Genomic DNA, 53,376 nt, shown 5'->3' with positions numbered 1-53,376 from the left:
TTTTTTGAATTTTTATTTGAAAATTTCTTTTCGTTTTAATTCTCTTTCTTGCCAGTATTTCGGTGAACGTCTGTCGCTGTTGCGGGTGCAAAAGTAGACACTTTATTCGCTTTCACAAGCTTTTTAGACAAGTATTTTTGATGTTTTTTTCAAGTTACTGATATAAGCACTTTTACAGGGATAAGTTTTTTAGTTCTGTTGCGGTTTTAAGTAGCATATACAACAAACCCGACAGGTTTTGAAAACCTGTCGGGTTTAAAAGGGTGCTGTGTTTTGTTTTTTGGGTTATTTTCTTTTGAAAACCTCCTCCCTAGCCCCGATAGAAGTGGAAATCCTTTTGCTTTTTCCTTTAAAAAGCAAAAGATTGTAGCGAATAGCGGGACGAAGCTTCTAAAAACTTCAAATTCCAAATTCCAAATTCCAAAATTGAAGGCTTCGACTTCGCTCAGCTGGACAAAGGCTGCTCTTCTTGTATTTTCGTTCAGCTGAGCAAAAAGTATTCTTATATAGGTAGAGAAAAAATAAACCCGACAGGTTTTGGAAACCTGTCGGGTTGGTACTATATAATAAGTAGGTGTTTAATTTAAACTATCGATAACTTCTATTCAATTACACTTCTTAAAACATCAAGCGAGTCCTTTACAGGATTCAAAAAACTCGTAAGCTCTTTTCTCTACATAGGAATACATTGAATCGCGCAGAGGGAAAGCGCAGTGCCCTCCATATTTTGGAGTTTCGAGATAAACATATGCACTGTCCTGAGCTATGGCTCTGGGGTAACATCTTTCGCCCAAAAATGGATCATCTAATGAATTAATAATCAAAACCGGAGTCGTAATGTTTTGAAGTGAAAATTCCGGAGAAACCCTCTGGTAGTAATCATCCCGGCTTGCAAAACCATGTAGCGGTGCTGTAAAATACTGATCGACTTCATCAAATGAAGAGATTTTATCAATCTGGTCACGGTTTATAAAATCGGGAAACTGTGCCGCTTTGTATTTTAGCTTTCTTTTAATGTCAATTGTAAAGTTCTTTAAATAGACTCTGTTAAAACCTTGCTTGAGTACAGCAGCACTAGTTGCAATATGAGTTGGCACAGAAATAGAGACCGCTGCCTTTATACGTTTATCAATTTTTGTCCATCCCAGATAATTCAATAACTGAACTCCTCCCATTGAATATCCGATCAAATAAACATCTTCGAATTCTTTTTGCAAAACAAACTGCACTACTTCGTCAAGATCATCTACCGCACCGTGATGATAAAGTCTCGGAAGACGGTTCATCTCTCCTCCGCAGGTACGATTGTTCCACGCAAAAACAGAGAACCCCTTTTCCTGAAAATAAGCGGCACAGCTATTATTGTACGTTCTGCGCGAATCACCCTCCAATCCATGGCATAAAATGACTGCTTTTTTGGAATCGTTTATAATAAAATCGATGTTTATAAAATCGCCGTCGCTTAACTCGTGTTTTTCTCTTGTATAACCCGGAACTTCATACTTTTTAAACAAAGCAGCATAAATAGTAGAGATATGTCTGTTGCGATGAATAATAGAAGGCAAATTGTACTCTGATTGTTCAATTATTGGCATGACAAAATGTTTTATGGTGCTATACAAATCTAAGAAATCAATCCATATCAAACGTAATGCTGCCTTCTTTATTTCATTTTTATACAATCAAAATAAGTTTGTTTAATGCTTATTCGTTTTAAAATCCATAAATACTACTTTTCTTTACTAAAGACCAGTTTAAACTTATGTACTCTGCAATACAATTTATTCAGTGGCCTTAAATTATGGTACAGTTCACCTCATTTACTTCAGTCCAATAAATTCACGAAATCCTTTTTGTTTTCTACTTGAAATTGGCAATGTCATATTGTTTGTCATTTCACAGAAGAATCCTTCATTCTTTTTAATTCTGCAGATATGACTGACATTAACTATATAAGATTGATGAATTCTAAAAAAAATCTCGTCATTAAGATCATCTTCATATTTGCCTAAATTCTGGCATGCAACATGTTCTTTTCCATCAAGTGTAAAAATACTTGTGTATCTACCATCCGCCACGCAACATATAATTTGATCTACTTGAATAAAATCAACTTTATCAAAAGAAGAGATTAAAATATATTTTTTCTTTTTATTATCCATAAACTTATTTTATTAAACGGTTCACAAATTAATCTAAACTTCTATCAACTCTGTAATTTCTGGCAGGGTAATTTTTCGCATCTAGTAAATTTCACAGGAGAAAACTCCACAAAACAAACCTGCTCCCAACACTACTTTTTGACAATAGCTATTGATATTTCTTACAAAAATAAAATATATTTACAAATGAGTACTTCTAATATAATAGATGGTTTAGTTTGTGTAACATCCGGCTTAACATAGGTCATAAATGAAACTATTACTTATAGTGAGACAGTACTATTATGCACGCCAACTATACGAATATGAAAGAAACAGCTGCAATTACAGTTTGAATAATTAATCTTTTTTTAATTAAAAATACTGTTTGTTTATTCGCTTAGGTATAGATATCCGGTTTGTTTAGTGTCCACCATATCTTTGGTAACTGAAAGAATATAAAAATAAGTTCCGCTAGGGAGTTTTTCATTTCTTAAAAGAAGGTTTTTAACATTACAAAAACCATCAAAAACATTTTCTTTGGTGCCATATGCTGTAGTCTGAAATACTTTTACTCCCCAACGATTGTATATTTCAACTTCGTTTTCGGTTCCCTCCAACCCGTCAATTCTCAAGTATTCATTTAATCCATCGTTATTTGGAGAAATTGAATTGTATACTACAAAAGAGTTCGTTTTTTTAAATTTTGCAATAGTAAATACTCCTTCACCTGATATAGTAGCAGGAGAAGAGACTGTTTTATCCTGAAGATTAACTATTCCGCCTTGATCAACCCAAACCTTTTTACTGTTATCCCAACGTACAATATGGATATCAGAAGGTGATTCGATAATAGTTGCAGGAGTTGTAGCTTCATCCCAACTTAAAGTAATTATAATGTCGGAAGCAGCTCCTGCTTTTTTGACTGTCCAATACTCTTTGTTGTTTATAATTAAAATATTTTTTTCTTTATTTTTAAGAGGATATAAAATATCTACATTCTCCAAAAAGTATTTTCCACTAAAGGCATCGGAATCTATTTTAAGAGCAGAAATCCCTACAGAACGGTACTTTAATTTATCTCCAATAGGAAAGGTAAAGTCTTTATTTCCTATTTTCTTTACTTCACCATCTATAAAAGATTTATCACTTGCATTTAAACAACTTGAGCCGTTTTCAAAAATAACCACACCATCATATGAATCATCATCAATAATTCCTTCTTTAAAGTCGGCTATACCGAAAATACTTAAATAATTAGAAACGTGAAAAGCAGCGCCCTTATCACTAGTACTGTTTTTAAATTCTACATTATTCATTTCGATTGGGACAGATCCGGAAATATTCTGATAACCGGATTCTCCATACAATCGTGTTATACCTGAAGAATTACCACGACTAAAACTTACCAAACCACTATTGTTCAAATGGCTGTACAAAAAAAGTTCGCCATCATTAATTACAACACCTGTAGTAGTATTATCGAAAGCACCTATAGAACTTAACTGAGTATTTGGGGCGACAAAAAGCTCTCCTTTATTGATTGTTTGGGCAGAAACAAAATAAGGAAGTAATAAAAGCAGCCCTCCTTTTAAATTTAATAATCTCATCTTAATCATTTGTTATTTTAATTTAGCTCTCTATTCCATTTACTGATTTTAATTAGTTGCGACTAATCACATACCAATTTACTCCGTCTGACTGGATTACCCAGGCTTGAAAAGCTATATCAGCAACTAAACTTGCCACTCCATCAATCGTACTATTTGCAGGACTAACGGTCACACTATTATTTGTGTTATCTATTTTTTTAATGTTGAATTTTTTACCTAACGCAGATGATGCCGATGGGATGGAAATCGTTACTGCCCCTGAACCCGCATTAACCAAGATTGTTTCATTTGAAAGTGAGGCGGTATAATTGCTTGTTTTTGTTACAATTGCCGGTAACATTTTAGCAGCAGATACCAGTTTCAATATTCCTGTTGTAGCATCAGCAAGTATAATATTATCACTATTTAAAGTACTGGTAGATTGCAACCCCTGTAAAGCCAAAGTCTCATTAACAGTAGTGGTAACAATAGTAGCTCCTGTTAATTTCCCTCCTAGTTTTACTTCTCCGGCATTTACTGACAATCCATTAGAAACTTTTTCTAAAACATTTGCAGTAGACTTAACATTATTTACATCTGAAGTTAAAACTCCTCCAGTAATACTTAATGTATTTGTGGTTGCATCTTTCATACTAATACTATTACTGTCTACTCCATTTATGGTTGACTTTAATGATCCACTTGAAATTGATAGCGCATTTGTATTTACAATTGCTGCACCTGTACTAGTATTACCGTTTATCGTAATTGTAGCATTGTTTGCACTCGAACTATTGCTAAAAGTAATATTAGAAGTTCCGCTATCGCCTTTATCTCCCTTCGCTCCAGCTGCTCCGGTTACACCTTGAATACCCTGAATACCTTGAATACCTTGATCTCCTTTATCCCCCTTTGCTCCAGCTGTTCCGGCTACACCTTGAATTCCCTGATCTCCCTTATCTCCTTTCGCACCAGTTAATCCGGCTAAACCTTGAATACCCTGATCGCCCTTATCTCCTTTTGCTCCAGCTGCTCCGGCTACACCTTGGATACCCTGATCTCCTTTATCACCCTTTGCTCCAGTAGCTCCGGCTACACCTTGAATACCCTGATCTCCTTTATTTCCTGCATCTCCTTTATCTCCTTGGTCCCCTTGTAATCCGGCTGCTCCGGCAAAACCTTGCTCACCTTGCTCACCTTGGTCACCTTTATCTCCTTTGTCACCCTTTGCTCCAGCTGATCCGGCTACACCTTGAATACCCTGATCTCCTTTGTCTCCTTTCGCAGCAGCTGATCCCGCTAAACCTTGGATACCCTGATCTCCCTTATCGCCTTTATCTCCTTTGTCACCCTTTGCTCCAGTTAAACCTTGAATGCCCTGATCTCCTTTATCTCCTTTTGCCCCAGCTGCTCCGGCTAAACCTTGAATACCCTGATCCCCCTTATCACCTTTTGCTCCAGATGCTCCGGCTAAACCTTGAATACCCTGATCTCCTTTATCGCCTTTTGCTCCAGCTGATCCAGCTACACCTTGAATACCTTGATCTCCTTTATCACCCTTTGCTCCAACAGCTCCGGCTATACCTTGAACACCCTGATCTCCTTTATCACCTTTTGCTCCAGCTGTTCCGGTTAAACCTTGAATGCCCTGATCGCCCTTATCACCCTTTGCTCCAGCTGATCCAGTCAAACCTTGAATACCTTGATCACCTTTGTCTCCTTTGTCTCCTTTGTCTCCAGATGTTCCGGCTAAACCTTGAATTCCCTGATCTCCCTTATCACCCTTTGCTCCGGCTGATCCTTGAATACCTTGAATACCTTGCTCTCCTTTATCACCTTTCGCACCATCTGCTCCGGTTAAACCTTGAATACCCTGGTCTCCTTTATCGCCCTTTGCTCCTTTAGCTCCTTTTGCTCCGGCTAAACCTTGGTCTCCTTGGTCTCCTTTTGCTCCGGCTAAACCTTGAACCCCTTGGTCTCCTTTATCACCCTTAGCACCAGCCGCTCCGGTTAAACCTTGAGCACCCTGATCTCCTTTATCACCTTTTGCACCATCTGCTCCGGTTAAACCTTGAATACCTTGGTCTCCTTTATCTCCCTTTGCACCAACTGCTCCGATTAAACCTTGAATACCTTGAATACCTTGAATACCTTGAATACCTTGAATACCTTGGTCTCCCTTATCACCTTTTGCTCCAGTTAAACCTTGGATACCCTGATCTCCTTTATCGCCCTTTGTTCCTTTATCACCCTTTACTCCTTTTGCTCCGGCTAATCCTTGAATACCTTGGTCTCCTTTATCACCTTTGTCACCTTTGTCTCCTACAACTCCATTAATTTTAACCCAGTTTCGAGACTTTGAAGCCCATTCAGCATCACGGCCTGCAGCAGTGTTTTCTTTCCCAACATAGGCATAAATCCCTCCATTTGGGTCTTTTATAATCACATCCAATGTCGTAATTGATCCTGCTTTTCCTAGTTCGCCTGCAGCTTCGGTAATACCATCAGCTCCGTTTTTTCCGTTTATTGGAATCCACTTATCATTATTATCCGGATCTCGTACATAAAGTATTTTTGTTTTATTATCAATATACATCGCTATATTATCCCCCGGATACCCAATCTCTCCTTTGTTAGCCGGAATACCAACACCATCAGCTAAATCGACATTACTACTGCTCTCTCCATAAACTAAAATCCTATTCCATTTGTTATTATACCAATAGTAAAAACCAGGCGTAACATCAGAAATCGTTTGGGTATTAAAAACTAATAAGCTATTCTCATTACCATCATTAATCGTTTTTATATCTACTGTACTTAACAAAGGAACTCTAGGGATTAAAATCCCCTTATTATTAGATACGATATCTAACATTGTAGACGCATCTGGTTTTGAAGTACCAACACCTACTTGTCCATAAGTTACAGCACCTATAAGTAGCATTAATGCGAGTAGATTTTTTCTCATTATTGTAAAGTATTTGTATTATATGCTACAAATATGCCGTTATATTTTTTCTAAATATTAGTAGAAGTAACAAGTATAGAATTCTATGATATTTTCGAAGACAAAGAGATCATAATCGCTAAAACTTATGCTGTAAAATGGTTAATTGTTAATGGTTGGTTGCATGCTTTACTTGAAAAAATTTATGCTCTATACTCTATACTTTATACTCTATACTCTGAGATTAAATAAAAAACCCGTATTGTAAAAGATAAATTTGGCTGATATGAAGAATCGTAAACAAGGTCTGAAGTATTGTACACAAGATCTCAGTGCACAAAATTATAGTAGGTTCTTTTGATCCTATTACCAAAAAAGAGAGGCTGTCAAATTTTATCTGACAACCTCTCTTTTTTTTAATAAACGTGCTTCTTTTTTTCTTTTTTGCCCCTATAAATTGTGCTTCTATATGGTCATTTTTCTCTCGCAGATCAGGCAGATTTTTTATCTTTAATTTCTTAACACTGCTAAGGCTTGCGGTAGCTAAAATAAAAATCCCCAGTATTGAAAGTAAATACCAATGAGCAATAGTGAAAACAGGATGGTAGCGACAACACCTGTATTGGAAATGTGCTTAATTTTAAGCAGAAAGTACAGTATGCAAATGAGGGTAAATGCTATAAAAATCCATTGCAATATGAAAAGGTAGTTAAACTGATCCGGTACTCCAAAAGCAAGGATGTAGAAGTTCAATTCGGCTGTACTGTTTACCGCTAAAACGAACCCGATAATGGTAAATATCCCTAGCAAAGAAGTTATTATGATCAGAGCCAGCAAAATTTTATCCGGTGTTTTTTCTTCTCTTTTTCTGATGAGAACGTAAGCAAATATGAAAATCGAAAGTAAAGCGATAATCAAAGCTGTGAAAAAAGGAGCAAAAAAGAGCAGATTGAATTCGTTTATACTATTGGCAAAGTTCGATATTCCGCCACTAATTTTTATGCCTGTAACAAAATGAACCTTATTGTCTGAATCCAGTTCTTTGGTGTCGGGTCTTTGAAATGGATTTTTTATAAATCTTTCGGCTATCTGAACGCCTATTATTGAAAAACCCGGAGTATGTCCAGAAATAGGAGCGTTTACCAAAAATGCATTTTTAAATCGTTCAAATGTAATTTTACCATTTAATGCCGGAGTGATAGGGTCAAAAGCTCCAGCGAATACCAACACGGGGATGGTTAGTTTAGACAGGTTCGATAAATCATTTATACCTGCTTGTTTGTTCGCTCCTAAATTCCATTTGTCACATACTACAAAATCTGATTTGTAAAAAGAGAGTCCTCCTTTTAATGCTTTGTAATTGCGGGCGTCTTTGTTAAATTCTGAAATCGAATTGTTCGGGACCGCTTCGTTACAGCTTACACAATAATACTGTCCGTAATCTAAGCCCAGAGCTCCTGAAAAAGCAGCTACCAGCGAACTTAAGGTGTTTTTGTTTCCTTTATTAAATTCGGATATTAATAGTGGGATTACTTCGATTAGTCTTTTTTGATATAGCGATTGCTGAATAGCAATTTTAAAATCTTCTGCATTATAAGTAAACGTGCCACTTGAAATAATTCGATTATCAACTTTAACGGTAATTGGCTTTTTTTCTAATTTTTCAATGGTTTCGTAATAAGCTTCTTCCAGATTTGGGTATTGTTTGTTGCAATTAGGGTCGTTTTCGCAGGCAGTAAAAACTTTTTTAAGACTGCCCATATAGTTTGCAGTATTGTTATTGTAATACTCGGAAATGTCTGAAATCGAAGAATCCAGCGTTAGTGATTTGATGTCCTGCGGAAAATCATTAGCATACACCTGAGCAGTATAGGTGCCATAAGAAACTCCATAAACATTCCAATTCTCATAGTGTAAGGCGCTCTTTAAAGCGTTCAGATCTTTTACAATCGACTTACTGTTGTAAGCGCTTATGTCAATATTTCTGTTTAACAAATCTTGCTTGCACTCTAATGAGGCGATTGTTTTTTGCTGTTCGTCCTGCGTGCTGTTCTGATTTTTTGCCAATATCTCTAAGAATTTTTTCCCCAGATCCGGACAGAATTTTGGCAAAGAACGGCCGGTTCCTCTTACGTCAAATAAAACAATATCGCTGTTTTTTCGCAACGGATGGTCCAGCCAGGCCCATATTCCTTCAATACCTCCCGATCCCGGTCCGCCATCTATGTACACAACCGGATTTGAGTCTTTGCTTTTAATGCTGCTTTTTAAAACTGCTACTGCAATTTTAACGGTTTTACCTGTTGGTTTATCCCAGTTTTCAGGGACCGTCAAGTACCCCCACTCTATGTTTTCCTGAGAGAGCTGTTTATCTTCCGGAAAAAAAGTTTTTACTTTCTCTAACTTAAAAGCTTTTGTTTGTGCAAATGCAAAAGCGGGTACGATCAATACTAAAAAAAACAGGCTTAATACTTTTTTCATTTTGGTTTAATTAATGGGTTCGGTTTAAATTATAACTCTTTTCAGGTAGATTTCGCCGGCATCTGTTTTGAGCGAAATGTGGCATTTGTACTTTTCATCTATTTTTACTTCGCTTAGATAGTATTTCTCTCCGTTGATTTCGGTGGTATTGTCTAAGACTTCAAATGATTTCAGCGGTACTATTAGTCCATGTCCCTGAGCTTTTAAAACAGCTTCTTTTTGAGTCCAATACTCAAAAAAAGCTTCCTTTTTATTCTGAGACCGGGCAATTTTTGTCCATTCTATATCTGTCATTTGCGGTTTAAAATCGGCGGTTTCAATATCGGTTATGATTTCGACATCAATCCCAACTTCATGTTGATCGCTTAATGCACAAACGACAATTTCGCCGGAATGTGAAATGTTAAAAAGCACTCGATTATCTTCAAAATAGGGCTTGTTGTAAAAGGTTTGCAACAGCTGTTTTGCCCCTGGTTTCTTCTTGTAGGTTTCTTCGATTCCTTTAAACAGCAGTATTCGCCCTAAAAGCGACAATTGAGCATCTTGCCATCTTCGGTATCGTTTAATCTTTTCCTGATAATCGAGTGGAAATTGAGGTAAATCATTCTGCAGTAAGCTTTGGTGATTTTCCTCAGACAGGTAGGAGTAATAAATGTGGATCAAAAGTATTGGGGGATTTTAGTGGTTAAAACGCCTAAAAGTTAAAGTCAAAATCTGTTTCCTGGAGTTTGTTTGTACTCGCTAAAGGATATTCAATTTCTGATACTTTGAGCAAAGGGTTTTCTATTATTTGAGCTACTAAATTTTTAAAAGTAATCAGCAGAAATTGTATCGTAATTTCTTCATATTTGCTGCTGTCATACGAAACGCTGACTTTCAGACTGTCTTCACTTTCGAAGAAATTAAAAAGCAAGGGGAATCGGCTGTAATTGGTATCGGCGGGTGTGTATTTTAATTCGGCATTGTCCATTTTTATGGTTTCCTGAAATGAAAAATCCGGATTCTGATACGTTACCAAAATATCAAACAAGGTTTCTTTTTTGAGTTGCGATGGAAGATCCTGATGTGTATTTATCAAAAGCATGTTGTCCTGCACTTGTTCTAAGAGGGCTAAAAAGTTCATCCTTTCGTTTAGCTGCGTACGAAGTGGCAGTGTTTTTACAAACATCCCAATCATGGTAGCGATATCGGCGATGTTTCTTCCTGAGTTTACGGTTCCGATTGCAATATCACTGTGATCGTTAGTTTTGTAAATAAGCACATTCAAAAGCGAAATTATGATGTTATGCGGGGTGCTTTTTTGCTGCTGTGCTAACTGTTTCAGTGCTTTTGTTTCTTCTTTGGTAAACGCATCATAAAAATGTGCTCCGTTTTGCTGTTTATCAGTGCGATTCCAATCGCTGTTAATCGTTTCTTTGATCGCATAACCCGCTAAATATTGTTGCCAAAAATCTAAAGAGGCTTTATCGTCTGCAGCGGTAGATAACCAGGCGGTATAATCTTTGAACTGAATGCCTGTGTCTTTAATTATCGCATCGGGATGGTTGTACTTTTTAATAAATTCTTTGGTCAGATATTCTAATGAAACGCCATCCATAATGATATGATGGGTACAAAATACCAACGAAGATGTGGTGTCGCCGGTGCGTACAAGCATCATTTTTAAAAGTAAATCCTGTTCTAAATCAAAAGGGGTTTCTATGTATTGCTGAATAATTTCTGAAGCCTGTTCTTTTTTAGTTTCGATCTGAGTGACACTAAAAATGATACTTTCCTTCGGTTTAATTTTTTGAAAAACAGCTCCTTTACTTTCCACAAAATTGGTGCGAAAGATCTCATTTTCAAGAATTAACTGAGATAAGGCATGGTTTATTTTATCAGGAAATACGGTTCCGTTAATTTCAAAAACCGCTACCATATTGTAAGCGATTGATTTTTGTAAATCCTGACAGGCTACCCACAATTCCTGCTGTGAAGGCGTTATACTAAAATCGGTTTTTAGAGACGTAAAAGGGATGCCCGGTTTATGATTTGGTGTTAAAGTCGCTAAATGGCTGGCCATCACCCCAATTGTAGGGTAATCGAAAATCGTTTTCAGAGTCACGTCGAACAATAAATTTTTGACTATTAATCCTGTCAGTTTCACTGCGTTTAACGAATGTCCCCCCAGAGCAAAAAAGTTGTCATTTGTACTTATTTCTTTTTTGCTGTTTAAAACTTCTTTCCAATATTCTGAAAGTTTCTTTTCTAAAAGCGTATCCGGTGCTTTAAAATCGTCTTCGGTGTCAGAATAATCAATGGCTCTTTGCGCCAAATTCTTTCTGTCTATTTTTTGATTGGGCGTTAGTGGAAATTCATCCAAAAGAATAATTGTGTTGGGAATCATGTAGTACGGAAGATTCATTTTTAAGGTAGTCACAATTACTTTTGTGTCAATTGTTTCTTCTGTTTTTAGGACATACGCAACTAAAAAGGCTTCCTGCTGATTTCCTTTTTTTGCGATCACAACGGATTCTTTTATTCCTGAAATCTGATTCAAATGTGATTCTATGTCTCCCAATTCAATTCGGTACCCTCTAATTTTGACCTGATTGTCATTTCGGCCTAAAAATTCGATTTCTCCTTTATCATTCCACTTTCCGACATCGCCGGTTTCGTAGAATAAATTGTCCGCTCGAAATGGATTTTCGATAAATTTTTCGCGAGTAAGTGCCTCATTTTTATAATAACCTTTTGCCAATCCGTCTCCGGCAATATAAATTGCCCCCGAAGTTCCAATGGGTTTAGGACTCAAAAAGGAATCCAATATATAGATTTGGGTGTTGTGGATGGGTTTCCCAATGTTTGAAGCCTCTTTTGAGTGTTCGAGTTTTTTTATACTGGACCAAATAGTCGTTTCTGTCGGGCCGTACATGTTCCAGACTTCAAAATTGCTGTCGATTAATTTTTCGGCCAATGCCTCACTTAATAAGTCGCCTCCACAAAGTATTTTTAATCTTTTATCTCCCTGCCAGTCTGCGTTGAACAGCATTTGATAAAAACTTGGTGTGGCCTGAAGTATAGTTGGCCGGATCTCCTTTATTTTCTTGATAATAAAAGTTGGATCTGCTAAAGTTTCCTGGCTCGCAATGTACAATGCGGCTCCTGACAACAGGGGTACAAAGAATTCTAAAATTGAAATATCAAAGGAGTAAGTTGTAACCGAAAACCATACATCACCCGATCTGACTCCCGGCTCCTGCTGCATGCTGGTCAGGAAATTAAGCAAGGACTCATGCCCTATTTCGACTCCTTTTGGGTTTCCTGTTGAACCCGATGTATAAATGATATAAGCGGTGTCCTGAGGGGAAACGCTTAAAGAGAACTTCTCTTCGGTTGCTGCTGTTGTTTCTAAGATGGTCTCTAAGGATATCATCTGTACCTCATCGCTGGTATTTAAACGGTAGCCCTTTTCATTTATAAGTACGTTAACCTCGCTATTCGCAACAATATAGTTGAGTCTGTCTTCGGGGAATGTTGGATCCAGAGGGATGTACGATCTTCCCGCTTTCAGTATGCCCAGTAAAACAATGACAATGTTTGCCGAGCGTCCTAACAAAACGGCAATTGGGGATTTATCCTCCTGTCCGTAAGTGTTTGTCAGATATTTGGCCACCCGATCGGATACCTCATCAAGTTCTGTATAGGTGTAGCTTTTGAAATCGTCTTTTAAGGCTTCTTTTGTGCTGAATTTTGCAACTTGTTCCCGAAATAAATCAAGGATAGTATTGTCTTTTTGGTAGTCTGTTTTTGTGCTATTGAATGTTTCTAAAACCTGACGTTTTTCATCATCTCCCAGATAATTTAGTTCTTTTACAATTTGATTAGGAGCTTCTAAAATGGCATGAATTAAATTTTCAAAATGATGAACTACCTGTGTAATCTGTGCCTCAGTGAAATAGTTTAAGTTGTAATCGAAGTCAATTTTCACCTCTTCATCTTCGTCAAATTCTCTGATGTAAATGGCCAGAGCCACTCGCTCCGATTGATGCGTTAACGGAATTACCTGCGTATGGGTATGAAGAAAATCATTTGAATAATTTTGTTTTTCATAAGATAGGGTAATATTAAACAATCGCTCTTTCTCACTAAAAATATGAAGTTCCTGAATTAATTTCCCCAGTGGAAATCTCTGATGGCGGTAATCGTGTCTTAATGTATTTTTGATCGCTGTGATCAGATCTTCAAAAGTGGCATTAAAATCTATGGTAATTCTTAAAGGTGAAACTCCCATGAAAAGACCAACCGTTTTCTTGTAACTGAATTTACTTCTGTTTAAAACCGGCAACCCAATGGCAAAATCATTGTTCTGGTGTTTTCTTCCAAAATAGGCATATAAAATGGCCAGAATTACGTTAAAAGTAGAGCATTTATAGTTTGCTGCCAGCTGGTTGAGCTGGTTGTACACCTCTCTTTTTACAATTAATTCTTTGCGATCGCTTTTATTGATTTGAAGGTTGTCTTCTATTTTATCAAATAGATTTTGAGGTAGGGATTGAAATTTTTTAGTCCAGTATATTTTATCCTGCTCGTATGCTTCCGATTCCTGATAAGCGGCATCATCGGCTGCGAAGTCCTTGTAACTAAAGGGATAGGTGCTCTTAATTTCTCCTTGTTCCAAAATCTCATTGTAGTTGTCTACCAGTCTCTGAAACATTAAGGAGGTTCCCCAGCCATCCGTTATGATGTGATGGTACACCGAAAAGAGGTAATGAAAGTTCTCCTGAACTTTAACCAGCGTAAAAACATGTAAAAGATGCTCTCCAAATAAGTCAAAAGGCTTTGCAAACTCCTGCTGCATGTATAAATTGGCTGCCTCGTAAGGTTCCTTCGATTGAGAAAAATCGACAAAACCCAATGTTGAATTGTGCTCCTCGACTATTTTTATCTCAACGTTCTCACGTTCATTGGTTAGAATGCTTCTGTAGGAGTCGTGCTGATTGATCAGAGCAATATACGCCTGTTGAAATGCATCCCGGTTTATTTGACCTTTAATTTTTATTTTGGCCCCAATGTTATAGATAGGCTCATTGGGATATAGTAACTGCTCGAAATAAACATCTTGTTGAGGAAGGGTAAGTTTCATTTTAAAATATTTTTTATGCAATTAGAAATAAGTGATATCATGTCTCGTCTCAGGAATGAAACGAAATGAGTTTTCCAATTTGGAACCTAAAAAGAATGATTTTGTGGGGTGGGTTTGATAGACGAAGCGTCTAATTGTATTAGACATATTTCGCTCCTATGGAGCTCGGATAATTTTCCGATATACATTTTGCTACACATATTTTGCTCCTACGGAGCATAGCCTAAATTGTTCCTACGATATAAAAAAAATCCGCATCCATCCGCGTTTTCGCGTTAGCGAATCCGTGCAATCCGCGTGCCTATACACATTTTGCTACACACATTTCGCTCCTTCGGAGCATAACCAAATTGATCTTCGCGATACAAACAAAAAAATCCGTATTCATCCGCGTTTTCGCGTTAGCGAATCCGTGTTATCCGCGTGCTATAAAATTTGAACTTATGATCTAAGCCCAGAACAATTCTTTGCTGTATTCTTTTGATTTGTCTACTGTAACCTCAGCATCAATTTTACCGTAGTTGAATTTTAAAATTCGGTCTGCCAGATGAAAATAGGCGTCATCGTGTGTTACTGCGATAATTGTTTTTCCTTCTGCTTTTAATTTTGGGATGAGTTCTTCATAAAAAAACTTTCTGAAATACGGGTCCTGATCGGCAGCCCATTCGTCTAGAACCAAAATTGGTTTTTTCTCCATCAAAGCAAAGATTAATGACATTCTTTTACTTTGTCCTTTTGAAAATTTTCTTCTGGCAGAGCTTTCTTTATCGTCTAAAATAACCTGATCCAGCTTCATCATTTCCAATAACTGTTTGTATTCGGGATTGTTTTCAACGGTGTATTCTTCATAGTTGTGAGAGAATATATGATCATCGGTAAATACAGCGGCTATTAAGTTTTGATTTTCCTGACTGGATTCGATTTCTTTTCCGTTTAAAAACATTTCTCCTTTAGACGGTGTGTACAGTCCGGTAAATGTGTTAATGAAGGTACTTTTCCCGGAACCATTTCCACCCACAATAAAAATGGTTTCTCCTTCTTTTATGGTCAGATCTATTGGCCCTAAAGCAAACACACTGTCGTTGGATTCACTATTGTATGAAAAATGAATGTCTCTGAATTCAATACTTTCAAACGAAGTATGCTGTATTTCCGGTTGTGGTTTTGCATCTTCATGCACTTCAAAGTCTTTTAAGAAGTCTTTGATTCTTTTGTTGGCCACAATAAAACGGGTATAGGTTTGCTGCAGGTTAATGAGGTTGTTTATAGGGCCTGAGATAAACAAAACAATGACCACATAGGCAATAACATCGGACTGGCTTAACAATCCCCAGCCTGGTAGTACAAACAGAATAGTAGCAATAATTGCGTACAAACCATACTGGCTAATCAGATTGATCGATAAAAAGATGTAACTGATTTTAAAGTCCAGCTCTCCGGCCTGATCCCGATTGGGCTTTAAAAATTTGTTCATTAAATTCTCCGTTCTGAAAAAGCTCAATTTTAGTTTTTTGAATCCTTTCATTACATCATCGACATACATATAATAATCATCGTTGTATTCTCTGAGGCTGGTTACTTTTTTAGACATAGAGTTTATAACCACCAGATAGGAAGCCGCAACTGCAATAATTAATGCCACAACAATAAGAGCTGAACTTATCGAAATGGTAAACATGTAGATCAAACAAAGCACTAACATTAAAACAGAATTCACGGTATGCGTTACCGTATAAGGCAAAAGTCCGAATACTCTCAGGTCTTCAACGACGGTAAAGAAACGCTGTGAACCTAAATTTTCCAATTTTATAAGTGAGGTCTGAAGGATTTTTGAAAATATTATTTTTTCATTATCGTACAACATTTTAAAAGAAAACTCATTGAGTCCCTTTTGAAAAATGATGTTTAACAAATAGGTGTAGACAACAATTGCAAAAAAAACCATTCCGGTATAATCCGTCATAAACGACTTATTACCAGACAGGGCGTTGTTTATAATGTACACTATTCCGAAACTAAGAATTGTATTTGGCAAAGCATAGGCCGCCAGAAGAATTGTATTTTTTAGTGATATTTTAAACATCTTGAAAGTTTTTTTGTTGTGGTTTATAAAGTCATAAGGAGATGATACCCTTTTTAGGTATGGATTCTGAAATTATTTTGAAAATGAAATTCTAAAGACGTATTAGCAGGCCGTTTTGCTGCAGAGGAAATACTCTATTATTTAATTCTGTTCTTTTCGGTATCGATACTGTTATTTTCTCTTTCCTGAGTGGTGATTTTATCTCCAAAATTATACGTAAACGATACTCTCACCTGTCTGGTATTCCATAAAGTCTTATAGTCTGCAGTTGTATTAACCAGATTATTAATTGTTCCTTTGTTGATATAGGTTTTAAAAATATCCATGCCTATTAATTTGATTGAACTTCTGCTGGAAAGTTTTTTACTGACGGTTATATCCAGAAACCAATAAGGATCTATAGAAAACTGAGCCACATAGGCTTTGCTTACGTATCGACTGAAGAGTTCAACATTATAGTCGTTCTTCAGTTTTATTTGCAATACGGGATCGATTCTGAAATTGTAGCCATAACTGTGCAGTTTGCCTCCAAAGAAATTGCTCTTAGTATCGGTATAGGACAGTTGGGCATTTGTAGAAAACGTTAGCCATGAAGCAAGATTAAAAGTGGAGCTTACACTAAGGTTGCTTACCTGGGTATCGCCTATATTTCCGGGCATACTGTAGTAGGTATTGTTCAAAATTTCTATGGTTTCCATAATCTGATCGTTAATTTTACTGTAGGCCAGGGTAACGTTCAGCAGGCTTTTATGGGCAAAAGAAGCTTCGACTGAATTGGTAATGGACGGTTTCAGATTGGGATTTCCTTTGTAAAAAGTTAGTTTATCTAACTGGATAACCACCGGGTTAAGATCCTGATAATACGGTCTGTCGATTCTTTTTCCGTAATTGATTCCTATGGTATTATTCGCTAAAGAATCCAGTTTATAAGACAGATAGACAGTCGGGAAAAAATTATCATAGCTGGTTTTGGTTTTCATTCTGGGCTTTATCTCGTTTCCTAACTGATCACCCACAATTTTCACACTTTCATATCGAAGTCCTAACTGCATCGAGAGTCTGTCAAAATTGGTGTTGGAACTCGCGTATAAAGCGGTTATCTTTTCGTCGTACAAAAATTTATTGTTCTGATTTAAGTTTGGAGTCGTATTACCGTTTACGATATCAAAATATTTACTTTCATTATTGGTTCTGATGTTACTGTATTTAAATCCGGTCTGTAAATTTGTTTTCTTAGTCAGTTGATTCGAATAATCTGCCTTTCCTGCATAAATGTTAACCTTAGAAGCCGCTCCTCCTACGAGCATATCGGAATAATTTTTACTTGCATCCGAAAATACTATCGAATTTCTAAATTCCTGATAGGGAAAAGAATCGTATAGTAAATAATCGAAATTAGCACTAACATCACTCTTTTCATTCAGCTTATGTGTGATGTTTAAATTTGTGGCACTGTTTACCGATTTACTGTCAGAGTCTCCTAGTGTTTTTACAATTGAATCCATGGCCTGGGTTTTGTTGTAGAGATAATTTCGGCCATCGTCGATATCATTTCCATTCCAGATCTGACTATCTGTGGAGAATCCAATAACAGTATTTTTTGAAAGATTGTAATCTGCACCAAATCTGAGGTTGGTCACTATAGCATCTCCTACATTATTGGTTTCCTGTCTGCTGTAACTACCTGTTTCTGTAAAATTTCTATTGATGAAGAGATTCTGAAACCGTTTTTTGTAACCAATGTTTCCACTTAAAAAAAGGTTGTACTTCTCTTTTTTCTTATTCAAATCAAAGGTGGTGTTGTACTCGGTAAATTTATGCTGTCTCAGTCCCACTACTACGCTTCCGTTTTCTCCTTCTTTTTTGCTCTTTTTTAGTTTGATGTTGATCACTCCCCCATTTCCTGCTGCTTCATATTTGGCAGGCGGGTTGGTCATTATTTCAATTTTGTCGATGTTGTCTGAAGCCAGTCCGCTTAAATAACTTTCAAGTTGTGCTCCTGAAAGGTACGTTGGACGGTCGTCGATAAAAATCGTAGTATTTGCTTTTCCATTCAAACTTACCACTCCCTGCTCGCTTATACTGGTTCCGGGTGCTTTCTTTAACAATTCTAAAGCCGTAATTCCACTGTTTGATTCTAAAGCGTCTACATTTAAAATAGTACGGTCGATTTTAGTCTCAATGAACTTTTTCTTTTTAACGATTACAACTTCTTTTAAATTCTCTTTTTTTATGGTCTTAAGCAATTCTATAGGCAAAAGTTGTTTTTTGTTGTCTTCTTTTATCGTAATAATTTCACTTTTAAAAGTCTTGTAGTCGTCATGAACAATTTTAATTCTGTATTTCCCGTTCTTCAGATTTATAAAATTAAACTCTCCTTTGTTTTCAGACAATTCACTTTTTATTAAGGTTTCCTGTTCCTCATTCAGCAAAAGAATTGTTGCAAAAATGACAGGCTCTTTGTTTTCAGCATCGATTACAGTTCCTGAAATTGATGAAGTTGAAACTTGCTTGTATATCGAATTATCTGGTGTTTTTGAATTTTGTCCGTATGTCGAATTGCATAGAAAAATAAACACACACAGCAAACCGATATAATTTATATGCATATAATTGTATTTCATTCTTTTTTAAATGTATTTTATAAGATTAACTGTGAGAATGACATCAAGTAGTCTCAAGCTCTTTTTTTGATTGATAATTTTTATGGAATAGAAAAGATCTACAGTCTTTGAACGTATTGAAGCGATAGTCCATTCTAAAATCAAGGAGTATGCTAAAACAGGAACCGCTCGCTGATAAGGCGTAAAGACTCTGCTTATTTTGCTTTGTAGTTTTTGCAGATGTTCCACTTCGTGTTCTTCCCTATGTATTTATTTTTATACCTCAATTGTACTGCCGACTCTTGTTTCACACCGTTTATGATAAACTCTTTGTCATTGAGTAAATACGATAACTTGCCAGTGCTTTTGGTTGCCAGTTTTTCTTTTACAATTTGGTTGCTGATTTCTTCGATGAGTTTTTCAACATTGTTTACGTCAGCTGATTCTTTTATGGATTGTCCGGTAATACCTGTGATCGTAAGTTGATTTTCCACCTGTTCTTTTTTCTTATTTTGTGCAATGCAGCTAGCGGAGATGAATAATATGAGGATAGCGGCAATTAGCGTTTTGGTTGTTTTCATAATTTTTAGTTTTTAAATGGTTGAGGTTGTTAGCAGTTCTTTGTGTTTTTTTTTCTTCCGCAGATTGCTTCGCCTGTTCGCTATCGCTCGGGTTAGCAGATCTTGCAGATTTTTTAATTTTCAATCTTTTAATCTGTGGCAGTTGTTAAACACATAGAAACATAGTTTTTCTGGCTGAAATTAAGGCGTTTCACTTTTAATAAAACACAAAGCGTAATGTAAAAAACATAGTCCTTTTTGATATACTTTTCACATCTCACAGTCTACATATCACTTTCTACTTCTTAAAATCAATATTTCTATGTCTTAAATTTTTCTCCCGCAGATTTAGCAGATCTTGCAGATTTTTTAATCTTTTAATCTGTGGCGATTATTTGAACACCTGAAAACCTTACTGATAGTTCAGACTCGCACATTCATCAAAACTGGTTTCAAAAATCTTAATCAAATTATCGCCATTATTGAGTATGAAAAAATGGTTTCCTTTGAGTACGTAGGAATTAAATCCGGAAGCGGTATGTTTTTTCCAATTGTTGATTCGGTCTACGTATTTTTCTGAGTTCCCCATTATGGCTACTATCGGAGATTTTACGACCGTATTTTCAATAAAAAAATCTTGTTCTACTATTTTAAAATCGGCTCTAAGTATCGGTAATACAAAATCTAATAGCTCTTTACTTTGTAGTAATTCATCCGATAATCCTCCCAATTCGGTAAGCATATTGACGAAATCATCCCGATCCAGATCAGATCGGTCGTTGTCGCTTGTGATTCCGGGTCCGGCGTTGCCGCTTACAATAAGGCATTGGGGCGGAGTGTTGTTTTTCTCCAATAAATCGGTTACCCCCAAACCTAAAGAGGAACCTAAACTGTGCCCGTAAATGATAAATGGATTGCCATTAAGCTGCGCTGTTATTTGCGAAAAGATATCCTGAATGGCCTCCTTATAAGAAGTGAGTAATTTTTCTTTGATTCTTTTTCCTCTGCCGGGAAGCTCTACCGGTATCATTTCAAAATCGGTGTAAGCTGACTTCAGAAATTCAAAGGAGTATATGCTACCACCGGCAAAGTGCAGTAAGAATAGTTGCTTTTTTTTCATTTGGTTATTTGGTTTTGGTCAGAACCTTCTTTTAAAAAATCAAAAGAAGGTTTTTAGCTCCGTTAAGATGTCAGAAATTTACTTAAAATTAATTAATTACCAATTCTTTTTTTAACTCGTAATCGTATAACAATTCTTTTTCTCCAAATAAACGTTCCGCGACGATTCCTTTTTCGGCACAGTGGTTTATTAATCGGTTGGATTCTATAATGGCCAGCGATTCTTCGGTGTATTTGATACTGCTTATAAATTCCAGCCATGGCTCCATTCCCATTGCGTATACATAAGCTTCTTTTGGATTAAAAATGTCTACCAACGATAACCCTCTATCACTATCACAGCCTGCCAAACGTCTCGATTGATCGTCTTCTCTGTTAATCGGTTCTGTCATTAAGCAGCCGTAAAGCCAGCTTAAAGGCGCACCGGCGCACTCCATTCCTAAAAACAAGACATCGACATCGCCTTTAACTCTGTGAATGTGTTCGTATAATCTCGGTTCCATTACTCTTGAATCGGCAACAAACAAAAAGCTCAGCTCGTTTATAGCCACATGGAAACATGATTTGGCTCTGATGTTAAGATCGCTATGTTCTCCAGTAAACGGAAGCCCGGTAATGGTACAATTTTCAAATTTTATCTCTTCCAGTTCGTCAATTTCGATGACGTTTTTAAATCCGATACTTTGAAACGCCAATTTGATACTAGGGTCCTGAAGTGCTCCGCTGGTTGTTACCGGTACGATCAGGTTTTTAATTTTATGTCTCAACGGCAACAGCGTTTCCAATACGATATGATCCTGGTGATTGTGTGTAATCAATACATAATCGATTACGTCCGGTAAGTCAATATCTGAAAAATGTTCTACGGTCGATTCATATCCGTAATAACTAATCAAAGGGTCTACAAGGATACTCACATCTTTGGTCTCGATCAAAATACAGGCATGTCCCAGATAACGCATTCTGGCTTTGTCACCCGTATATTTCTGATAGGCAGGATGTTCTTTTTTAGTAAAGAAAGTTTTAAACAGCTCCATTTGCTCTTCCTTAACACCCAGTTCTTCTGCAACGGCTTCTATAGATCCCGGATTTCTTTTCATTCTGCTTAACGTATCAATTCCTTTATGGTCAAACGGAATATCCAACTGTAATACATGTGGCTCTTCTAACTGTGGTGTGCTCAAACAAAAAGGACGTTCATCGTTTAGTGTTTCCCATAAGGAAATGGATTGCGACTGTTTGGAATAAAAAGGACTGTTGTACAATAAAGATTCGAAAAAGCGATACGAAGGGTGGTTGTTTAAATCGTAAACCAATTCTACATATCCTTTTAATATTTCCGGAACTTCTTTGTACAAAGGCTCCAAAGAAGCTCCTTTTGCTTTTGCTTTAAGAAGTTGGTCCAATTCTTTTATCGCGTCTGATAATTGTATGGCGTTGGCCTGTTTATTAAGAATTTCAGCTTTTAGTTCCTTTACTTCCTCTACTCTTCTGGTTTCATAATCCATAAAAGGACCTCCCAGCATTTTCGGATTTTTTACAGCAGCCTCATGAATCGCAGGGGCCTGAATATAGGAATTCATAATTTTTAAATGTCTTTCAACAATATTCATTGCGGCTGTTGCAGGCGATATTAAGTGTGTCCATGCGTACCATTTATCTACCAGTGGTCCAATAATTACATTTGGTTTAAAGTAATATTTTTCAGTGTTTTCCATTATAAAAGTTAATTAGTTTTACGATTTTTAGTTGGTTTCTATGCTTGTTTTCTGAATGCTATTTTTGAAGATTTCAACATACTTGTCAAAATTTTTCTCGCTAAAGGCTTCCCAGTGTGTACCCGACAGGTAATGATGCGTTAATTCGCCAGTTGTATACTCTTTCCAGTTGTGCATGTTACTTCTCAATTCGTTTTCACCCGATTCTAGGACATGTATCGTACTCGAAATTTTTCCCTGAAGGCTGTATTGATTGTCAAGAAGCAAATTGTTTTTCAGAAAAGATAAAACACCCGCTTTCTGGTCTGTGCTCAAGCCTGTAATCTTCTGATATTCCTTAAGCAGCCAATCGGCCTGTGCATCAATATCTTCCTCGTTGTCCTGGAGTCCGATGATCGAAATGGGTCTGTCTACCAAAACTAATTCGATGGCATCGTACTGCTTTTCGAGTTCTTTGACTACTTCAAAGGCAATTGCGGCACCCATTGAATACCCCAGAATCACAAACGGCTGATTGCTCTGACGTTTTTTAATCTCTTCGCTGAAATAGCCGGCCATTTCTTCGATAGACTGGCAAAGTTTTTCCTGAGGTTCCAAGCCTTTGTATTGCAGTCCAATTGAGTTAAAATGGCTGCTTAGTGCTTTTGCCAAAGGGTGATATAAAATAGAGTTACCCAGAATTGGCGGTATAAAATAAATGGTGTTTGCATGATTGCCCACGTGTAAATCGATCAATGCAGATGATGCTGTTTTTTTACCCTGAGCCAGTTCTCTGATGGTTGGCGCATTGTAAAGGTCCTTGATCGAAATTTCCAACCCTAGTTTTCTTCTTAACATCGACTGTAGCTTAATCGCTTTGAGGCTATATCCGCCAATTTCAAAAAAGTTGTCCAGCACACTGATTTCCTTTTTTTCTAAAATGTCCTGCCAGATCTGAAGGATTGTGTTTTCGGTTTCGTTTTCCGGAGCAACAAGCGATCTGAGAACATCCGTTTTGTGTATTTCTATGGCTAACAATTTGTTCCGATCTACTTTTCTGCTTTTTGTTAGCGGAATTTCTTCTACAGGAACAAAATACGACGGGATCATGAAGTAAGGCAAAACGCTTTTTAGTTTGATTCTGATGTTTCTTACGTCAAAATGTTCGTCCGGAACCAGATAAGCCACGACTTCTTTTTCTCCTAATTTGTTTGTTTTCGCCAGTACCGCAACCGAAGTAGTTATTTTTTGCTGAAGAAATGCATTTTCAATTTCGCCTAATTCAATTCGGTAACCTCTAATTTTTACCTGATCGTCGGCTCTGCCAAAAAACTGAATGTTACCGTCCGGCAGCCAGCAGCATAGATCACCCGTCTTGTATAAAGTCTCCTCTTTTGCAAAAGGATTAGGAACAAAACGTTCTTTGGTTAGTGTTTCCTGATTGATGTATCCTCTCGAAACGCCTATTCCTCCGATAAACATTTCGCCAACAACTCCTGTTTTTACTAACTGTGAGGCGCTGTCTAAAATGTAAATAGCTGTATTTTCGATCGGACTTCCGATTGGCAGACGATTCAGCTCTTTATCGTTCTCTTTGTCATAAGCGTAAATGGTCGAAGACACGGTGGTTTCGGTAGGCCCATAAGAGTTGTAGAAGTCAGTGTGAGCGGCCCATTTTCTGGCTAGGTTTATGGAACATTCTTCACCTCCAACCACAACTCTGTTTAAATGGTACTTGTTAGGGATTACATTCTCCAGATACGTTGGTGTTACATCGATATGGGTAATTTCTTTTTGTATCAAAAGCTCTGCAAATTTTTCATTGTCCAACAGGTCTTCTTTATCACATAACACCAAAGTGGCTCCACTTGCCAATGCCACAAAAATTTGTTCTACCGAAGCATCAAAGACATAATTGGAAAAAGCTAAAATTTTCTCCTCTTTCTGTATGTTATATCTTTTGATTAATGATTTTGCAAGATTGACCACTCCTTTATGTTCGATAAAAACGCCTTTTGGATTTCCGGTTGTTCCCGAGGTGTAAATACTGTATATTAAAGAGTTTGGCGTAAGAATGGCGTCGGTTTTCGCTGTACTTTCTTCGGCAATGCTGTCCCATTCTTTATCCATTACTATGGTTTTTGGAAAAGATTCCTGCGAAAAATTTTCTAAAACAGCCTGTTTGGAAAGCAGGGCTTTGGCGGCTGTATCTTTTAAAATAAAATCGATTCTTTGCTGTGGATAGCCCTCGTCTAAAGGAACGTAGGCTGCCCCGGCTTTTATGATCCCAAAAATTGAAATGAGCATTTCGACAGAACGATCAATTAATATGGCTACAAAATCTTCATTGCCAATACCTTGTTTTCTTAGATAGTGCCCTAACTGATTCGACTTTTGATCGAGTTCTGCATAACTAATATTTAGACCATTATGGTGCAATGCCGGATAATCAGGATTTAGCGCTACCTGTTCGGCAAACAATTCTAATACGGTTTGCTTGTTGTTTTCCGCTATTGCTTTGCCCTCGTTTTGAGTTAAATAGATTTCTTTTTCCGTGTTGGATAAATGATCCAGTTCTTTTAAAGAAGCTTCCGGATGCTCCACAAGGTGTTTGAAAACTTTTTTGTAAACCGACTCGATTTCAGTCAGTTCAATTTTATTGATCAGTTCTCTGGTTTGGGCAAAATCAAATAAGGCCGCATTATTGGTATTGTTAACGGTAAAATCAAGATACGTATTGGTCGCTCCTTTTCCGTTTAATACCAATTCCTGATTGCCTAAATTTGATGCTTTTTGCTCCTTTAGCTGTTCTTCTAAAGCATCATAAGAGTAAAAGTCGACATAATTGAAGATGATATCAAAGAATGGATTGTTTGTTCCTTTAATTTCATTGTTCACCGCAGCGATATTGGCCAAACTCATGTCCGAATAATTACTTACCTCAACAAGTTTTTGCTTTACTAAGAGCAATAAATTTTCGCCGCTTAGGGTTCTGTCTACTTCCAGTCTGAAAGGTATTGTGTTTAGGAAACAGCCTAACATTTCATCGGAATCCGGCAGAGCGGGTCTGGTGTTTACGACTAAACCGATGGTGATATCATTGCCGTAGGTGTATAGTTTTATGGTGTAAATTAAAGCGCTCAGAGCCAGCTCTTTTAATCGAATACCATAGGCTGTTTTTAAAGCGTCGATCTTTGATAACGTTTCTTTCTCAAAACCAAACAGTTTAAAATCTTCTACTTCTTTATCGGTAAATAAGTTCACCCTGTTATAGTCGTTTAATTCATTCGACCAAAATGCGGCAATCTCTTCTTTTCGTTTGTCTTCCAGCTGATACAGTATATAATCTTTGTGGCTCGATCTTAGTTTAGCCGGTTTAAACGAAGGGGTATCGATTAATTTAAGGTACACATTATTGATCTCGGTCAATAATAACGAATCGCTCCAGCCGTCTATAATGGCGTGATGACATTGCGAAACAAACACAATGGTATCGTTGCCTATATTAAAAGCAGCCATTCTAAACAGTGGTGCCCGGGTTACATCAAATGGGTTCAGCAATTCTGACTGAAGGAAGTCTGCAATGACTTTTTCCTGTTCTTTTAAAGATCCCAAATGCGACAAATGCTGATAAAAAACAGGCAGTTCAACCTGTTTGTATACGATTTGAACTTCCTGATCGTAATCGTGTAAATTAAATGCCGTTCTAAGAATTTCATGCTTTTCGGTCATCAATTGCATCGCCTGTCTGAAAACCGTAATGTCAAAATCCTGAAATTGTCTGGAGTTAATCATTTGATCGTGATACACACTTGCTCCTTCGTATTTCAACGATTCGTAGATCATTCCCTTCTGAATATCACTCATCGGGTAAACGTCTTCTACTTTATCCGCCTCGTTTTCGTTTAAAGATTCTAAAACGCTGTTTCTGATCCAATCCATCGATTGTCTGGCCTGATCTTTTACTCCTGCAACTGCTGCTTTTGTTACAGTAATTGATGTTCTGTTGTTTGTAATGAAATCCGATAACTGAGCGATACAATCGTTAGTATAAACGTCGGAAATGGTAATTTCTAATTGCATTTCGTTGTAAATGCCATTGACAATTTTTAGTACTTTGATCGAGTCGCCTCCTAAATCAAAAAAGCGATCTTTTACGCCTATTTTCTTTTTGTCCAGAACAGTTTCCCAAATGTTTACTAATGTGATCTCCAGTTCGGTTTGCGGCGCTACATATTCTTCTCCGATTCTGCTTTCGGCATCTCCAATTTCGAGTAAAGCCTTAGTGTCTATTTTTCCGTTTGGCGTTTGTGGAAATGCAGCAACCGTAATAAAATGGGCCGGTACAGCATAAGCCGGTACTATATTTTTTAAATAATGTTTGAGGTCTGAAAGGTTTACCGTTTCATCGGCTAACAAATAAGCATACAGTTCGTTATCACCTGCTTTATTTTCTTTTGTCAAAATAACTGCGGCTTCTACAAGTGGGTACTGTTCAACAGCATATTGTATTTCGCCCAGTTCGATACGGTATCCTCTTACTTTTACCTGATTGTCTTTTCGACCTAAAAATTCGATCTCTCCAGCTGAATTCCATCTGCCTAAATCGCCTGTTTTATACATCAAACCAGCTGGGTTAAAAGGATCTTTTACAAATTTTTGCTGAGTCAGTTCCGGATTATTTAAATATCCTTTGGTAACTCCATTCCCTCCAATGTGTAATTCGCCTATGACACCAAGCGGTACCAATTCTTCTTTTTCGTTTAAAATATAAATCTGAGTGTTGGCAATTGGTTTTCCGATCGTCGCTGTTACCGGTTTTCCTTCTTCATATTTGTGAACACTACTCCAAACCGAGCATTCCGTTGGACCGTACTCGTTAAACAAATCACAACCCGATTTTCCTATAGTGCTGTTAAAATGCTCTTCGATCAAACTTATCGGGCAGGTTTCGCCGGCTACAGTAACCTGTTCTAAGGCAGCTTCTTTGTCTGACAAGGCTTTCAGTAACAATTTATAGTAAGAAGGTACCGTCAATAAATGGCTTACTTTTTCGGTTGCTATAAGGTCGGCGATGAAATTTACATTGGCAATGTCCGAAGTACTCGTGATACACAATGTACCTCCGGTGGTCAATGTGCTGAAGATTCCCGCTACTGAACTGTCAAACGCAACAGAGGACAGTAATAAGAAGCTTTTTATTGGCGAATAGGTGTTGCTTCTTGGAGCTAACGAATGCTGCAAGTTGCCGTGTGTTACCATAACTCCTTTTGGATTTCCTGTAGAGCCCGAAGTGTAAATGATATAAGCCAAATGCTCCGGCAAAACGGTTGTTTCAGGAGTCGTTACCGGATTGGTTAAGCTGTCCAGCTGTACATCCATTGCAAATATTCCCCCCTCATAATAGGACAGGTCAAATAAATAATCGGATTGGGTGAGCAATACTTTTACATTGGTGTCTTTGAGGATGTATTCTTTGCGGGAAACCGGGTAATCAGGATCTATAGGCACGTAAGCGGCTCCTGCTTTTAATATTGCTAAAATTCCAATGAATACAGATTCGGAACGATCGAGCATAATTCCAACAAAATCATTTGGCTGCAGTTGGTATTCTTCCAGTAAAAAATGGGCCAGCTGATTGGAACGCTCATTCAGTTCATGATAACTTAATTGTTTTCCTTCAAAAGATATTGCTATGGCTTCGGGATTTTTTTCTGTCTGCTCTTTTATCATTTCTATAACGGTCTTCGATTGGTCATAGCTAAAAGTTTCTGCATTAAATTGAAGTAAATGCTGCTGTTCTTCTTTTAATAACCATTTTAATTCCAGTATCGGCAGTTCGGTATTTTCTAGTACCGCTGTTAATAACTGTTCCAGATGATTTCCGAATTGTTCTATTCTTTCAGAATCAAATACATCACTGTTGTAAATAATGCTGGTGGCTAAGCCCTGAGGTGCTTCTGTAAAGTTAAAAACCAAATCGAATACACTCGAATCCGGTAATTTTCCCTGATATTCGTTTACCGATAAATTCTCCATCCCTTTGGAACCAGATCCTTGTTGGTTTTGAACAATAACCTGCACATCAAACAACGGATTACGGCTCATATCCCTCGGAATATTTAAGGACGAAACCAAGTCATCAAAAGGATACAGCTGATGCTCGTGCGCTCCGAGAACCACTTTTTTTACGTTGGATACAATATCATTAAAACTGTCTTCTTTCGAAAAATTCGTTCTTAGGGCTAATGTGTTCACGTAAAACCCAATTTGATTTTCTAAATCGGCGTGGTCTCTGCCCGCAATAGGACTTCCTATTACAATGTCTTCCTGATGGGTGTAGTGGTAAAATAAAACATTAACGGCACTTAACAATCCCATAAATAAAGTGGCTTCCTGTGTTTTCAGAAGTTCCTTAAATTTGTTTGTCAGCGTTTCAGAAATTAAGGTATGGTGTACTCCCCCGTTGTATGTTTTTATAAACGGACGCTGTTTTCCTCCTGATAAATCTAAAGTGGGTAAATCGCCTTTAAACTGGTCCAGCCAATAGGCTTTATGCAGTTCCAATCTGAAACCACTAAGCTCTGTAAGCTGCCAGGACGAATAGTCTTTGTATTGAATCGGCAGTGAGCTTAATGCTGACGGAACTCCGGTTACAAGGCTGTTGTAGAGCTGTAACAACTCCTTTACAATTATTTCAATCGACCAGGCATCGCTAATGATGTGGTGGATTACGGTGCTAAATACCCAGCGTTTTTCGGCTTGTTTGTAAATACTGGCTTTTAACAATGTCCCTGCAGACAAATCAAAAGGAGCCGATAAGTCTTCAAACAGGTGTTTTTCGAGTGCCGATTCGTCTGTGTTGCTCAGGTCTATATTTTTAATCGTAAAAAAGGTATCTTCGGGTGCGATCACATACTGCAGTACTTCTTTTTGATCGTTTTCTTTAAAACTGGTACGTAAAATTTCATGACGTTCGATTAACTGCAAAAACGCAGTTTCTAACGCATTTATATTAAGTTCTCCTTCAAAAACATAAGCTCCTGACATGTTGTAGGCAATATTAGCCTCCTGCTGCTGGCTCAAGATCCACAAACGACGCTGCATTACTGAAAGCGGGTAACCATTTTGTTTCTCCAGTACCGGAATTTCGTTATAATCCACCTGTTGTTCTTTGGCAATCAGCTCGTATTGCCCCGCTAAACTGGTGTGAATAAACAGGTCTTTTAGCTGGAGTTTTACACGGAATTCTTTATGGATTTTACTAATGAGTTTGGAAGCTTTTAAGCTATGTCCGCCCAAATCGAAGAAATTGTCTTCCATGCTGATGTGTGAGATTCCTAAAACCTCTTCCCATAATCCGGCTAATGCTTTTTCAAGCGGAGTTGAAGGATAGGTGTAGATAATCTCCTCATCTGAAATCGTTACTTCAGGGGATTGTACTTTAGAAGGTGCTGCTTTTCTGCTCACTTCCAATGGAAGAAAGCCAATTTCTTCAGCAGGATTCTGAACCACTACTGCCAATGTGTTTTCTAAATCTTTTAGGAATTCCAAAGCTGTTGCTCCGGTAAAAATATCGGTATTATATTCTAATTCAACCGTTAATGCTCCTGCTTTTTCTATAAAGGTGAAGGTTAAATCGTATTTACTCACTCCTCCGTTTAGCAAATCATTATACGACAATGCTGCATTCTCCTCTTCGTTCTGATATTCATTCTGAATGTCAATCATCACATCAAATAACGCGCTGCGGCTAAGGTCTCTCTTCAGGTTCAGGTGATTCACTAATTCATCAAAAGGGTAATTCTGATTTTCAATTGCGTTTAATGTTACGCTTTTATTTTTCTGAAAAATTTCTTCAAAAGAATTCGTTGGCCCAAACTGCGTTCTAAGTGCCAGAGTGTTTACATAAAACCCAATCTGGTCGGCCATATCTTTGTGTGTTCTGCCCGATACCGGACTTCCCACGATAAAATCCTCTTGTGCGGTGTATTTATGCAATAGTACATTGATCAAACTGAGACAACCTGTAAACAAAGTTCCCTCTCCTTCTTTACAAAAGGATTTTAATTTTTGGTATAAAGCAGCCGGTATATCCTGTTGGATGACATTTCCGTTATAACTCATAATAGCAGGACGCGGACGGTCTCCGAAATGAGAAAGAACAGGCAGATCGCCTTCAAGGTTTGTCAGCCAGTAGTTTTTTTCTTTATTGAAAACCTCAGCTGCTAATTGTTTTTGCTGCCATACAGCGTAATCTTTATACTGAATTTGTAAAGGGGTGCTCAAAGCTGTTTCACCCTTTCTTCTGGCGTCATAGTTTTTAAGCAGTTCCTTAATCATGATCCCAATAGACCAGCCATCGCTGATGATATGGTGCATGTTGTAGGCAAATACAAATTTGGTGTCGGTAATTTTTATAAGAACTCCTTTGAATAACGGTCCTTTTTCAAGATCAAAAATGGTGTTGTTTACCCCAATCAGTATTTCATTTAGTTTATCCTCATCACTATCGACGTCGATTTGCTGAAAAGGGAATTCAAAATCTTCGGGAGCGATTACAAACTGTCGGACTTCTTCCTCTTCTACAGCCTTGAAAACGGTTCTTAAAACCTCGTGACGATGGATCAAATCACGAATAGCCAACATAAAAGCAACAGCATCCAATGCTTCATCAATAACCTGAATCCCGGGAATATTATAAGAGAAATTTGCTTTATCAATCTGGCTTAGCACCCACAGCCTGAGCTGAGAAGAAGATAACGGGTAATGTTCACTCTTTGGCGCAGCGGGAATAGAATTGTTTTCATGATCCTGATCTTTTGCATATTTATTAACCAGCTCAATTAATTCTTCCTTTTTTGATTTAATTTCATTTAATAGTGCTTCATTTAAAACCCCTTTGGGAGCTTTAACATCAAGATTATTGTTGATTACTTTTACGGTAACTTTAAGTTTTTTCAGCTTTGTAAATAATTCGTAGCCCATAATTATGTTTTTTGGTTTAAACTAATTTGTATTGCGTATGATTGATATTGGTTAGGTGTGGATTGAATTTTATTAATCTATTGGTGGTATTTTTTTCTCTCGCAGATTGTGCAGATTTGCTTCGCCAATTCGCTATCGCTCGGGTGGCAGATTTTTTTTACTGTGGCGATTGTTAAATACATAGAAACATAGTTTTTCTGTATTGAGCTAATGCGTTTCACATTTCACATTTCACATTATCTCATTTCCTCATTTCCTCATTATCTAATTCCCTCATTATCTCATTCCCAACAGCTTAATTAATGATACTGTTTTTATCAAATAATGCCTTGATGTCCTTCATGATAGTGATATGGTGGTGCGACATGGCTTCTTCTAAATAGGGAAGATTAATTTTACCTATGCCGTGCTCTCCTGATATTGTGCCTCCCAGTTCCAGCGCTTTTAAGAAAATGGCTTTCACCCAAATTGCCAGCTGATCTTCCCACTCTTTTTTATCGGTTTGTTTGTCCTGAAAAATATTTACATGAAAATTTCCATTGCCTACATGTCCAAAAACGGTGTATTCGAAATCATACTTTTTTGCAATTCCTGCAATTGAACGGTACATTTCATCAATCTTAGAACGCGGTACCACGATGTCTATATCTCTAAAAAACACATGATGTATGACGGCTTCTCCCACTTTAGAGCGCATTTCCCATAGGGCTTTCACGCCATTTTGGGTATCTGCCATACTGATTTCTTCCTGGGTATACTCTCCGATAAATTCGCTAATCTGAATGGCTTGTTCCATTAGTTTATCGGAAGCAGTTCCTTCCAGTTCGATCCATAAAAGGCCTTTAGTGGTCTCGTGATTCCACTGCTTTTTATCAAGAAATTCCGAAGCCAGTTTTACTCCGGTCTGGTCAATAAATTCGATACTTGAAGCCTCATATCCTTTTGCAAAAAATTGCTGTACGCATTCAAACAGCTTTTCTATTTTAGAAAAAGGAATCATCAAAAGCAGTTCTTTTGCAGGTGGGACTAATTTTAAGACTACTTTGGTAATGATCCCCAGCGTTCCTTCGCTTCCGGTAAACAGTTGGGTCAGGTTATAACCGGTTGCGTTTTTAGTTACATTTTTTCCTGTCCAGATAATAGTTCCGTCGGGCAAAACAATTTCCAGATTGATTACATAATCTTTAGTAGTACCGTATTTCAATGATTTTGGGCTGCCACTGGATACGGCTATGTTTCCGCCAATAAAACAGGCATTGGCACTACTGATGTTTTGCGGAAAATTCAAACCTTCGTTTAACACCGCAGTACGCAAATCCTGAGTGATGACTCCTGATTCTGCTGTAACAGTCCTGTCTATTTTATTGATTTCGATGATTTTATTTAAGCGTTCCAGCGAAAGTATCAGACCATTCGTTTCAGATAATGCTCCTCTGCTAACTCCTGTACCACCGCCTCTCACGGTGATACTGGTCTTTGTTTCATTACAGATTTTAAGGATTTTTGAAATCTCTTTTTCATCTTTCGGCAGGATTACTGCCGAAGGTATTTTCTCTTCATCAGAAGTACAGTCTCTGGAATAATTGTATAATAGTTCAGCATTGGTGAGTACATACTCACGCCCCACTATCTGAATTATAGCATTTATAATATCTGTTTGGCAACCTGTCATCGGGATTATATTTTATTTGAAAGCGTTAATTCTTCTTCCATAGCTTCAAACAGCGCATAAATGTTGTCTAAACCAAATCCCTGATAATCATTAACTCTTTGTACGATTTCATAAAAAAACGTAGCTCTGTCGCCTATAGGAGTGGTGAAGATCTGGAAGAGTAAGGCTCCTTCTAAAACATCACATAAGATCCCGTGCTTTTTTAAAGGTTCTACATCCAATTCAGGATATTTTGCCGCTAGTTTCTCATAGTAAGAATCCGGGTATCTGGTAAATTTCACACCAGACTCTCTCAGTGCTTTCACCGATTTAATGATGTTGTTGGATTCAAAAGCGATGTGTTGTATTCCTGTTCCGTAGTTTTGATCTATAAACAATTGTACCTGGTTTTTTACCCCATGTTCCGGTTCAACCAAAACGTTATTGATGCTTTTATTACCGGATTGAAGCACTTTCAATAACATCCCGATTTTCTTTTCGCCTTTCACTTTTCTTTCGTCAAATTCAACCACCGTTTTCGAAAGGAAGATGTTGTTAAAATACTTTTCCCATAAATTGATCTCGTTAAGTCTTAAAGCACAGGCCACATGGTCAATTTTTTGCAAACCGGTATCTTCTCCTTCAAAATTCCATTCGCTCTGTACGTTTTTATATCCCGGAAGAAAATCTCCGTTGTAATTGTCATAGTTGACCAATACAATTTCGTTGTCATCAAACATTTTTAAGGACGCCTGTTCTACAAAACCATTTTCATCCGATGTTAAATGCGGGTGCTCTACCGGTATTGCTCCGTTTTTCATGGCTCTTGCAAAAAAGTCCTTCACATTATCAACGTTTATGGCCATTCGCTTGATGCCGTTTCCATGAAGGTCAACAAACGAAACTATTTTGTAAGAGCTGGGTTGTGATGCTGAAGTGATCACCAGTTTGATATCATTTTTAACGATATAGTACGAACATCTGTCTAAAACACCCGTTTCCGGCCCGGCATAAGCGATAACTTCAAAACCTAATGCTTTCACGTGCCAGAATACGACCATCTTGGCCATACCTACGTAATACTCGACAAAATCATACTCCATATTAAAAAAATCAGATACGATAATTTCATTGTTGTTTTCCATTTTTATAGTTTTTTATTGGTTAGTTACTTTTGATTTGATAAACTCAGACAATCTTTCAATTCCGTTTTTTATTTCTTCCCGGGTGACATTACTAAAAGCCAGTCGCAATTCGTTTTCGCCTCCCTGGTTCATGTAGAAAAAAGACATGGGGGTAAAAATGACTTTATTCGTTTCTGCACAGGCAATAACGTCTTGCTTTGTTACCCTGAAAGGCACTTTAAGGATGAGGAAGAAACCGCCAGCTGGCAGATTCCAACTTATATTTTCGGCCCAAAAATGGGTTTCCTTATTAAAAAAATGATTCAGACTTTCTAAAAGCTGGTTCCTTTTTTCTTTCATGGCAGCTCTCTTTTCTGTATTTAAAGTTTCAAGCGAAAATTCATTTTTCAGTAACAAACCGCCAAACATGGCCTGCATGATCGATGGGGTGTTTACAGTGACATATCCTTTTGTTTTGGCCATTAAATCGCTCAAGGCTATGTTTTTTTCGTTTATTTTCATTTTTTGTGTGACCACCATTAAACACAGACGTAAAGAAGGATATATGGTTTTGGAAAGCGATCGCAAATAGATCACACTGTTGTTTTGATCCAATGATTTTAAGGTGGGCATTTTATCCTTTTCATAATAAAAATCGCCATAGGCATTGTCTTCGAAAAGCACAAAATCATACAAACGGGCCAACTCTAAAAGACGATGTCTGTTGGTTAAAGACATGCTGTTTCCTGTAGGGTTCTGAAAATCGGGGATGACATAGACAATTTTTACTTTTTTGCCTTTTTCCTGATAGTGCAGTATCTTTTCTTCGATTGCCTGTATGGAGGATTCATCGGATATAACAGGAATGGTATCAATCGCATAATCATTGATTTTAGCAAAATGTGTTACCCCGATATAAGCCGGATCTTCGACCAAAATCACATCATTTTCGCGGTTGCATAAGGTTGTAATTCCAATCGCAATTGCTTCTTGTGCGCCTACGGTTATGAGGATATCTTCTGGGTTTACCTTTATCGCTTCATCAACTGATAAGTATTTTGCCACTTCTTCATTGATGATGCCTTTAGTTCGGTTGTACTGCCCCAAATTTTCTAACACTATATTTTCGGAAAGTCCTTTTTCCCGTGCATTGTTTTTTACAAAATGATCCAGGCATTCAGAGAATTGATCGATCTTGAAATAGTTAGCGTCAGGTCTTCCGGAAGCAAACGAAATGGCGTCAGGGTATTGCAACTGAACTTCGTTTAGAAATCCCATCACATCTTCGCCCATAGCAAACAACAATGGATTTACCACATCAAACGACGGTTGTGAAATCATTTTTTCAATCATCTCTGAATTTTTTAAAAGGTTATTGGTTTTTATTTTTAGAAAAAAGGGCTGTATTAAATGTTGAATTTTTCGTATTCCACTTCGTCAAGCTCCTCTGTTTGCGTTACTATTTTTTCGATCTCAACCGCAAAAGAGGTTATGGTAAGATTGTGTAATAAGGTCAAAGCTGTAGGTGCTACCCCGAACTGTTTGTAAATCTCGTTTTTCATTTTTGCCAGCTTTAAACTGCTTCCTCCCAGAAAAAAGAAATTATCGTTAACGCTTATTTCTTCTAACTTTAATAGCGCTTTCCAAATCTCAGTAAGCGTGCTTTCTGTTTCATTTCTGGCAGCTACAAAAGTCCTTTGCACAGTTGTTTTATCATTTTTAAGCAGACGTAATTTTTTGGTATCCGCTTTACCGTTTACCGTTACCGGAATTTCTTTTATGCGAATAAAATTTTCAGGAATCATGTAGTCGGGTAAATCGCTTTTCAGAAATTCTCTTAGGGTTGTAAAGTCTATTTCCTCATCACTTTTAAGATAACCGGTAAGCTCTTTTTCTCCGTTTTCAGCTGCGTTCAATAACACTATAGCTTCTTTTACTGCCGGATGCTGCTCTATTGTATTTTCGATTTCTTTCAAATCAATACGATAGCCTCTTATTTTGATCTGACTGCTTTTTCGGCCTATATATTTTAAGGTCCCGTCTGGCAGCCATTTTACTAAATCGCCTGTTTTATAGAGCAAGGCCCCCATTTCAGGATCGATAGTATTCGGAACAAACGCTGCCGCTGAAAGCATTTTATCTTTAAAATAACCCGATGCAAGCCCGCTTCCTGCAATGTAAAGCTCTCCAACCGCACCTTCGGGCATGAGTCTTTTTTCTTCCGACAAAACATACAATGCCGTTTTGCCTATAGGTTTTCCAATGTTCACAAGATCGTCCTGTTGCAGAAATTGTACACTTGAAATGATTGCGGTTTCTGTTGGCCCATAAAGATTCCAGATTCCTGTACCGCTTAGCTGTACCAGTTTATTTTTCAACTGCTGCTCCAGATCTTCTCCTGCGGCCAGCACCACAAGCTTTTCTGTATTTTTCCAGCCTGTATCCAAAAGCATTTTCCATCTTGTAGGCGTGGTAAGCATATGGCTTACTGTATTTTTTTTCAGAAAATCATTCAGCTGGTAAATGTCATTTGACTCCTGTTCGTTGGTCATTACAACCTGTCCTCCAACGGTTAACGGCAGAAAAATTTCCAATAGTGAAATATCAAATATCAAAGGAGTTACCGCTACAAATTTTGCTGTAGCATCTAATGCCAGCTTTTGAACTAATGAAACCATTACATTACTAAATGAACCGTGATGGATCATTACGCCTTTTGGCTCTCCTGTTGATCCGGAAGTAAAAATGACATAAGCCAGATCATTTGGATTTAGAGTTACAGCTTCGAAACTATTCTCTGTGCCATCAGGAATTGTATGGATATCGATTTTTTCTATTTCCGCAGAAAAGAGGTGCAGATTTTCCTTTTGAGCCACTACCAATTCAGGGTTTACTTTGGCTATAATTCGGGTAATTCTTTGTTTTGGATAAGCAGAATCAATAGGCAAAAAAGCTGCTCCGGCCATCATAATCCCCAAAATACCTACTACCTGATCGGCAGAACGGTTGATGCACAATGGTATGATCGTGCCTTTGCCCGCTCCTTTTGATTGTAAGTATCGGGCCAGATTTTCTGCTTTTTGATACAGCGCTTCATAGGATAGTGAAGTAGTACCATCGGAAACGGCAGTCTTATGAGGATGCAAAAGAGATTGTTCTTTAAAAAGCGCTGCTACCGACGGTTCTGTATTTTTATTTTGCCCCTCGTTTTGGGTTTCGCTCCTCTGTTTTTTTAGCGCATTAAAAGAATCTTTTAATTTCGTAATTCGCGGTAATCCTTCAAGGGCACTGGTTTTATCAATACCAAAATCGATCAAACATGCGATCTCATCAACTCCGGCTTGTACCGCTTTATGGAGTATTGGAAAACTGCTTTCTACAGTCCCGATAAGGCTGCTTTCTTTAAAATATTTGGTAACCGAAAAATCTAACAGTTCTTCAACGGATTGATCCGTTATGCTTTTAAGTACAGGATCATTTCCGCTTTCTAAAACATCTTTGCCGCTCATTTCAAGAGACTTTAGCAAATATTTTTTCATAGAAGGTCTTGCTTTTTCTTGTGCTTCTTCTACCGTTTCATCCAGGTAAGTGTGTAACATGAGTACCACTCTATCACCGCCTTTTTTATGGTTATGCTGTTGGTAAGCCTTTCGGTATACCGCAACTTTTTCTTCTAAATCTGCAAAGCCGCTATTCAACAATCCGGTTAAAATTCCGGCTCCTATTTCACCTGCTTTTTGATAGGTCTCTACATTTGCTGTGCAGGCAATCCAAACAGGAAGATCTTTACGCACGGGCTTTGGCAATATTTTAAAAGATTTTTCGATAGCGTCAATTCCCTTAAAATTTACCGAATTCCCATTCCAAAGCGAACGAACATCTTCTATGGTTTGGATTAAAACCTTTTTTCTGTCTTTAAAATTTTCAGGATAAAAGACAAAGTCATTCGCGTTCCATCCCGAGGCAAAACAAATACCGGCTCTTCCTCCCGAAATATTATCGACTACCGACCATTCTTCGGCTATTCTGATGGGATGATGAAGTCCTGCCACTACACTTCCTGACCGGATACCAACATTTTTAGTTCTTGCTGCTAATGCTGCTCCTAAAACACTTGGATTCGGAAAAGGTCCGCCAAAATCATTAAAATGACGTTCGGGTGTCCAAATCGCGCTATAACCATTCAGATCTGCATAAGCCGCTCCTACCATTAGTATTTCGTACTGGTTTTCTTCGGTTCCGGTATTTCCAAAATAATAAAGTCCGAAATCTAACGTCCCGCGACTATCATCAGCCGATTCCTCTGCCAAAACAGTACCTGATTCATTTCTGCTCCATGCGGTAATTTTTTTATGTTCAACAGGATCGATACTTTCCAGAACGCTTATCGCAACACTATCGTCGGTGATGGTTTTCGTCATTAAATACTCCAAATGATCGGCCAAGCGTTTTATGGTTTCTTCACGATAGATTCGGGAGTTGTATTCGATTTCGTAAAAAAGGTTCCCTTCTTTTGACTCCGCAAAATTAAAAGTAAGATCATAGGCGGAGTAACCTTCCTTAAGCTCAGCAAATTCAGCCACTTTTAATCCCCCCGGAAGAAAATCATGTTCTAACGAATGGGAGTCAAAGTTTTGCAAAACCACAAATACATCAAATATGGTATTTCTGCCCGGATCTCTTTCTACCTGAAGCTGATTTACGATTTCTTCAAAAGGATATTCTCTGTTTTCGTAGGCGTTGAAGGCATTGGTATTTACAATATTAAACAGTTCCTTAAACGTATGATGTCCTTCAAAACGGGTTCGCAACGCTATAGTATCGGCATAAAAACCGATCTGCTCCTCCAGTTCAGAAAAATCCCTGCCATAGACCGGAAATCCAAGAATAATGTCTTTCTGTTCGCTAAACTTGTAAAACAATAAATTAAACAAAGTCATCAATCCGGTAAACAAGGTTCCGCCTTCGTTTCGGCAATAGGCCTTAAACGGTTTTACCGATTCGACATCGATTAAACGTCTTAGCATCCCCACTTCTGAGTTTCTGACTGCGGGTCTCGCATAGTCTTCCGGCAACTGAAGTAAAGGCAATTCTCCGCCCAGCTGGTTGATCCAATAGGCTTTTTCTTTGCTTAAATCGATCGTCTCAAAACGTTTGCTTTTCCATACTGCCACATCTTTATATTGAATTCTGAGCTCCGGTAAGAAATCCTCGGTCTGCAATACTTCGGCTTTATAAAAAAAGAATAAATCCCGCATCAGTATGTTAAACGACCTGCTATCGCAAATGATATGGTGGATGATGATGTAAAACAACCATTTATCGGCCTCTAAACGAATTAAGTAAAATTTGAATAAAGGGCCGGTTTGTAACTCAAAAGGTATTCCCCTCTCCTCTTTCATGAACTTGACTAATCTTTCTTCGGAGGTGTCCTGACCTCTGAAATCAATGTGACTGATTTTAAAATTTAGTTCTTCGGTGCTTTTAATCCATTGGCATATTTCACCGCTTTCATTTTCGGCAAAAACAGTTCTAAGACTTTCGTGTCTCGAAATCAATTTCTGACTGGCTTTCTCAAGTGCCGATCTGTCCAATTCTCCTTCAAACTGAAAACTTTTAGACATGTTGTAGGCATAGTTGTCGCCCCAGTTATGGCTTACAATCCATGATCTTGTCTGAGAAGGAGTCAGCGGATAATAGTTAAGATCAGCCGGTGCCAAAGGTATGCTTGCTTCCGTTTTGTTTTCCTGCTGCTGTTGTTGTTTTAAATAGTCAACAATTTCAGCTTTACGTACTTTTATTTGCTGTAAAACGACCTCTGAAATTTCTTCAGCTGTATACGAAATGGCCAGATTATCATCAGCTAATTGAACGCTAATATTTTCTTCCGCTAAATAATTCAGGAACTGTAGTGTATTCATAATCAATTCGATTTAAATAAATAGAGTAAGGTGTCCTAAGACTGTTTTTTGACTCAGAACGAAGGGGGCTAAAGGGTTAAAGGGTGCTTTTATGCAATGCCTGACTAGATGGTAATCGTTTTTACTTCCTGATATTGTTTGCTGGCAATGGCTTCGATGGTTTCGGTTAGTTCTCTTACGGAGCTGTGTTCCATAAAATCCATCAGCGATAATTCGACCTGCAGTTCGTTTTTAATTTTGTTCAGGATTAACATTCCTTTGAGGGAATCGCAACCAATTTCGAAAAGGTCTTTGTCCGGATCTACTTTATCTTCTCCCAGAAATTCCACAAACACGGAATGCACAATTTCTGATGTGGTTTCCTTTTTCTTCTGTGGAATATTCACTTTCAGAGCAACTTCGATTTTTTCCTCTTTCTGATTAAAAAAAGTAAAGCTTTCAGCTGTTAGGTTTACCACATGCGGATAGTCGCTTTTCTCAAATTCATAAACCGGCAGGGATGTTTTTGCCGGATGATTGTCATGATAGGTTTTTTCCCAGTCGATATTTTCTCCCGAAAGCCAAAGGTTTTTTAATGTATTTTTTAAGATATCGTCTGCAGTAACGATTTGATCCGTTGGTGCTAAAGAAATCGAGATACGGCTTTTTTCTTCAAAATTTTCAGTTGGAAGGGTATCTAAAAACTGCGCCAGCTTTGTACTAGCACTCATTTCCAAAAGAACGGATGAGTTGTACTGCACAATATCCGTAAAGGATAACGGTGCGTTAATTTCTATGTTTCTGTCTTTTACCCAATATTTTACAGGAGTCAAAGTTCCTTCTTTTATAACGATATCTTTGGCTGCCTGTACAAAAGCAATCTGAGCGGGCTGTTGGCTTAATTCGTTTTCATCGTACAGCATCATCTCAATTACTTCTTTGATCTGCAATATTCCGGAAACACAGGCGGCAGTATATTCTCCTGTTCCAACACCTGCGGTATACTGGATACGTATCCCGTATTCTTTCCATAGGTTGGCTAAAGTATAACCGGATAACAGCACAAATACTTTGGCAAGGGTTTTATCTCCCGATTTGCCCGTAGCCGCTGTTTCCTTCATCCACTTTTTAAGATCATAGGCACCCAATTCCAGTGGTGCGATATTTTGATCCATTTTACTCCTGAAACCGCTATTTTCCTGATAAAGGTTGCTATAAAACCGAATATCGCTGTCGTTGATATGAGGAAAGAAAACCACTATCGTTTTCTTCTTTTCGTCGGTTTTGTTTGTCTTTTCTTCATTGTTTAAAAGAGCAAGCTGTCTTGCTAATTCCTCTTTATTTTTAGCGTTTATTGCCGCTCTGTAAGCGAATTGTTTTTTTCCTGTCTGCAGTGTATAAGCTACTTCCTCCAGCGCAATGTCCTTTTCATTTTTTAGAAATTGCTTAAATTTCAAAAGGTAGTTTTGAAGTGAATTCTTTGATTTGGCCGAAAAAAGAAACAGCTGGGAGGTTTCTTCTGTGGTATTTTTATTTTTTTGAGGGGCTTCTTCCAGAACCAGATGGACGTTTGTTCCTCCTATTCCAAAGGAACTTACTCCCGCACGAAGAGGCGCATTATTTACCGCCTCCCATTTGTGAAGTTCTTTTTTGACATAAAAAGGACCTTCGTTAAAATTGATTTTCGGATTTGGATCGTTGTAATTTATGGTTCCCGGTATCTGACGGTATTTTAAGCTAAGGGCTGTTTTTATTAAACCTACCACTCCTGCTGCCGTATCGGTATGACCTATATTGTTTTTTACCGAACCCAGTAAACAGTTCTGCTCTGTATTGTTTTCAAAAGCCATATTAAGTGCTTCCACTTCAATCGGGTCGCCTAAGGTGGTGCCTGTTCCGTGTGCTTCTACATAACTCACGCTATCAGGAGATATTCCGGCCATTTTATGCGCTAGTCTGATACATTCCATTTCTCCTTCCACACTTGGTGCTGTATAGCCTACTTTTCGGTTTCCGTCGTTATTGGCCGCGCTCCCTTTGATTACAGCATAAATATGATCCTTATCTTCTATGGCTTTTTCGAGCTGTTTCAGCACGACAATCCCAACGCCTTCGCTACCTATGGTTCCGCTGGCCTCTTTATCAAATGCTCGGCAATGTCCGTCTTTTGAATAAATAAATCCTTCTTTGTATTCGTAACCTGAGCGGGGTTCCAGCATTAAAGAAACTCCTCCGGCCAACGCTATTTTCGCCTCTCCGAACAGGAGTCCGCGGCAAGCCAAATGAACAGCAGAAAGGGAGGTCGAACAAGCCGTATTAATAGAAAATGAAGGGCCTTGTAAATTTAACTTGTGGGAAGTTAGAGTCGGTAAATGGTCTTTGTTTGTGATAAAATCAAGGGTCAGATTATCTAATTTACTGCTATCGCCATTCAGGGCAACATGTGCTTTCCACGGAGTGTCATCACCACCGCCCACATAAATACTTATTGCCGATTCAGCTAAACATCCCGCATCTTCAAGAGCTTCCCAGGCCGATTGCAAAAACAAACGGTGTACCGGACTCATTAATGCTGCCTCATAAGGTGTAAATCCGAAAAAGGCGGCATCAAAACTTCCTTTGTTCCCTATTTCTGCCAGAACCGGAATGTGTAAATTCGTGTCGGTTTCCTTTTTGATATAGCCTCTCGCGAGAAGTTCTTCTTCTGATAAGGTGTAAACAGACTCTTGTCCTTTCGAAATATTGTTCCAAAACGTTCTCCAGTCATTTGCTCCAGGCACGTGACATGACATTCCTATTATTGCAATTTCTAAACCTGTATTATCGTTTGCTGCCATTTGAATTTACTTTATTGAGATACTCCTTAATTTATTTGCTGTTTCTTTTTTAAAATTGACATCGTCTGCTGTACGATGTCAACAGATTTCAAATTTTTCTCGTCTGCTTCTTCAAGAACCGGTTCTATATCCTGTGTGATATGATTGACAAGTGCTTCAATAGTGCTAAACTTAAAGGCGTTGAGCACTTTTAAGTTGATATCCAGCTCTTTGTTGACCATTCGGACCATTTTCATGAGAGAAATAGAATTGCCTCCTACTTCAAAAAAAGGATCCTGTATGCCAATATTTTCATTACAGAGGATGGTTTTCCAGACGTTCAGTATTTTTGCTTCCAACTCGGTTTTAGGCAAAGTATATTGTTCGCTTTTAACTGTTTGCCTGCCTAAAGTCAATAAGGCTTTGGTATTTGTTTTTCCGTTGATCAGAGTTGGAAATTCCTCTACCCACACTATTTTTGAAGGAATCATGTACGCAGGCAATTTTTGCTGCAGCTGATTTCTCAGTTCCCTTTCGTCCAGTTTTTCGGGCCCTGTGTAAAAGGCGACTATTCTTTTTTGATCTTCCTTCTGGTTATCCGCTAAAACGATAGCCTTTTTAATTTTTTGCTGTTCCTGAAATACGGCTTCGATTTCACCAAGTTCTATGCGATATCCGTTTAACTTTATCTGACTGTCTTTTCGGCCTATAAACTCCAAAACTCCATTAAAATGCCAACGGGCTAAATCGCCAGTTTTGTACAGTTTTTTTCTTGAAAAAAAATCTGTTCTAAAAACTTCTCTTCCACCAGCTTCATGGTTTAAATATCCCTCTGCTACCTGTTCGCCGGCAATGCAAATTTCTCCGGGAACTCCTATGGGCACGAGATTATTTGCCGAATCCAACAGGTATATTTTAGAGCCTTTGTTTGGGGTTCCTATCAGTTGTGGATTGTAACGTTTTTGTTGGTGCAAATAAGTTTGTCCTGTTACAAAAATGGTTCCCTCAGTAGGACCGTACAACACATGAATAGAAGCGTTACGAAATACCTTTGACAAATCTTCCAGCGTTTGGTTGGAAGAAGCTTCTCCTCCCATAAATACCTTTGTGATATGTGAAAAACGATCTGCAATATCAAAATCAATAATATAATCGAGCAGCTGTCTCATTAAAACCGGTACCGCATGAAATGCATTGATCTTTTCGATTTCCTGGTTCAAAAACGCAAGATCCTGTATGGTCTCCGTACTTAGTACTGTGATGGTACCGCCTATTGTTAAAGGATAAAAAACTTCAAAGAAAAAAATATCGAAAGAATTTGAGGCTAAAACAGGGAAATGTGCTGTGGCAGCTGTTCCAAATTTTTTTCGGCAATTGGCCAAAAGCACACTGAAATTCTGATGTGTCACCATAACCCCTTTTGGCTTTCCGGTTGACCCTGAGGTATAGATGGTGTAAGCAATTTGAGAAGGCTTAATTTCTCTGTTTAGGGCAGCGTCATTCTGAGTAGAGTTTTCAAATTCTTTGATGTTATTTTCGTTCACTACCAGTACACACTGACTACTTTCTGTTATGATTTTTTTTCTTTCTTCCGGAAAATGAGTATCAATCGGGACATAAACTGCGCCTAGTTTAAAAATGGCTAAAATGGTTACGATTAACATTTCTGAGCGCTCTAACTCGACCGCTACAAAATCATGCTCTTTAATTCCATAACTATCAATGAGATAATGCCCAAGTTTGTTACTTTTTTCATCTAATTCCTGATAACTAAGCGATTCTGTGTTGTACTTTACCGCCGTTTTATTTGGATTTTTTAAGACCTGCTTAGAAAAATAACTGATGATGGTATGGCTTGCCGAAATATCAAAAGTCTCTCTGTTGAAATCAAAAAATAAGCGGTTTCTTTCTTCTCCTGCTACTAAATCAATTTCAGAAAATAAACCATCCGGATTTTCGAGAACCTGAGTATAGAGATGCTCAAAGCATTTTTTTAGGTTTTCTATAAATTCAGCACTGTATTTTTGCGCATTGTACGTAAACCTCAGCAGGGTATCGATGCCCGGAACTATAGCCAATGAAAAATTATAATTGGTCTTTTCAAATGCTTCTACAGCTACTACTTTTAAGGCATCCTGAGCCGAATTAATTAACTCTTCCTCTAAATATTCCTGTGCCGGATAATTTTCGTAAACTACCAAAGTATCAAACAACTGCTGTCCCAAATTACTCTTTGATTGTATTTCTGCCAGTTGAATATAATGATTTGGAATACTCTCTATGGCCTCTTTTTGAGTAGCGATAAGGATATTTCTTAGAGTTGCCGCCGCATCAAATTTTATCCGTACCGGAATTGTATTGATAAAAAGCCCCAGCATTTCCTCTATTCGGTCTACTTCTGAAGGCCGGCCTGAAACGACACTCCCAAAAACAACATCCTCGGTATCATTGTATTTCGCCAGCAGCATTCCCCAAATGGTCTGAAAAAAGATGTTTTCGGTAATCCCTAATTTTTGGCAAAGTGCTGTAACCGCCTCTTTATTTTTTCGGGACAGGGTATGAATTGTTTTCACTTCTGTTTCTTCCTCCTTTTGATTTTCAGGGTTAAAAAACGGTATTCCGGTGCTGGTTTCAAATCCCGAAAGATAATCCTCCCAATAGGCTGCTATGCTTTTTTTATCGAGCTGCGTCAGCCACTTGCTGTAGGCCGAATTACTTGGTGGCGGCGCTAATTGAACCGCATGACCAGCCAATAAACATTTGTAAACGTAAAAAAAATCTTTTATCAATATCCCGGCACTCCAGCCGTCTAAAATAATGTGATGGTAACTCCAGATGAACTCGAAGACATCCTCCTGCAGTTTAATAACGGTAAGCCTTATTTGTGAACCTTTGTTTAGGTTAAATCCTTTTTCGCGATCTGATTTTTTAAAATTTTCAAGCGAAAAATTTTTATTGGCACTCTCATCCTGGTAATTAAAACCAGAAGGGACACTTTCGAGTACCACTTGTAAAATATCATTTACTGTTGTATTGTTAAAACAGGTTCTTAGTGTTTCATGTCTCGACACCAAAAAATCAAATGTTTGATGTAATAACTCAACCTCAACTTTCCCGTAGATGTGGTAGCAGGACTGTTCAAAATACTCCTTGTCTGAGATTTGCCAGCGAAAAAAAATTCCCTCCTGTAAAGGGTTTAGTGCATATATTTCTTTTATTTTCATAGATTAATTACGGTTCGATTTTAAGGGGCTTTCGATTTAAGGGTTAGTTTTTTCTATTGCATCATATGGTGATATTCTCGCTTTCAACATCTTCCAGTTCTTCGTTATTGACCCAAACCATATTATCAATTTCGTTGGATAAACTGGCTACGGTTGGATGGTTAAACAGCTCGGACAGGCTAAGTCTGATCTCAAATTCGTTGTGGATCAGGTTGAACATTTTGACGGCTTTTAAACTGTGTCCGCCCAGGTCAAAAAAGTTATCCGCCAATCCTATTTTCTCGATTTCTAAAACGTCTTCCCATATTTTAGCCAGTGCTTTTTCAGTGGCTGTGGCGGGTTCGATATAGGCTGCGCGCTCGGTTTCTAAAAGGGTAACTTCCGGAAGTCTGGCTCTGTCTACTTTTCCATTGATGTTTAACGGAAATTCGTCTAAAAAGGCAAAATGACTTGGAATCATGTATTTCGGCAACTGGGCTCTGAGCCAGTTTTTCAGGGAGCTGCTTTCGATTTCTCTATCGGCCACCAGATAGGCTACTAAATTTTTCTCTCCAGCCGCACTGTCGGTTATGACAACCAAAGCGGAATCTATGGCCTCATGCGAACATAAGATGTTTTCGATTTCTCCGAGTTCTATTCGATAACCACGCAATTTTACCTGATTGTCTTTTCTTCCAATAAATTCGATCGTATTGTTGGCCGTCCATCTTCCTAAATCACCGGTTTTATAAAGTCTTTCCTGTGTATTGTAAGGGTTTGTTATGAATTTGGAATGGGTCAGTTCGGCATTGTTCAAATACCCTCTGGCAAGACCATCACCTCCTACACATATTTCACCAATCGCTCCTTTCGGTACTAACTGATGATTTTTATCCATCAGGTAAACGGTACTGTTGCTTATTGGGACACCTATCGGAACAGTCGTTTTTATTGGCAAGTCAATGGTATGGGTTAGTGAAAATGTTGTGTTTTCAGTTGGCCCATATCCATTGACAACTACTAATTCAGGGTAAGTGGTCTTCAGTTTCGTGATATGGTGGGGAGATAAAACATCACCTCCGCATACTATAGTTTTCAGATTTTTAAATAAGATGAGGTTTTCGTCTACCAGCTGATGCAGCCAGCCTGCGGTGAGCCACATTATGGTTACGTTTTGGTTTGCCACAACTTCGTTCATCCCTCTTACCGACAGCAGGGTATTTTCGTCGCAAATGACCAGGGTTCCCCCGTTTAAAAGCATTCCCCAATACTCGAAAGTAGTGGCGTCGAACGAAAATGCACCGGTAGCTAATAGTACTTCTTCTCCCGTAAGGTTGATAAAATTGGTGTTTTTGACCAATCGTACAACGCTTTGCTGTTCGATTAAAACGCCTTTGGGTTCACCGGTAGAACCTGAGGTGTACATGACATAAGCCAGATCATTTGCTTTCGCATACTTGCTTTCAAACTGAGCCGAATATTCGTGCTGCGTTTTTACAAATTCTTCGATTAAATCAACCCGAATCAAACATTCTGCATTGGCATCTTTAATGATGTAACTGATTCGTTCCTGAGGATAATCGGCCGCGATTGGAACATAAGCACAACCCGATTTCAGAAGGGCTAAAATGCTTATAATCTGCCATTCGCTTTTTGGCAAATAGACTGCTGCCAAATCGCCCGTCAGGTTGCAGTTTTCTTCTAAATAATTGGCCAGTTGATTGGCAATAGTATTGAGTTCCTGATAACTGTACTTTTTCTCTTTATAGACCAAAGCTGTTTTTTCAGGTGTCGATTTGACTTGTTTTTCAAACAGTTCTATAATAGACGACTCTTTTGGATAATGAGTTTGATGACCGCTCAATTCTTTTAGCAAATGCTCTTTTTCAGCAGCTGTCAAACAATCAATTGCGCTTATTTTCTGGTCGGCCTGAGTGCTGATCTGCAATAGTATCTGCTCTAAATGATGGAGTAATGAGGTGATTTTTTGAGCAGAAAACACATCGCTATTGTACTGTAAGGATACGGTAAGTGTGTTGGCTGTAATTAAAAAATCAAACGTCAGATCAAACTTGGCATTGATGCCGTTTCCTATTGCATCAATAATGGAATCAATATGTGCTGCATCCTCTTTTGAGTTGTTTTCTTCTCTGGCAGTAACGACAATGTCAAACAGCGGGTTTCTGCTGGCATCGTATTTAATGTTTAAAAGACTGATCAACTCATCAAGTGGAAATTTTTGATGTTCTTTTGCCTGAATGACATTCTCCTTTACTTGTTTTAAAATGTCTAAGAAGGAGGCATTATCTTCTAGATGTGTACGTAACGGAATTGTGTTGGCGTAAAAACCTATTTGATCAAACAATTCCGGATAATCACGGTTGACGATCGGGCTTCCGGTAATGATGTCCTGATCTCCGGTATTTTTATAAATTAAAACATTGGCTGCTGCCAAAAAGACCATGAAGAGCGAAACTTCCTGACGGTCGCACAAGCTGTTTAGTTCTTTTAGGACACTGCCTTCCAAAACTTTAGAAATTACCCCTCCGTTATGTGTTTTAATATTAGGCCTTTTTTGGTCTCCCAATTCACTCAAAATCGGTAAATTGCCTTCAAATTGTTTGAGCCAGTATTCTTTATCTGCGACAATGGCATCGCTTTTAATGGTGCTCTGCTCCCAGGTTGCATAGTCTTTAAATTGTACAGCCAAAGGCGGTAAAACAACTTCTTTTCCTTCATTGTATTTTTCATACAAAGCATACAACTCTTTTACAAAAACATCTGTAGACCAGCCATCAAAAATGATGTGGTGGAAAAGAATGCTTACGATCCATTGGTCGTCTTTGGCACTTATCAATCCAACCTTCATCAATGGAGGTGTTTCTAAGTCAAAAGAGACATCGCCAGTTTCTGCAAGTGCCTGTTGTAAATTTTTTTCTAAGGTTTCGCTGTTGCGCAAATCCAGATACTCAATTTCTAACGGATCTAGTTTTTCTACCGGAACGATTATTTGTCTCGGTTCTCCGTTTTCATTGGTAACAAAAGCGGTTCTTAAAATTTCATGTCGCTCTATTAAATGCTGCAATGCTTTAGTAAAAGGAGCAATCTTTACGGCCGCATTTTTAACATCTATGATTCTGATATTGTACGCTTTATTGGCCTGTGCATCTATCGAGCAGATATTCCACATTCTGTATTGAGAAGAGGACAAAGGATAACTTGCTGCTATTGCTGCGGGAGGAATCGATACCGTATAACCATTTAAAGAGCTGTCAATAAATAGCGCCTGTTCTTTTATGGTAGGATGGGTATAAATTTCCTTGATGTTGAGGTGTATTCCAAAGCGCACAAAAATTTGATTGGACAGTTTAATCATTTTTAAACTGTGTCCGCCCAGATGGAAAAAGTTATCCTCAATTCCAATCGCTTTTCGATCGAGAATGCGCTGCCATATTTCGGTCAGTTTTATTTCGGTTTGGGTTACTGCCCCAATGTATTCGGTTTCTTTTACCGTGTTGGTCTGCAGCGGATGCGGTAGTTTTTTGGCATCTATTTTTCCGTTTACGGTTAGCGGAATTTCTTCCAGTTGTATGTAATAATCCGGGATCATAAAAGAAGGCAGTATTCCTTTCAGAAAAAGAGCCAGCTCCTGTGGTGCCATTTGTTTTTTGGCCTTTAAATAGGCTACAATTTCTTTTTCTTCTCCTGATACCGTGATTGTTTTGGCAATAGCAAAATCGACATGCTCATTTGATAAGAGTGCATTTTCTATTTCTTCTAACTCTATTCGATATCCTCTTACTTTAACCTGATTGTCTTTTCGGCCTACAAATTCTATTTTACCATTTGGAAGTCTCTTCACCATATCTCCCGTTCTGTACAGTTTTTCATCTGTCTTGAAAGGATTTACGATAAATTTTTCAGCGGTTATTTCGGCTTTATTCAAATAACCTCTTGTGACCTGATTTCCTGAAATACACAATTCTCCTATGCTGAAATAAGGACATAATTTTAAATGATCATCTAATACATAGGTTGCATTATGAGCATTGCTTTTTCCAATTATCGCATTTGGGAATTGTTTTACACCTGGCAGATAACTTTCAGATGTGATAAAAATAGATCCCTCGGTTGGTCCGTAGAGCACATTGATGACAGCATTTGTAAATACTTCTCTAATTTCTTCGAGTATCCCCACCGGAATTTTATCACCGCCGATAAATATAGATTCTATATGCTGATACAAGGGTTGGCTTTTATTGGTTTTGATGTGATCGATAACGGCTCTCATAAGGGTTGGCACGGCATGAAAACTATTGGTATGGCTAAGAATTTTCGTGAGCTCACCCATGTCTTTTATTTCCTCATTGGGTACCATAACCACTTTTCCTCCTGCCAGTAAGGGGTGGAACAATTCGAAAAGAAAAATATCAAAAGAGTTGGAAGCCAGTAAAGGCATTGAAGGCTTTTGAGAAATGACAAAATTGTCTTTAGTGTTGACCAATAAAGCGCAAATGTTGCTGTGCTCCACCAATACTCCTTTTGGTTTTCCTGTTGATCCCGAAGTATAAATCAGATAAGCCAAGTCTGAGGGTGCAATTGTTACCGCTGATACCACCGTCGCTGTTTTTGGAGCTGCTTTAAAACGCTCTATAAAATCGTCGTCGATAATAATCCCGCAATTGGTGTCTTCCAGTATATAATCTACCCGGTCCTGTGGCAAATTGATGTGCAGCGGAACGTATACCGCACCGGCTTTTAAAATTCCCAACAAGGCCACCACAAGCCAGTCGCTTCGGTCCAGCTGCAATGCTATAAAATCTCCTAAACCAACGTTATGTTCCAATTTAAGGAAGTTTGCAAACTCATCTGCAATTGCATTTAATGCTGCAAAGCTGTACTGCTCTTCACCATAAACCAGCGCAATATGATTCTGATTTTCGGCTACCGCATTTTCAAATAACTCCACCAAAGTGTATTCGGGAGACCTTTCTTTCAGTCCATCATGTCCGGATAATGACAATACGGCTTCTTTTTCGGATTCCTTTAAAAGTTCTATTTCTGAAACCGGGAGCTCAAAATTGGCTACGACGGAGTTTAAAACCTGCTCAAAATGATCCTTAAGATAGGTTATGCTGCTATTTTCATATTTTTCAGCATTAAAAGTAAAACGGATGCTGATGTCTTTTCCCGGAATAATAGCGAGTGAAAAGTCATAGTTTTCACCTTCATAAAATTCGGTTTCTAAAAGCGTAATGTTTGTTTTTTCGTTTTCGGCCAATTCACTGGCTATGGCTTCGGCAGCAGCATAATTTTCAAAAACGATGATATGATCAAATAACGGCTGATTGCCATTAACACCGAGCTGTATTTCGCTAATCGAATTGTAATGATACGGCAGACTTTTGATGGCCTGCTCCTGTGTTTGCAGCAGGATTTGTTTTACGGTAGTCTGATGGTCGAATGAAATTCGCACCGGAATTGTATTGATAAAAAGTCCGATAATATTGGCCACATCATAAATTTCTGCGGGTCTGCCCGATACCACTCCACCAAAAACTACGTCGCTTGTATTGTTGTATTTTGCTAATAAAATTCCCCAAACGGTCTGAAAAAAGACATTCTCGGTAATACCGTTTTGCTGGCAAAAAACACCCAACTGCTCTCTTAAGTCTCCGCTAACGCTATAAAAAACTTCTCCTGGACTATAAGCATCTGTGTTCTTTTTTGGAAATGGCAAAGTGTTTATACCCTGAAAATCCTCTAAATAATGGTTCCAATAGTGCAATGATTTTGCTTTGTCGTTTTTCATTAACCATTTCACATAGTCTGAATAGGAAGTGGCTTTTGGCAAAATGTTTGTTTTCCCCTGAACCAGTCCTTCGTATATAGCAAAAAACTCACCAATCAAAATGCCAATGCACCAGCCGTCCATAATAATGTGATGGTGGCTCCATATCAATTCATAGTGATTTTCACTTGTTTTTAATACCGCAAGACGCATTTGTGAACCCGTACTGAGGTCAAAGCTCTTAGCGATATCCTGCTCTTTTACGGATGCTATAGTTTCGTTTGAATTTTGAGTGATGTCCAGATAGGTAAAATTGGACGGAACCTCATTTTGAACAATTTGTAAAAGATCTTCCCCTACATTATCGCGGAAACAAGTTCTCAGCACATCGTGTCTTGCAATCAGCTGATCGTAACTTTCTTTGAGATAATGAAGGTCAAGTTCGGCCTGTATTTTATAAGACGATTGTTCGAAATACATGGATTTAGAAAGTTTCCAATGGAAATAAATTCCTTCCTGCAATGGTGTTAACGGGTATATATCTTTAATTTTCATGGTTTTTTGACTAGTACGGTTATAGCATTTTGTTCAATTCCTCCAGACTGCTTAAATCCAGCCCTTTGTAGGTAAAATCAACAGGGGTTAAATGAGTTTCTTTTTCTTCGGAAAGACCCGAAATCAAATGTTCCAGTTCTGTTTTATACGCTTCTTTTAAGTTTTCTATGGTTTCGTTTTTGAAGTAATGAGGATTAAATGAAAGCATGAGCTGCAGCTGGCCGTTGATTAAGATTCCTGATATATCGAGTGTTCCGGTTCTTTCGGTGTCGGCCGCGATTTCCTTTCCTTTGGCGATATCGGTAAATTGAAACAACTGGTCTTCTTTCTCCGATTTCCCTAAATCAAAATCGCCCAGGTAGTTGAAAGAAACATCGGCTTTTATATTTAAATCACAGCCTTTTAGGTATTTTAAGATCCCAAATCCAATACCTTTATTTGGAATTCGATGCAGCGTTTCTTTTACTTCTATGAGCTGATGGATGTTATCGTGTTTCTTTTTAAGCGCAATCAATACCGGATAGATTGTGGTAAACCAACCCACCGTTCGGGTTACATCTGTGTCTGAACTGATGTCTTCTCTTCCATGACCTTCCAGCTGAATGGCTACATTTTCTATATTGAAATTTTTACCTATTGCCAGCGATAAGGCAGTAATCAAAACATCGTTTATGGTGGTTTTATAGGCTTTATGAGATTCTGTCAGCAATTTTTCAGTAGTGTTTTGATCCAACTGAAATACTTTTGTTTCAAAATCTTTATACAAATTGACACCCTGATACTCAAAATCTTTAGGAAGTTCTGAGGTATTAAATTGTGCTGTTTCGTTTATCGACGACCAATACACTTCCTCTTCCATCATCGTCATTGAATTGGCATATTCCAATTGTTTTTCCTGCCAGTATTTTAAGGAGTGTGTTTTTAAAGGCAATTCTAATATCGTTCCGGCTTCGTATTGCGCGTACAATTCCATTAAATCTTCCAGAATAATTCTCCA

General features: G+C 38.0%; 21 protein-coding genes (1 of these 21 only partly in view). All 21 read right to left on the bottom strand.

What is annotated here, in order from left to right; all coding sequences use genetic code 11:
* Nucleotides 1-626 precede the first annotated feature (626 nt).
* Nucleotides 627-1,595 (bottom strand): YheT family hydrolase, encoded by a 969-nt coding sequence (locus ACN1CN_RS13680; RefSeq protein WP_264524480.1) that lies wholly within the window; start codon nt 1,593-1,595, stop codon nt 627-629.
* A gap of 225 nt (nt 1,596-1,820) precedes the next feature.
* A complete protein-coding gene (locus ACN1CN_RS13675) occupies nt 1,821-2,162 on the bottom strand; it encodes a LytR/AlgR family response regulator transcription factor (RefSeq protein ID WP_291287546.1) in 342 nt (113 codons plus the stop codon).
* 371 nt (nt 2,163-2,533) lie between these two features.
* Nucleotides 2,534-3,751 (bottom strand): gliding motility-associated C-terminal domain-containing protein, encoded by a 1,218-nt coding sequence (locus ACN1CN_RS13670; RefSeq protein WP_419136060.1) that lies wholly within the window; start codon nt 3,749-3,751, stop codon nt 2,534-2,536.
* A gap of 52 nt (nt 3,752-3,803) precedes the next feature.
* Entirely contained in the window at nt 3,804-6,704 is a 2,901-nt protein-coding gene (locus ACN1CN_RS13665; protein WP_419136059.1) for a beta strand repeat-containing protein, read from the bottom strand.
* Between the two features lie 522 nt (nt 6,705-7,226).
* Complete coding sequence (locus ACN1CN_RS13660; RefSeq protein ID WP_419136058.1) at nt 7,227-9,164, bottom strand: alpha/beta fold hydrolase; 1,938 nt, start codon at nt 9,162-9,164, stop codon at nt 7,227-7,229.
* 24 nt (nt 9,165-9,188) lie between these two features.
* Nucleotides 9,189-9,827: a 4'-phosphopantetheinyl transferase family protein gene (locus ACN1CN_RS13655; protein WP_419136057.1), complete on the bottom strand. Its 639-nt coding sequence runs from the start codon at nt 9,825-9,827 to the stop codon at nt 9,189-9,191.
* 31 nt (nt 9,828-9,858) lie between these two features.
* Nucleotides 9,859-14,289, bottom strand: coding sequence for an amino acid adenylation domain-containing protein (locus ACN1CN_RS13650; protein ID WP_419136056.1), 4,431 nt, complete (start codon nt 14,287-14,289; stop codon nt 9,859-9,861).
* A gap of 448 nt (nt 14,290-14,737) precedes the next feature.
* Nucleotides 14,738-16,372, bottom strand: a complete 1,635-nt coding sequence (locus tag ACN1CN_RS13645; RefSeq protein ID WP_419136055.1) for a cyclic peptide export ABC transporter — start codon at nt 16,370-16,372, stop codon at nt 14,738-14,740.
* A 137-nt stretch (nt 16,373-16,509) separates the two neighbouring features.
* On the bottom strand, nt 16,510-18,996 hold the full coding sequence (locus tag ACN1CN_RS13640; RefSeq protein ID WP_419136054.1) for an outer membrane beta-barrel protein: 2,487 nt from the start codon (nt 18,994-18,996) through the stop codon (nt 16,510-16,512).
* Between the two features lie 194 nt (nt 18,997-19,190).
* Nucleotides 19,191-19,556 carry a hypothetical protein gene (locus ACN1CN_RS13635; RefSeq protein ID WP_419136053.1) on the bottom strand — a complete coding sequence of 122 codons (366 nt, stop codon included), beginning with the start codon at nt 19,554-19,556 and terminating at the stop codon, nt 19,191-19,193.
* Between the two features lie 391 nt (nt 19,557-19,947).
* Entirely contained in the window at nt 19,948-20,655 is a 708-nt protein-coding gene (locus ACN1CN_RS13630; RefSeq protein ID WP_419136052.1) for a thioesterase II family protein, read from the bottom strand.
* 88 nt (nt 20,656-20,743) lie between these two features.
* The gene (locus ACN1CN_RS13625) at nt 20,744-22,372 is read right to left on the bottom strand and encodes an MBL fold metallo-hydrolase (protein WP_419136051.1); all 1,629 of its coding nucleotides are present in this window, start codon (nt 22,370-22,372) and stop codon (nt 20,744-20,746) included.
* 27 nt (nt 22,373-22,399) lie between these two features.
* Nucleotides 22,400-31,339: an amino acid adenylation domain-containing protein gene (locus tag ACN1CN_RS13620; protein ID WP_419136050.1), complete on the bottom strand. Its 8,940-nt coding sequence runs from the start codon at nt 31,337-31,339 to the stop codon at nt 22,400-22,402.
* A 295-nt stretch (nt 31,340-31,634) separates the two neighbouring features.
* Entirely contained in the window at nt 31,635-33,011 is a 1,377-nt protein-coding gene (locus ACN1CN_RS13615; RefSeq protein ID WP_419136049.1) for an FAD-binding oxidoreductase, read from the bottom strand.
* A gap of 5 nt (nt 33,012-33,016) precedes the next feature.
* Nucleotides 33,017-34,135, bottom strand: a complete 1,119-nt coding sequence (locus tag ACN1CN_RS13610; RefSeq protein WP_264524494.1) for a VOC family protein — start codon at nt 34,133-34,135, stop codon at nt 33,017-33,019.
* 12 nt (nt 34,136-34,147) lie between these two features.
* Nucleotides 34,148-35,467 carry a PLP-dependent aminotransferase family protein gene (locus ACN1CN_RS13605; RefSeq protein ID WP_419136048.1) on the bottom strand — a complete coding sequence of 440 codons (1,320 nt, stop codon included), beginning with the start codon at nt 35,465-35,467 and terminating at the stop codon, nt 34,148-34,150.
* 53 nt (nt 35,468-35,520) lie between these two features.
* On the bottom strand, nt 35,521-40,035 hold the full coding sequence (locus ACN1CN_RS13600) for a MupA/Atu3671 family FMN-dependent luciferase-like monooxygenase (protein ID WP_419136047.1): 4,515 nt from the start codon (nt 40,033-40,035) through the stop codon (nt 35,521-35,523).
* Between the two features lie 104 nt (nt 40,036-40,139).
* Nucleotides 40,140-42,851, bottom strand: a complete 2,712-nt coding sequence (locus ACN1CN_RS13595) for a beta-ketoacyl synthase N-terminal-like domain-containing protein (protein WP_419136046.1) — start codon at nt 42,849-42,851, stop codon at nt 40,140-40,142.
* A 26-nt stretch (nt 42,852-42,877) separates the two neighbouring features.
* Complete coding sequence (locus ACN1CN_RS13590; protein ID WP_419136045.1) at nt 42,878-46,054, bottom strand: non-ribosomal peptide synthetase; 3,177 nt, start codon at nt 46,052-46,054, stop codon at nt 42,878-42,880.
* 61 nt (nt 46,055-46,115) lie between these two features.
* Nucleotides 46,116-52,379, bottom strand: coding sequence for an amino acid adenylation domain-containing protein (locus ACN1CN_RS13585; RefSeq protein ID WP_419136044.1), 6,264 nt, complete (start codon nt 52,377-52,379; stop codon nt 46,116-46,118).
* Between the two features lie 19 nt (nt 52,380-52,398).
* A protein-coding gene (locus tag ACN1CN_RS13580; RefSeq protein ID WP_419136043.1) for an amino acid adenylation domain-containing protein crosses the window boundary here: on the bottom strand, nt 52,399-53,376 show its 3' portion. Its footprint extends 3,759 nt past the window's final position; the window shows 978 of its 4,737 coding nt (coding positions 3,760-4,737); its start codon lies beyond the right edge, outside the window — the gene reads right to left on this strand; it ends in the stop codon at nt 52,399-52,401.

Origin of the sequence: Flavobacterium sp. T12S277 (assembly GCF_048514875.1) — a bacterium.
Taxonomy (GTDB): domain Bacteria; phylum Bacteroidota; class Bacteroidia; order Flavobacteriales; family Flavobacteriaceae; genus Flavobacterium.
Note: the sequence above shows the minus strand (reverse complement) of the source record. Positions and strands in the feature narration are given on the sequence as shown.

Coding starts and splice junctions, on each gene's coding strand:
- ACN1CN_RS13680 (WP_264524480.1), bottom strand. CDS start 1,595: ATGCCAATAATTGAACAATCAGAGTACAATTTGCCTTCTATTATTCAT.
- ACN1CN_RS13675 (WP_291287546.1), bottom strand. CDS start 2,162: ATGGATAATAAAAAGAAAAAATATATTTTAATCTCTTCTTTTGATAAA.
- ACN1CN_RS13670 (WP_419136060.1), bottom strand. CDS start 3,751: ATGAGATTATTAAATTTAAAAGGAGGGCTGCTTTTATTACTTCCTTAT.
- ACN1CN_RS13665 (WP_419136059.1), bottom strand. CDS start 6,704: ATGAGAAAAAATCTACTCGCATTAATGCTACTTATAGGTGCTGTAACT.
- ACN1CN_RS13660 (WP_419136058.1), bottom strand. CDS start 9,164: ATGAAAAAAGTATTAAGCCTGTTTTTTTTAGTATTGATCGTACCCGCT.
- ACN1CN_RS13650 (WP_419136056.1), bottom strand. CDS start 14,289: ATGAAACTTACCCTTCCTCAACAAGATGTTTATTTCGAGCAGTTACTA.
- ACN1CN_RS13645 (WP_419136055.1), bottom strand. CDS start 16,372: ATGTTTAAAATATCACTAAAAAATACAATTCTTCTGGCGGCCTATGCT.
- ACN1CN_RS13640 (WP_419136054.1), bottom strand. CDS start 18,996: ATGAAATACAATTATATGCATATAAATTATATCGGTTTGCTGTGTGTG.
- ACN1CN_RS13635 (WP_419136053.1), bottom strand. CDS start 19,556: ATGAAAACAACCAAAACGCTAATTGCCGCTATCCTCATATTATTCATC.
- ACN1CN_RS13630 (WP_419136052.1), bottom strand. CDS start 20,655: ATGAAAAAAAAGCAACTATTCTTACTGCACTTTGCCGGTGGTAGCATA.
- ACN1CN_RS13625 (WP_419136051.1), bottom strand. CDS start 22,372: ATGGAAAACACTGAAAAATATTACTTTAAACCAAATGTAATTATTGGA.
- ACN1CN_RS13620 (WP_419136050.1), bottom strand. CDS start 31,339: ATGGGCTACGAATTATTTACAAAGCTGAAAAAACTTAAAGTTACCGTA.
- ACN1CN_RS13615 (WP_419136049.1), bottom strand. CDS start 33,011: ATGACAGGTTGCCAAACAGATATTATAAATGCTATAATTCAGATAGTG.
- ACN1CN_RS13610 (WP_264524494.1), bottom strand. CDS start 34,135: ATGGAAAACAACAATGAAATTATCGTATCTGATTTTTTTAATATGGAG.
- ACN1CN_RS13605 (WP_419136048.1), bottom strand. CDS start 35,467: ATGATTGAAAAAATGATTTCACAACCGTCGTTTGATGTGGTAAATCCA.
- ACN1CN_RS13600 (WP_419136047.1), bottom strand. CDS start 40,035: ATGAATACACTACAGTTCCTGAATTATTTAGCGGAAGAAAATATTAGC.
- ACN1CN_RS13595 (WP_419136046.1), bottom strand. CDS start 42,851: ATGGCAGCAAACGATAATACAGGTTTAGAAATTGCAATAATAGGAATG.
- ACN1CN_RS13590 (WP_419136045.1), bottom strand. CDS start 46,054: ATGAAAATAAAAGAAATATATGCACTAAACCCTTTACAGGAGGGAATT.
- ACN1CN_RS13585 (WP_419136044.1), bottom strand. CDS start 52,379: ATGAAAATTAAAGATATATACCCGTTAACACCATTGCAGGAAGGAATT.